This window comes from Paractinoplanes brasiliensis (assembly GCF_004362215.1).
Lineage (GTDB): Bacteria > Actinomycetota > Actinomycetes > Mycobacteriales > Micromonosporaceae > Actinoplanes > Actinoplanes brasiliensis.
On sequence record NZ_SNWR01000001.1, the window covers coordinates 4,297,203 to 4,354,073 of the forward strand.

General features: G+C 70.2%; 55 protein-coding genes and 1 pseudogene (2 of these 56 running past the window's edge). 29 read left to right on the forward strand and 27 right to left on the reverse strand.

The genetic code is table 11. The features are described 5' to 3' along the window. Both C8E87_RS19390 and C8E87_RS19395 read left to right on the forward strand, forming a co-directional pair. Positions 1-49: the final stretch of an Lrp/AsnC family transcriptional regulator gene (locus C8E87_RS19390; RefSeq protein WP_133874401.1), read on the forward strand. 407 nt of this gene lie to the left of the window's left edge; 49 of the gene's 456 nt are visible here — the last part of the coding sequence; its start codon lies beyond the left edge, outside the window; it ends in the stop codon at positions 47-49. A gap of 18 nt (positions 50-67) precedes the next feature. Continuing rightward, complete coding sequence (locus C8E87_RS19395) at positions 68-715, forward strand: 4a-hydroxytetrahydrobiopterin dehydratase (protein ID WP_133874402.1); 648 nt, start codon at positions 68-70, stop codon at positions 713-715. Between the two features lie 163 nt (positions 716-878). On the opposite strand, the gene C8E87_RS19400 is transcribed toward C8E87_RS19395, so the two are convergent. Then, positions 879-1,838, reverse strand: coding sequence for a glycosyltransferase (locus C8E87_RS19400; RefSeq protein WP_166661197.1), 960 nt, complete (start codon positions 1,836-1,838; stop codon positions 879-881). 236 nt (positions 1,839-2,074) lie between these two features. On the opposite strand from C8E87_RS19400, the gene C8E87_RS19405 reads away from it, so the two are divergent. After that, complete coding sequence (locus tag C8E87_RS19405; protein WP_239079801.1) at positions 2,075-2,974, forward strand: aminoglycoside phosphotransferase family protein; 900 nt, start codon at positions 2,075-2,077, stop codon at positions 2,972-2,974. A 331-nt stretch (positions 2,975-3,305) separates the two neighbouring features. Here C8E87_RS19405 and C8E87_RS19410 read toward each other — a convergent pair whose 3' ends face one another. The 5 genes from C8E87_RS19410 to deoC all read right to left on the reverse strand — a co-directional run bounded on the left by C8E87_RS19410 (position 3,306) and on the right by deoC (position 9,794). Further along, complete coding sequence (locus tag C8E87_RS19410; protein WP_133874405.1) at positions 3,306-5,591, reverse strand: transposase; 2,286 nt, start codon at positions 5,589-5,591, stop codon at positions 3,306-3,308. Between the two features lie 32 nt (positions 5,592-5,623). Further along, positions 5,624-6,496 (reverse strand): SatS C-terminal domain-containing protein, encoded by an 873-nt coding sequence (locus tag C8E87_RS19415; protein ID WP_133874406.1) that lies wholly within the window; start codon positions 6,494-6,496, stop codon positions 5,624-5,626. A gap of 100 nt (positions 6,497-6,596) precedes the next feature. Continuing rightward, entirely contained in the window at positions 6,597-7,421 is an 825-nt protein-coding gene (locus C8E87_RS19420; RefSeq protein ID WP_133874407.1) for an aldehyde dehydrogenase family protein, read from the reverse strand. Further along, positions 7,414-8,838, reverse strand: coding sequence for an aldehyde dehydrogenase family protein (locus tag C8E87_RS19425; RefSeq protein WP_133874408.1), 1,425 nt, complete (start codon positions 8,836-8,838; stop codon positions 7,414-7,416). The genes C8E87_RS19420 and C8E87_RS19425 overlap by 8 nt, the downstream gene beginning before the upstream one ends. Positions 8,839-8,843: 5 nt before the next feature. Beyond that, the gene (gene deoC / locus C8E87_RS19430; protein ID WP_133874409.1) at positions 8,844-9,794 is read right to left on the reverse strand and encodes a deoxyribose-phosphate aldolase; all 951 of its coding nucleotides are present in this window, start codon (positions 9,792-9,794) and stop codon (positions 8,844-8,846) included. 60 nt (positions 9,795-9,854) lie between these two features. On the opposite strand from deoC, the gene upp reads away from it, so the two are divergent. Further along, entirely contained in the window at positions 9,855-10,487 is a 633-nt protein-coding gene (upp, locus tag C8E87_RS19435) for a uracil phosphoribosyltransferase (RefSeq protein WP_133874410.1), read from the forward strand. Here the strand turns inward: upp and C8E87_RS19440 are convergent. Next, the gene (locus C8E87_RS19440; protein ID WP_239079802.1) at positions 10,484-10,969 is read right to left on the reverse strand and encodes an NUDIX hydrolase; all 486 of its coding nucleotides are present in this window, start codon (positions 10,967-10,969) and stop codon (positions 10,484-10,486) included. The two genes, upp and C8E87_RS19440, sit on opposite strands and share 4 nt — an antisense overlap. 88 nt (positions 10,970-11,057) lie before the next feature. On the opposite strand from C8E87_RS19440, the gene C8E87_RS19445 reads away from it, so the two are divergent. Then, the gene (locus tag C8E87_RS19445; RefSeq protein WP_133874411.1) at positions 11,058-11,741 is read left to right on the forward strand and encodes a GOLPH3/VPS74 family protein; all 684 of its coding nucleotides are present in this window, start codon (positions 11,058-11,060) and stop codon (positions 11,739-11,741) included. Here the strand turns inward: C8E87_RS19445 and C8E87_RS19450 are convergent, their stop codons facing one another. Then, positions 11,742-13,376 carry a phospho-sugar mutase gene (locus C8E87_RS19450; RefSeq protein WP_133874412.1) on the reverse strand — a complete coding sequence of 545 codons (1,635 nt, stop codon included), beginning with the start codon at positions 13,374-13,376 and terminating at the stop codon, positions 11,742-11,744. A 27-nt stretch (positions 13,377-13,403) separates the two neighbouring features. Beyond that, entirely contained in the window at positions 13,404-15,311 is a 1,908-nt protein-coding gene (locus tag C8E87_RS19455) for a serine/threonine-protein kinase (protein ID WP_133874413.1), read from the reverse strand. A 625-nt stretch (positions 15,312-15,936) separates the two neighbouring features. Between C8E87_RS19455 and C8E87_RS19465 the strand changes: the two genes are divergently transcribed. Beyond that, on the forward strand, positions 15,937-17,193 hold the full coding sequence (locus C8E87_RS19465) for an amidohydrolase (RefSeq protein ID WP_133874415.1): 1,257 nt from the start codon (positions 15,937-15,939) through the stop codon (positions 17,191-17,193). Here C8E87_RS19465 and C8E87_RS19470 read toward each other — a convergent pair. Beyond that, a complete protein-coding gene (locus tag C8E87_RS19470; RefSeq protein WP_239079803.1) occupies positions 17,190-18,122 on the reverse strand; it encodes a DUF4349 domain-containing protein in 933 nt (310 codons plus the stop codon). The genes C8E87_RS19465 and C8E87_RS19470 overlap by 4 nt on opposite strands. A gap of 108 nt (positions 18,123-18,230) precedes the next feature. On the opposite strand from C8E87_RS19470, the gene C8E87_RS19475 reads away from it, so the two are divergent. The 4 genes from C8E87_RS19475 to C8E87_RS19490 all read left to right on the forward strand — a co-directional run bounded on the left by C8E87_RS19475 (position 18,231) and on the right by C8E87_RS19490 (position 21,558). Further along, positions 18,231-18,866 (forward strand): MBL fold metallo-hydrolase, encoded by a 636-nt coding sequence (locus C8E87_RS19475; RefSeq protein ID WP_133874416.1) that lies wholly within the window; start codon positions 18,231-18,233, stop codon positions 18,864-18,866. A 1-nt stretch (position 18,867) separates the two neighbouring features. After that, positions 18,868-19,770 (forward strand): hypothetical protein, encoded by a 903-nt coding sequence (locus C8E87_RS19480; protein ID WP_133874417.1) that lies wholly within the window; start codon positions 18,868-18,870, stop codon positions 19,768-19,770. Between the two features lie 67 nt (positions 19,771-19,837). Continuing rightward, positions 19,838-20,575 (forward strand): SCO6745 family protein, encoded by a 738-nt coding sequence (locus C8E87_RS19485; RefSeq protein WP_133874418.1) that lies wholly within the window; start codon positions 19,838-19,840, stop codon positions 20,573-20,575. A 41-nt stretch (positions 20,576-20,616) separates the two neighbouring features. After that, positions 20,617-21,558 carry a GNAT family N-acetyltransferase gene (locus C8E87_RS19490; protein WP_133874419.1) on the forward strand — a complete coding sequence of 314 codons (942 nt, stop codon included), beginning with the start codon at positions 20,617-20,619 and terminating at the stop codon, positions 21,556-21,558. Here C8E87_RS19490 and C8E87_RS19495 read toward each other — a convergent pair. Further along, positions 21,555-22,016 (reverse strand): gamma-glutamylcyclotransferase, encoded by a 462-nt coding sequence (locus tag C8E87_RS19495; protein WP_133874420.1) that lies wholly within the window; start codon positions 22,014-22,016, stop codon positions 21,555-21,557. The two genes, C8E87_RS19490 and C8E87_RS19495, sit on opposite strands and share 4 nt — an antisense overlap. A gap of 90 nt (positions 22,017-22,106) precedes the next feature. Here C8E87_RS19495 and C8E87_RS19500 point away from each other — a divergent pair, with 90 nt between their 5' ends. Then, complete coding sequence (locus C8E87_RS19500; RefSeq protein WP_133874421.1) at positions 22,107-23,507, forward strand: NAD(P)H-quinone dehydrogenase; 1,401 nt, start codon at positions 22,107-22,109, stop codon at positions 23,505-23,507. Here C8E87_RS19500 and C8E87_RS19505 read toward each other — a convergent pair. Beyond that, the gene (locus tag C8E87_RS19505) at positions 23,437-24,150 is read right to left on the reverse strand and encodes a DedA family protein (protein ID WP_133874422.1); all 714 of its coding nucleotides are present in this window, start codon (positions 24,148-24,150) and stop codon (positions 23,437-23,439) included. The two genes, C8E87_RS19500 and C8E87_RS19505, sit on opposite strands and share 71 nt — an antisense overlap. 331 nt (positions 24,151-24,481) lie before the next feature. On the opposite strand from C8E87_RS19505, the gene C8E87_RS19510 reads away from it, so the two are divergent. Further along, on the forward strand, positions 24,482-25,015 hold the full coding sequence (locus tag C8E87_RS19510) for a GNAT family N-acetyltransferase (protein WP_133874423.1): 534 nt from the start codon (positions 24,482-24,484) through the stop codon (positions 25,013-25,015). 49 nt (positions 25,016-25,064) lie between these two features. Here C8E87_RS19510 and C8E87_RS19515 read toward each other — a convergent pair whose 3' ends face one another. Continuing rightward, entirely contained in the window at positions 25,065-26,816 is a 1,752-nt protein-coding gene (locus tag C8E87_RS19515) for an acetyl/propionyl/methylcrotonyl-CoA carboxylase subunit alpha (RefSeq protein WP_133874424.1), read from the reverse strand. A 22-nt stretch (positions 26,817-26,838) separates the two neighbouring features. Between C8E87_RS19515 and C8E87_RS19520 the strand changes: the two genes are divergently transcribed. The 3 genes from C8E87_RS19520 to C8E87_RS19530 are packed head-to-tail and all read left to right on the forward strand — an operon-like array spanning position 26,839 to position 29,125. Next, entirely contained in the window at positions 26,839-27,393 is a 555-nt protein-coding gene (locus C8E87_RS19520; protein ID WP_239079804.1) for a PadR family transcriptional regulator, read from the forward strand. Between the two features lie 28 nt (positions 27,394-27,421). Then, on the forward strand, positions 27,422-28,366 hold the full coding sequence (locus C8E87_RS19525) for an ATP-binding cassette domain-containing protein (protein ID WP_133874425.1): 945 nt from the start codon (positions 27,422-27,424) through the stop codon (positions 28,364-28,366). Between the two features lie 3 nt (positions 28,367-28,369). Then, positions 28,370-29,125 (forward strand): ABC transporter permease, encoded by a 756-nt coding sequence (locus C8E87_RS19530; RefSeq protein WP_133874426.1) that lies wholly within the window; start codon positions 28,370-28,372, stop codon positions 29,123-29,125. Here the strand turns inward: C8E87_RS19530 and C8E87_RS19535 are convergent. The 5 genes from C8E87_RS19535 to C8E87_RS19555 form a co-directional block, all read right to left on the reverse strand. Beyond that, entirely contained in the window at positions 29,122-29,736 is a 615-nt protein-coding gene (locus tag C8E87_RS19535; protein ID WP_133874427.1) for a Maf family protein, read from the reverse strand. The two genes, C8E87_RS19530 and C8E87_RS19535, sit on opposite strands and share 4 nt — an antisense overlap. A gap of 97 nt (positions 29,737-29,833) precedes the next feature. Continuing rightward, positions 29,834-30,979: a S8 family serine peptidase gene (locus tag C8E87_RS19540; protein WP_133874428.1), complete on the reverse strand. Its 1,146-nt coding sequence runs from the start codon at positions 30,977-30,979 to the stop codon at positions 29,834-29,836. A gap of 5 nt (positions 30,980-30,984) precedes the next feature. Further along, the gene (locus C8E87_RS19545; RefSeq protein WP_133874429.1) at positions 30,985-32,364 is read right to left on the reverse strand and encodes a hypothetical protein; all 1,380 of its coding nucleotides are present in this window, start codon (positions 32,362-32,364) and stop codon (positions 30,985-30,987) included. After that, complete coding sequence (locus C8E87_RS19550; protein WP_133874430.1) at positions 32,364-32,816, reverse strand: hypothetical protein; 453 nt, start codon at positions 32,814-32,816, stop codon at positions 32,364-32,366. Before C8E87_RS19550 ends, C8E87_RS19545 begins: the two co-directional genes overlap by 1 nt. 114 nt (positions 32,817-32,930) lie before the next feature. Beyond that, complete coding sequence (locus C8E87_RS19555) at positions 32,931-33,128, reverse strand: acyl-CoA carboxylase subunit epsilon (RefSeq protein ID WP_133874431.1); 198 nt, start codon at positions 33,126-33,128, stop codon at positions 32,931-32,933. Positions 33,129-33,229: 101 nt separating this feature from the next. Here C8E87_RS19555 and C8E87_RS19560 point away from each other — a divergent pair. The 4 genes and pseudogenes from C8E87_RS19560 to C8E87_RS19570 form a co-directional block, all read left to right on the forward strand. Further along, positions 33,230-34,351 (forward strand): annotated as a pseudogene (locus C8E87_RS19560) (serine/threonine-protein kinase); the annotation flags it as partial. Positions 34,352-36,205: 1,854 nt separating this feature from the next. Continuing rightward, positions 36,206-36,928, forward strand: a complete 723-nt coding sequence (locus C8E87_RS47095; RefSeq protein ID WP_498371095.1) for a serine/threonine kinase C-terminal domain-containing protein — start codon at positions 36,206-36,208, stop codon at positions 36,926-36,928. 63 nt (positions 36,929-36,991) lie between these two features. Continuing rightward, the gene (locus tag C8E87_RS19565; RefSeq protein ID WP_133874432.1) at positions 36,992-37,204 is read left to right on the forward strand and encodes a hypothetical protein; all 213 of its coding nucleotides are present in this window, start codon (positions 36,992-36,994) and stop codon (positions 37,202-37,204) included. Positions 37,205-37,310: 106 nt separating this feature from the next. After that, complete coding sequence (locus tag C8E87_RS19570) at positions 37,311-38,045, forward strand: M50 family metallopeptidase (RefSeq protein ID WP_133874433.1); 735 nt, start codon at positions 37,311-37,313, stop codon at positions 38,043-38,045. Between the two features lie 57 nt (positions 38,046-38,102). On the opposite strand, the gene C8E87_RS19575 is transcribed toward C8E87_RS19570, so the two are convergent. Then, positions 38,103-39,848: an acyl-CoA carboxylase subunit beta gene (locus tag C8E87_RS19575; protein WP_438866182.1), complete on the reverse strand. Its 1,746-nt coding sequence runs from the start codon at positions 39,846-39,848 to the stop codon at positions 38,103-38,105. Here C8E87_RS19575 and C8E87_RS19580 point away from each other — a divergent pair. From C8E87_RS19580 to C8E87_RS19590, 3 genes are all read left to right on the forward strand, one after another. Next, entirely contained in the window at positions 39,811-41,187 is a 1,377-nt protein-coding gene (locus C8E87_RS19580; protein WP_133874434.1) for a hypothetical protein, read from the forward strand. The genes C8E87_RS19575 and C8E87_RS19580 overlap by 38 nt on opposite strands. Before the next feature lie 176 nt (positions 41,188-41,363). Then, positions 41,364-42,215 (forward strand): biotin--[acetyl-CoA-carboxylase] ligase, encoded by an 852-nt coding sequence (locus C8E87_RS19585; RefSeq protein WP_133874435.1) that lies wholly within the window; start codon positions 41,364-41,366, stop codon positions 42,213-42,215. A 4-nt stretch (positions 42,216-42,219) separates the two neighbouring features. Beyond that, positions 42,220-42,825 carry a PH domain-containing protein gene (locus C8E87_RS19590; RefSeq protein ID WP_133874436.1) on the forward strand — a complete coding sequence of 202 codons (606 nt, stop codon included), beginning with the start codon at positions 42,220-42,222 and terminating at the stop codon, positions 42,823-42,825. Here C8E87_RS19590 and C8E87_RS19595 read toward each other — a convergent pair. The 3 genes from C8E87_RS19595 to C8E87_RS19605 are packed head-to-tail and all read right to left on the reverse strand — an operon-like array spanning position 42,794 to position 44,696. Continuing rightward, complete coding sequence (locus C8E87_RS19595) at positions 42,794-43,315, reverse strand: GtrA family protein (protein ID WP_133874437.1); 522 nt, start codon at positions 43,313-43,315, stop codon at positions 42,794-42,796. The two genes, C8E87_RS19590 and C8E87_RS19595, sit on opposite strands and share 32 nt — an antisense overlap. Before the next feature lie 27 nt (positions 43,316-43,342). Continuing rightward, positions 43,343-43,885, reverse strand: a complete 543-nt coding sequence (locus C8E87_RS19600; protein WP_438866078.1) for a GtrA family protein — start codon at positions 43,883-43,885, stop codon at positions 43,343-43,345. 52 nt (positions 43,886-43,937) lie between these two features. Beyond that, the gene (locus C8E87_RS19605) at positions 43,938-44,696 is read right to left on the reverse strand and encodes a sigma-70 family RNA polymerase sigma factor (RefSeq protein ID WP_133874439.1); all 759 of its coding nucleotides are present in this window, start codon (positions 44,694-44,696) and stop codon (positions 43,938-43,940) included. A 299-nt stretch (positions 44,697-44,995) separates the two neighbouring features. Here C8E87_RS19605 and C8E87_RS19610 point away from each other — a divergent pair, with 299 nt between their 5' ends. The 3 genes from C8E87_RS19610 (at position 44,996) to C8E87_RS19620 (ending at position 48,845) form a co-directional block, all read left to right on the forward strand. Next, positions 44,996-46,795: a phosphoenolpyruvate carboxykinase (GTP) gene (locus C8E87_RS19610; protein WP_239079816.1), complete on the forward strand. Its 1,800-nt coding sequence runs from the start codon at positions 44,996-44,998 to the stop codon at positions 46,793-46,795. 128 nt (positions 46,796-46,923) lie between these two features. Next, the gene (locus C8E87_RS19615; protein WP_438866183.1) at positions 46,924-48,030 is read left to right on the forward strand and encodes an NAD(P)/FAD-dependent oxidoreductase; all 1,107 of its coding nucleotides are present in this window, start codon (positions 46,924-46,926) and stop codon (positions 48,028-48,030) included. 32 nt (positions 48,031-48,062) lie between these two features. Next, entirely contained in the window at positions 48,063-48,845 is a 783-nt protein-coding gene (locus C8E87_RS19620; protein ID WP_133874441.1) for an isoprenyl transferase, read from the forward strand. Here the strand turns inward: C8E87_RS19620 and otsB are convergent, their stop codons facing one another. Further along, positions 48,846-49,652, reverse strand: coding sequence for a trehalose-phosphatase (gene otsB, locus C8E87_RS19625; protein ID WP_133874442.1), 807 nt, complete (start codon positions 49,650-49,652; stop codon positions 48,846-48,848). Positions 49,653-49,923: 271 nt separating this feature from the next. Between otsB and phoH2 the strand changes: the two genes are divergently transcribed. From phoH2 to C8E87_RS19640, 3 genes are all read left to right on the forward strand, one after another. Further along, on the forward strand, positions 49,924-51,336 hold the full coding sequence (gene phoH2, locus C8E87_RS19630) for an RNA 5'-3' helicase PhoH2 (protein ID WP_133874443.1): 1,413 nt from the start codon (positions 49,924-49,926) through the stop codon (positions 51,334-51,336). A 311-nt stretch (positions 51,337-51,647) separates the two neighbouring features. Further along, entirely contained in the window at positions 51,648-52,379 is a 732-nt protein-coding gene (locus tag C8E87_RS19635) for an aggregation-promoting factor C-terminal-like domain-containing protein (RefSeq protein WP_133874444.1), read from the forward strand. A 66-nt stretch (positions 52,380-52,445) separates the two neighbouring features. After that, entirely contained in the window at positions 52,446-53,228 is a 783-nt protein-coding gene (locus C8E87_RS19640; RefSeq protein ID WP_133874445.1) for a S1 family peptidase, read from the forward strand. Here the strand turns inward: C8E87_RS19640 and C8E87_RS19645 are convergent. After that, the gene (locus C8E87_RS19645) at positions 53,218-53,871 is read right to left on the reverse strand and encodes a rhomboid family intramembrane serine protease (protein WP_133874446.1); all 654 of its coding nucleotides are present in this window, start codon (positions 53,869-53,871) and stop codon (positions 53,218-53,220) included. The genes C8E87_RS19640 and C8E87_RS19645 overlap by 11 nt on opposite strands. Positions 53,872-53,933: 62 nt before the next feature. Then, positions 53,934-54,977 carry a class II fructose-bisphosphatase gene (gene glpX, locus C8E87_RS19650; protein WP_133874447.1) on the reverse strand — a complete coding sequence of 348 codons (1,044 nt, stop codon included), beginning with the start codon at positions 54,975-54,977 and terminating at the stop codon, positions 53,934-53,936. A 100-nt stretch (positions 54,978-55,077) separates the two neighbouring features. Between glpX and C8E87_RS19655 the strand changes: the two genes are divergently transcribed. Next, complete coding sequence (locus tag C8E87_RS19655) at positions 55,078-55,629, forward strand: DUF4245 domain-containing protein (protein WP_239079817.1); 552 nt, start codon at positions 55,078-55,080, stop codon at positions 55,627-55,629. A 50-nt stretch (positions 55,630-55,679) separates the two neighbouring features. Here C8E87_RS19655 and C8E87_RS19660 read toward each other — a convergent pair whose 3' ends face one another. Together C8E87_RS19660 and xseA are read right to left on the reverse strand one after the other, a co-directional pair. Further along, the gene (locus C8E87_RS19660) at positions 55,680-55,883 is read right to left on the reverse strand and encodes an exodeoxyribonuclease VII small subunit (RefSeq protein WP_133874448.1); all 204 of its coding nucleotides are present in this window, start codon (positions 55,881-55,883) and stop codon (positions 55,680-55,682) included. Beyond that, on the reverse strand, positions 55,880-56,871 hold the 3' portion of the coding sequence (gene xseA / locus C8E87_RS19665; protein ID WP_133874449.1) for an exodeoxyribonuclease VII large subunit. Its footprint extends 262 nt past the window's final position; the window shows 992 of its 1,254 coding nt (coding positions 263-1,254); its start codon lies beyond the right edge, outside the window — the gene reads right to left on this strand; it ends in the stop codon at positions 55,880-55,882. Before xseA ends, C8E87_RS19660 begins: the two co-directional genes overlap by 4 nt.

Genomic DNA, 56,871 nt, shown 5'->3' on the forward strand with positions numbered 1-56,871 from the left:
GATCGTCTACGAGCACATTCGCAACAACGGGATCGCGCCGTCGCGGTGAGGGGACGACGATGGGCACATGACGAAGCTCGACGGGCGGCAGGTTGCCGCCGAGAAGCTGGACGGCTGGGTCTACGTGCCCGCCGGCCTGCAGACCTGCATCGAGACCAAGAATTTCGCCACCGGCCTGGCCCTGGTCAACGCGATCGGCGAGGTGGCCGAGCAGATGGACCACCACCCCGACCTGACCCTGCGCTACCCCGCCGTCGACGTCAGGCTGAGCAGCCACGACGTCGGCGGGGTGACGAGCCGGGACGTACGCCTGGCCCGGGCCATCTCGTCCGTCGCGTCCGGGCTGGGCCTGCGCCCGTCGTCCGGCCCTGTGTCCCGGCTCGAGTGGTCGCTCGACAGCCCCGACGCCGCAGCGGTCTCGCCGTTCTGGGCGGCCGTCTTCGGCGTGCCGACCGACGACGGCGAGCTCATCGATCCGTCCGACCGGTTGCCCGTGGTGTGGTTTCAGCGCTCCGGCAACGAGCAGGGCCGCCAGCGCTGGCACCCCGACCTGTGGCTCGACCCGGCCCAGGTGCAGCCGCGTATCGACGCCGCCCTGGCCGCCGGCGGCACCCTGGTCAGCGACGCCGACGCCCCCGCGTTCTGGGTGCTGGCCGACCCCGAGGGCAACCGCATGTGCCTGTGCACCTGGCAGGACAGGGACTCACCGAACTGACGCCATCAGCGCAGGACAGGGACTCACCGGACTGACGCCATCAGCGCAGGACAGGGACTCACCGAACTGACGCCACCAGCGCAGGACAGGGACTCACCGGACTGACCCCATCAGCGCGGGACAGGGACTCACCGGACTGACGCCATCGGCGCGGGACGGGGGTTCAGCGGACTGACGCCATCAGCTTCCGCAACTCCGCGAGCGCCCGCGGGTCCTGGCGCCGGCCGCTGGTGTCGACCACCTCGGCAACCCCGTCCAGCAGCCGGGCCGCCGTGGCGAGCTCACCCAGCTGGGCCAGGGCCTGTGCGGCCAGCCAGTCGCAGTAGTCCGGCCGCGCCCCCGCCGCCCGCAGCTGTTCGGTAAGGGTGAGGCAGACGTCGTCCAGACCCGCCGCCAGCACCAGGCGGGCCAGGAAGTCGGTGCCGTGCAGCCACTCCGGTGTGCCCGGAAAGAGCTCACGCAACGTCTCGAACGTGTCGGCGGCCTCCTGCTGCCGCCCCGCCCCGACCAGGCTGCGTCCGAGGTCGAGCAGCGTACGGGCAATGAGCTCCCGATCGTCCCCCGCCTCCGCGAGCGTCAACCGGGCCAGCTCCACGTTGCGCCGCGCTTTGGCCGCCCGGTGCTCCGGATCCGCGTACCCGTGGTGCCTCAACACGATCGCCGAACGAGGCGCCGCCACGGTCGTCCCGGTCAGCCGCTCATGCACTCGTCCCTCCCACCGCGCCGCACCCTTCCGATGCAGGTGGGCCGCGGTGTTCGTGTAGGGCAACTCGTCGTGCGCGTTGTCCACCTCGACCTCGACGACATCGGCCGAACACGCCTCGAGAAAGCGCCGCAGCTCCCGCGGGTCCCCGGCATAACGCTGATCCGCGTCGACCGTCATCACCCAGAGAGCGCTCCACCCCTCCAGCGCCTCGTTGCGGGCCGCAGCGAAGTCATCCTGCCACCGCCCCCGGGTGACCGTAGCCCCACGCTCTGCGGCGATCTGAGCGGTCCGGTCGCGCGATCCCGTGTCATGCACCCGAACGGCATCCACCACCCCCTCGAGGGCGTCCAGGCAGCCCCCGATCTCCGACTCCTCATCCCGCACGATCAGGCTGGCCACAAGAAACGGAATGCTCACCAACCCCGAATCGGCACTTCAACCCCAAACCTGAACCCGTACGCCTCGTCGCCTCCCCCAACCGCACCACACCGAACCCGCGGCACCTCGCGACCCAGGCGACGCCCCAGGCCATAGCGCGCGCTCCGGCCGTGGTGGTGGGTCACCCGACGAGAAGCGTTCCACGTGCTGTCCCTTTCATGGGCCGCCCATCTCGCGTACGGCCTGTCCCCGACAGCTCGACTACGGTGGCTTCCGTGACGGGCTCCGAGGTCGACGCGGATCTGGTTCGCGACTTGCTCCGGGAGCAACATCCCGATCTGGCCCATCTGCCCCTCCGCGAGGTAGCGGGCGGCTGGGGAAACCAGATGTGGCGCCTCGGCGACGACTTGGCCGTCCGGATGCAGCGCATGGACGACAACCCCGGCCCGCAACTGAAGGAGCGCCGCTGGCTGCCCCTGCTGGCTTCCCGCCTGCCGCTGCCGATCCCGGTTCCCGTCCGCAGCGGCGAACCGTCCGAGCGCTTCGCAAAGCTGTGGACGGTGATGACCTGGGTCGCCGGCACACCCCTGGACCAAGCGGCCATCGACCACGGCGACCACGCGGCCGACCTGCTGGCCGCCTTCCTCAGGGCGCTGCACGTGGAGGCGCCCGCCGACGCGCCGGTGGCCTCCGACTTCGGCACCCACCCCAAGCACTCCAGGGACGGCTTCGAACGCTTCCTGAGCGCTGTGGACCTGAAGTCCTCCGGCTTCGCCGCCGCCGACATCCGCGCTGTATGGAACGAGGCCGCGGCCACCCCCGAATGGCCGGGCCCACCGGTATGGGTGCATGGTGACCTGCACCCTGCGAACGTGGTCGTCGCCGGTGGCACACTGGCCGGCATAGTCGACTTCGGAGCCCTCTTCGCCGGCGATCCGGCGTGGGACCTCGGCGCCGCCTGGCTGTTGCTCCCCTCCGGAAGCGCCGCCCGGTTCTTCGAAAGCTACGCGCGGGCCGACGAGGCAACCATCCGCCGTGCCCGCGGGCTGGCCGCCATGAAGAGCCTGTTCCTGATGCTGATGGGCCAGAACGGAGACCGAGGACTCCCCGGCGGCAAGCCGAACTGGGGCCCTGTCGGCCGCTCCGCACTGGACCGTGTCTTGAAAGCCGTGTGAGCAGCCCTACCCACGCCGGTCAGCGTTCGGCCCATGGAAGGACGTACTCACATGCAACGGGCTGCGGAGCCGGCCCTCAAGGGCGTGCGTCGATCGCTCACCTGATAAATCGTTCGATTCGCGGCGACACCCGACTCGCGGCACCTGTGAGCACAGCCCGGTGTGGGTCCGGCGGGGCGGGCCGTGCGTCGTACGGATGGCGTGGCCCGCGGCGAAGGCGCAACCGCAGGCCGGACGGGTCCGCAGCACCCCGGACACGCGATGTGGGTGCCGAAACGAACGACCCGGCCCCGCAGAGGCGAGAGCCGGGTCGAACGACGTACGAAGCCGATCAGCGAGAGCCGTACCCCGCGTTGTTGTTGCGGTATTCGTCTGCGCCCTCGCGGTCGCGGGTGAAGTCCCAGCCGCCGGCTGCCTCGCGGCCCGGGCGGCCGCCCATGGCGAAGCCACCGATCTCTTGGCCTCGGCGCCAGCCGCGGAAGTAGCCAGTGGTGTGGGCGGCGATGCTGGCGGCGTCGCGGACGATGCGGAGCGGCCGCTCGTCGCGCAGCGGGGCGCCGGGCACCAGGTTGGCCTGGGGCACACGCTTGGGCAGACCGGCGGCGGTTTCGGCGGCGACGGCGGGGGTGGAGGCTTTTTCGGCGGCGCGCCAGCCCGAGTCGTTGGGGTTGGTCCAGTCGAGTTTGTCGGACTGGTCGTTGTGGCCGGTGAACCAGGCCGAGCGGGCCGCCGCGAAGATCAGCAGGTCGGTGTCGTTGGCGTCGGAGGGGACCGGCGGGTTCATGCTGCGGTCGAGCGCTGTCAGTTTGCTGCTTGTCGTCGACGGGGACGACGGGCGGCGGGTGCCGTTGCGGCCCTCGACCAGGCGCAGCGGCGGCGGGTCGGTGACAGCGGGCAGGTCGGTGACGGTGGCGTCGAGACCGTTGGCCAGCTGGGAGTCGACCAGGCGCAGGGCGGGCGGCTCCTTCGGCATGTCCTGCCAGGGCGGGCGGACCCGGCCGTCGGACGGCGGGGCGCTCGTCGAGGCGGCCGGCGTGGTCAACGCGTCGTCGTTGCCGCTGGGGTTGATCAGCGGCCAGTTGGCGCGGGAACCGGGCTCGGGAGCCTCCTGCCCGCCGGGGCGCTGGGCGGGCATCGGCAGCGAGTAGTCCGTGGCCTCGCCGGGCGGCGGGCTGGTGGGACGGGTCGAGGGGCGCGGCGGGATGACCGTGCGCTGACGCTCCGCCCGGACGCTGTTGATCGCCGCATTGGTCAGCGTGGCCCGGAACGGCTGGCCGCTGTCGGCGGGGGTGGAGCCGTTCGGCGCGCCGGAGGACGGCGCCGAGGCGGCCGGCGACACCGAGGCTGCCGGGAACGTCGTGCCGGTCGGCGGCGTGGAGGTGCGCGAACCCGGTCGCGAGCCCGGCGTGATCGGCGTCATGCCCGGCGGGGGCGGCGGCGTCGAGATCGGCCGGTTGCCCGGGGCGGGCGCGCGGTTGGGGAACAGGGCCGCGGGTGCGGCCGGTGGCGGCGTGACCGGCCGGGGGGCCAGCGGCGGCGGCATGACCGGGTCGGGCGCGACCGGAGGCGTGGTGAGCGGGCGCGGCGAGACCGGGCCGGTGCCGGTGGACGCGGGCTCGGGGCGGGCACGCCGGCCGAAGCGCGAGCCCTCGCCCGGCACCGGCTGCAGCGCGGCGGGCTCGGTGGTGCGGCGCGGGCGGCGGCTGCCCGCCGGGGTGCTGCGGGCGGCGATCGTGCCGATCAGGGAGGCGCAGGCGGCGTCGGCGGCGCGCACCGAGGCGACCGCCTGGCGGACCGTTTCGCCTGCAGCGGGAGCCAGCGACTTGTTGACCCCGCCGCGGCGGGGGGACTCGCTGATCGCGACCTGCAGGGCGGTGACCGCGGCGATGATTTCGTCCTCGGTGCCGGAGCCGGCCCGGGTGAGCTCGCCGGCCACGTCCTCGGCGACACGCTGGGGCTCGCCCTGGGAGGTGAGGCGGCCGGGCTCGGGCAGCGCGTCGAGCACTGCCAGGGCGAGCGGGTGAGCCGGGTCGGGATAGGCCCGCAGGGCAGCGGGGTAGAGCTCGCGCAGCACCTCGCGCAGGGCGATGGCAGCCCCGTGGCGGCCGCTGAGCAGCGCGACGTGGGCGGCGAGGACCGGCTTGTAGCTCACCAGGTCACGCGGCACGGGCAGGGCGCCGGCCGTGAGGGCGCCCGCCTGCAACGCCCGGGCCAGGCCGACGGCCCGGCGCGCGGCCGGCGGCGCCTGCATTTCTTCGACGGAGTCGTCGTCGGCGAACCGTTCGGCGAAGTCGTCGGTGGTGTCGTCGTCGGCCACCACGAGCGGCCGGCCGGCCGCCGTGAGCAGGGAGGTGACCAGGTGGTCGTCGCTGTCGGCGGCGACCGCGGCGTCGGTGAATCCACTCGTGCGCTCCACGAGCAGCGAGCCGAACTCGGCGTAGCCGCCGGGGTCGTCGCTGATCTCGTGAACGCCGAGCAGTCGTCCTGCGTCGTCCACCACGGCGATGGTCAGCTGTGCGGCCGAAGCCCCACGCACCGATTCATCCGCCGACGCCAGACCGCAGTAAACGCGCACGAGCGCCACGGCGTCGTCCTCCTCCCCAGGGGCAACTGTCATTCGGCCAAGGATTGATGGTCCCTGGTGAGGGGTCAGTCGCGCCAGTCCACAGCTGCAGAGATCTTGCCGATTACCGAGCGCCAGCCGAGACTTGCCTGTTGTGCCCCGATTTTCTTCAATCGACGGCGACCGAAGAATCCGCCCATTCCACCGGACTCGGCGGAACGAAGTGACTCGTCCAGGTCGTCGAGCGGCGAACCGGGCGCCAGTGCCAGGATCACCTGCTTGATCCGAAGGGCGTGACCGAGGTCACGGGCAACCTCGCCCGCGGCGATGAGCAACGGAAGGTCCCATGTGTCGTGTCCGCCGCGCAGGTTCTCCACCACGAGGTCGAGCTCGTAGCGGTTCTCCGGCAGCGGGTCGATGTCGGTCGACTGTACCCGCTGGGCCAGGGTGCTCCAGGAGTCGATTTGTGCGAGATCGTGGGGAGCACCCGAACGAATGAAGGAGACCAGCGACTCGGGTGTCTTGAAGGCGATCAACCGGCCCTTGTGCGTGAGGAAGGCGGGCACTTCCTCATCCGCCGCCTGGGCATCGGCCTCGTCCGCCTCGTCCTCGAAGTCGGCCGGATCGGGCTCGTCGGCCGCCTTGTCGTCCGTCTCGCCCTCGGCCACCAGCGCCTGGAACTCCTCGTCGACGATGACCTCTTCGTCGTCGTCCTCCTGAGCGGCGCGGCGTTTACGGGCCTCGAAGGGGTCGTCCTCGTCGGCCTCGATCTCGGTCGGCGTCAGCGTGGACGCCTTGCGATAGGCCCGCAGGGTGAGGGCGACGCCACCGGGGAGCGCGATCTCGACCGGCTCGACACCGGTCTCCTCCCAGAGGGCACGCCCGGAGAGGCCGCCGGACTCGGCGGACTTCGCGGCCACGGGCGCGGACGCCTCGGGCTCGTCGGACTGGCTGGTCACGGTGACCTCCGGGATCAATCTGGCCTATGGGACGAGTGATTCTGCCGACACACCCTAATGGGCGAGGCTGGAAGAGCACTGACCGGTCCGGTGCAACCGGTCAGAAGCCCTTCGGATGCCAGACCGTCTTGATCTCCAGAAGGGCGGTCATCGCGCCCGTGCCGGGGTCCTCCGAGTAGTCAACGCCCGAGGTGGGCCGAATGACCCGCTTGAGGGTGCCGGCGGCCGCCCTTTCGAGTTCGGTCGCCAGGTCGGCGTCGTCGACCCCGGACAGGTCGAGCGCGTTCACGTCGTCGTGCGAGGCGAGCCACGGCGCGATCTCGGCGGCCCGGCCGGTCAGCAGGTTGACCACTCCGCCGGGCACGTCCGAGGTGGCCAGCACCTCGCCCAGGGTGATCGCGACCTGTGGGTTGGTGGCCACCACGACCACCGTGTTGCCGGTGACGACGGCCGGGGCGATCACGCTGACCAGGCCGAGCAGCGAGCCGGGGGCGACCACGCCGACGACCCCCGTCGGCTCGGGGGCCGAGATGTTGAAGAACGGGCCGGCCACCGGGTTGGCCCCGCCGGCCACCTGGGCGATCTTGTCGGACCAGCCCGCGTACCAGACCCAGCGGTCGACCGCCGCGTCCACCTCGGAGCCGGGCACGCCCAGCGACTTGAACTCGGCCCGGCGGGCCTCGATCATCTCGGCGATGCGGTAGAGCACCTGACCGCGGTTGTACGCCGTGGCCCCGGCCCAACCGGGCTGGGCCGCGCGGGCGGCGACCACGGCGTCGCGGGCGTCCTTGCGCGAGGCGAGGGCCACGTTGTCGCCGTCCACCAGATAGGTCCGTCCTGATTCGCTGCGCGGGAACTTCCCGCCGACGTACAGCTTGTAGGTCTTCCGCACCGCGAGGCGGGACGGGGTCGAGGACTTAGGCAAGGTATGCCTCCAGGCCGTGCCGGCCACCCTCGCGGCCGTATCCGGATTCCTTGTAGCCGCCGAACGGCGACGTCGGGTCGAACTTGTTGAACGTGTTGGCCCAGACCACGCCGGCCCGCAGCTTGTCGGCGACGGCCAGGATCCGCGAGCCCTTCTCGCTCCAGATGCCGGCCGAGAGTCCGTACGGGGTGTTGTTGGCTTTTTCGATCGCCTCGGCCGGCGTGCGGAAGGTGAGCACGGACAGCACCGGGCCGAAGATCTCCTCGCGGGCGATCCGGTGGGCCTGGGTCACGCCGGTGAAGATCGTCGGAGCGAACCAGAAGCCACGGGCGGGCAGCTCGCACGGCGGCGACCAGCGTTCCGCGCCCTCCGACGCCCCAATTTCCGACAATTCGGTAATGCGGGCGAGCTGCGCCGCCGAGTTGATCGCGCCGACGTCGGTGTTCTTGTCGAGCGGATCGCCGACCCGCAGCGTGGCCATCCGCCGCTTGAGCGAGTCGAGCAGCTCGGTGGCGATCGACTCCTGCACCAGCAGCCGGGAACCCGCGCAGCAGACGTGGCCCTGGTTGAAGAAGATGCCGTTGACGATGCCCTCGACGGCCTGGTCGATCGGCGCGTCGTCGAAGACGATGTTGGCCGCCTTGCCGCCGAGCTCGAGCGTGAGCTTTTTGCCCGTGCCGGCCACCGAGCGGGCGATCTGGCGGCCCACCTCGGTCGAGCCGGTGAAGGCGACCTTGTTGACGTCGGGGTGCTCGACCAGGTAGCGGCCGGTGTCACCGGCGCCGGTCACGATGTTGACCACGCCCGGCGGCAGCTCGGCCTGACGGCAGATGTCGGCGAAGAACAGCGCCGAGAGCGGCGTCGTCTCGGCCGGCTTGAGCACCACGGTGTTGCCCGCGGCCAGCGCCGGGGCGATCTTCCAGGCCAGCATGAGCAGCGGGAAGTTCCACGGGATGACCTGCCCGGCCACGCCGAGCGGCCGTGGGTCGGGGCCGAGGCCGGCGTACTTCAGCTTGTCGGCCCAGCCCGCGTAGTAGAAGAAGTGCGCGGCGACCAGCGGCAGGTCGACGTCGCGCGACTCCTTGATCGGCTTGCCGTTGTCGAGCGACTCGAGCACGGCCAGCTCGCGGGAGCGTTCCTGCAGGATGCGGGCGATCCGGAACAGGTATTTCGCGCGCTCCGAGCCGGGCAGCGCGGACCAGCTCTCAAAGGCGCGGCGGGCCGCGGCCACGGCCCGGTCGACGTCTTCCGGCCCGGCCAGGGCGACCTCGGAGAGGACCTGCTCGTCGGCCGGGTTGATAGTCTTGAAGGTGTCCTTGGCCTCGCCGAACTCGCCGTCGATGAACAGCCCGTACGAGGGGGCGATGTCGACGATCGAGCGGGACTCGGGCGCGGGGGCGTACTCGAAAAGCGACATCGGCCTCAGTCCAGCGTGAAGTAGTCAGGACCGGCGTAGTGGCCGGTGGTCAGCTTGGTGCGCTGCATCAGCAGGTCGTTGAGCAGGGACGACGCGCCGAACCGGAACCAGTCGGGATGCAGCCAGTCGTCGCCGCAGGTCTCGTTGATCATCACGAGGTATTTGATGGCGTCCTTCGTCGTCCGGATGCCGCCGGCCGGTTTGACGCCGACCTGCCGCCCGTAACGCTCGCGGAAGTCGCGCACCGCCTCGAGCATCAGCAGCGTCACCGGGGGAGTGGCGTTGACGCCGACCTTGCCGGTGGAGGTCTTGATGAAGTCGGCGCCGGCCAGCATGGCCAGCCAGGAGGCGCGGCGCACGTTGTCGTACGTCGCGAGCTCGCCGGTCTCCAGAATGACCTTGAGGTGGGCCGGGCCGGCCGCTTCCTTGACCGCGACGATCTCGTCGAAGACGCGGGCGTAGTCACCGGCCAGGAACGCGCCCCGGCTGATCACCATGTCGATCTCGTCGGCGCCGCCGGCCACCGCGTCACGCGTGTCGGCCAGCTTCACGTCGAGCGGGGCCTGCCCGGACGGGAAGGCGGTGGCGACGCTGGCCAGGTGGACGCCCGAGCCGGCCAGCACCTCGGCCGCCGTCGGGACCATGGCCGGATAGACGCAGACCGCGGCGACCGGCGGGCAGGTGGGGTCGGCCGGGTCGGGCCGCAGGGCCTTGGCCGACAGGGCGCGCACCTTGCCCGGGGTGTCGGCGCCCTCGAGGGTGGTGAGGTCGACCATCCGGATGGCCAGGTCGATCGCCTGCGCCTTGCTGGTCGTCTTCACCGATCGGGTGCCCAGCGCCGCCGCCCTGGCCTCGATGCCCACCTTGTCGACGCCGGGCAGTCCGTGCAGGAAGGTCCGGAGATCGGCGGGTGAATCGGGCAGGCCGGACAGCCTTGACGTCGCTGTCGCAGTCATGAGAACGATTCTACGCGGGCCCCCGACAGTTGATCTTGGTTGACCGGTAGGTTGATCGGCGTGGACGTACTCGTCGTAGATCACCCGCTGGCTCAGACCCGCCTCACCGCGATGCGGAAGTCGGACACCGACTCCGGCGTCTTCCGGGCGTCCCTGCACGAGCTGACCACCATGGTGGTCTACGAGGCGGCGCGTACGTTCGCCACCGAGACCTACCCGATCAGCACGCCGGTGGCGCCGACCGAGGGCATCCGGCTGGCCACCCCGCCGCTGATCGTGCCCGTGCTGCGGGCCGGCCTGGGCATGGCCGACTCGGCGCTGGCCCTGCTGCCCGAGTCGTCGATGGGCTTCGTCGGACTGGCGCGCGACGAGCACACGTACGAGCCCCGGGCGTACATGGAATCGCTGCCCGGCGACCTGTCCGGCCAGCCCGTGCTGGTGCTCGACCCGATGCTGGCCACCGGCGGCTCGCTGCTGCACTGCTGCCGGCTGCTGGTCGACCGCGGCTGCACCGACGTGATCATCTGCTGCGTGCTGGCCGCCCCCGAGGGCATCAGCCGCCTCGAGGAGTCGGGTCTGCCGCTCCGCCTGGTCACCGCCTCGATCGACGAGGGTCTCAACGACAAGAAGTACATCGTCCCCGGCCTCGGCGACGCCGGTGACCGCCAGTTCGGCGGCATGCGCAGGTTCTAGGAGCTGTAGCTCCAGCTGAGGGCACGGCCGTCCTGGAACGGCATGACGCCGTGGAAGACGGTGGGGGAGTCGGCGAAGACCAGCGGGAGGAAGTGCCGGTCGGACTCCCACATGGGCACGTTGCCGGCCAGCACGTCCTTGACCGGCACCCAGTGCAGGCTGCCCTCGTCGTTGCCGCTGAGCGGGGTGCCCGTCCAGGCGGTGACGCGGAACAGGAAGCCGAACCAGTTCGCCCCGCCGCGCCCGAAACCGGGCCACGAGATCGTGCCCGCCATCTCGACTGCCGCGCAGTCGATCCCGGCTTCCTCGTGGATCTCGCGCCGCAGGCCGCTCACCACGTCCTCGTCCGGCTCCAGCTTGCCGCCCAGGCCGTTGTACTTGCCGTAGTGAAGATCATCCGGACGGGTGTCACGCCGGACCATCAACACACTGTCCCGGTCGGGTGACAAAACGTAGCCCAGAGTCGCGATGATCGCCTGCACGGCACGGACTTTAGGCCAACGTCTGCTACCGGGATATAACCGACCTGGCGATCTGTTCGCGTGACTGGGGACACTATCGTTTCGATCCATGACCTCCATGCCCCTCGCCGAGGAACTGCTTCTGCTCGCGTACGACGACCAGACCGGCAAGGCCACCGGCTCCCGGATCGGGCTCGACCTCGGCATGGCCGCGGCCGTGCTGGTCGACCTGGCGCTGGCGGGACGCATCGCCTACGTCGACGGCTACCTCAAGGTGATGGATCCGAGCCCGATCGGCGACCCCATCGCCGACGCCGTGCTGGCCAAGGCGGCCGGGGACGAGCCGCACACGCCCGCCCAGTGGCTGCAGCGCCTGCGGCACCGGCTGCGCACCCGGGTGCTGGAAGACCTGGTCGCCCGGGGCGTGGTGCAGGACGTGGACGAGACGCAGATGGGCGTGATCCACGTGCACCGCTACCCGACCACCGACCCGGCGTTCGAGGCCGAGATCCGGGGCCGGCTGGCCGACGCGCTGACCAGCGGCGCGCTCTGCGACGAGCGCACCGCGGCGCTCGCCACCCTGCTGGTGGCCTGCCGGATGGAGCCCGCGCTGCGTCTGCCCCCCGAGGACGTCGCCAAGGCGCACGACCGCCTCGAGCAGATCGCCTCGGGCGCCGGCTTCATGGCCGGGGGCAACCTGGAGGACTCGATCGTCCGGCCCAGTGTCGCCCTGGTGGTGGCCACGCTGAGCAAGGCGATCAGGGCCGCCCTGGGCGCGCCCAAGCCGGCCTGATCAGACCCCGAGAGCCGTGGCGATCTCGCGCCGCAGTTCGACCAGGCCGTCGCCCGCTCGTGCCCGGGCGGCGGCCGGCCCACCGGCGTCGACCGGCACAACCACTTCCAGGTACGCCTTGAGTTTCGGCTCCGTGCCCGACGGCCGGATGACCGCCCGCGCCGACGCCGTACGGAACGTCAGCACGTTGTTCGCCGTGTCGTCGGTGACGCTCGCTGCCTCGCCGAGCAGCGACCCCGGCGGAGCCTGGCGGGCCCGGGTCATCGCCGCCCCGATCTCGGCCAGGTCGTCGACGCGCACCGAGAGCTGATCGGTCGCGTGCACCCCGAACTCCGTGGCCAGCTCGTCGAGCCGGTCGGCCAGGGTACGCCCCTCGGCCTTGAGCCCGGCCGCCAGCTCCGCCACCGTCAGCGCGGCCGTGATGCCGTCCTTGTCACGCACCAGGCCGGGCGCCACGCAGTAGCCGAGCGCCTCCTCGTAGCCGTATGCCAGTTCCTCGGCCGCCCGGACGATCCACTTGAACCCGGTCAACGTCTCGGCGTAGGGCACGCGCCGGGCCTGGCACAGGCGGCCCAGCAGCTGCGACGAGACGATCGTGGTCGCGTACGTCCCGGGCCGGCCCCGACGGATCAGGTGGTCCCCGAGCAGCACGCCGAGCTCGTCCCCGCGCAGCGCCCGCCACCCGTCGCCCGCCGGGACGGCCACCGCGCACCGGTCCGCGTCGGGGTCGTTGGCGATCGCCAGGTCGGCCCCCGAGGTGGCGGCCAGTTCCAGCAGCAGGTCCATCGCGCCCGGCTCCTCCGGGTTGGGGAACGCGACGGTCGGGAACTCCGGGTCGGGCTCGGCCTGCGCCGCCACCACGGCCGGGTCCGGGAAACCGGCCGCCGCGAACGAGGCCAGCAGCGTCGACGCGCCGACCCCGTGCATCGGCGTGTACGCGACGACGATGTCCCGCGGGCCGCCCTCCGACAGCACGGCCGCGGCGCTCCCGGCGTACCGCTCAAGGATCTTGTCGTCGAGGAGGGTGCCCGGCGGGCCCAGCGGGATGTCCGCGATCCGCCCCACGGCCCGGATCGCGGCCTCGATGCCCGCGTCGGCCGGCGGCACGATCTGAGCGCCGTCACCGCCCGGACCGCCCAGCTGCCGGCCCAGATAGACCTTGTAGCCGTTGTCCTGCGGCGGGTTGTGGCTGGCCGTGACCATCACCCCGGCCACCGCGTCCAAGGCCCGTACGGCGTACGCCAGCACCGGCGTCGGCAGCAGGGCCGGCATGACCAGGGCGTCGCGCCCGGCGCCGGTCGCGACCCTGGCCGTCTGCTCGGCGAACTCCTTCGAGCCGTGCCGGGCGTCGTACCCGATCACCAGCGGGCCGGCGCCGCCCTGCTCGGCCAGCCAGGTGATCAGCCCGGCGGCGGCCCGCGTGACGACGGCGAGGTTCATCCCGTTCGGCCCGGCGCGCAGCCGGCCCCGCAGACCGGCGGTGCCGAAGGTCAGCGGGCCGGCGAACCGGTCACGCAGCTCGGCCTCGGTGCCGGGCAGCCCGGCGATCAGCCGGGTCAGCTCGTCCCGCGTGGCCGGGTCGGGGTCGTCCGCCAGCCAGGTCTCGGCCAGGGACTGCAGTTCGTCAGGCGCCATCAGGGATTGATAGCACGCCTGAGGGGCTCAGGAGGCCTGCAGGGTGTACGTCTTGATCATTTGGTCGAAGATCGGCTTGCTCTCGGCGAACTGCGTCTCGTTGGCGGTGAGGAAGAACGAGTACGCCTTGCCGCCCGAGATCACCGCCCCCCACAGCCCGTGCCGGGCCTGGTCGCCGGTGCCGCAGGTGTATTCGAGCACCGCGCCGTCCCGGCCGTCGATCGTGGTGTTGGTCAGGCCCACCTGCGTGTACGGCTTGGGGCAGTTCGCCGAGCGCGTCTTGAGCGTGTTCTCGGCGATGCCCAGGAAGCTCTGCGGGGTGGCCTTGGACGAGGCCTTCTCGACCAGGATCCGCACCTTGCGCTTGGCGTCGTCCGGGTCGACGAAGTCGACGTAGACGCCACCCGCCTTCTTGCTCCACGCCTTGGGGACCTGCACCTTGACGCCGCGGTCGCTGTATTCCTGGGTGGCGAACGCGGCCGGCTTGGTCTCGGTCTGGCCGGTCGGGGCCGCGGTCGGCGTCGTAGCGTCGTCGCCACCGCCCCCGGCCAGCGAGAACACCAGGACCAGCAGAATCACGACGCCCAGCGCGCCGCCCCCGGCGATGAGCTGCTGCTTGCGCGGCCAGCCCTTGACGGTGTCGACCGCCTTGCCGGTGGTCTGCTTGGCCGTGGCCACGGCGTTGGCCAGCATCGCCTTGCGCTTGGCGGCCGGGCTGCCGCTGATCGTGCCCGCCATCGGGTCACGGGCCGCGCGGGCGCCGTTCCACGCGTCGCGGGGCGGCAGCACGTTGGTCGTGTCACCCGAGGCGGCCGGCATCAGGCCGGTCGGGGTGGACTGGGCGGCGCGACGGCGAGCGGCGCCCGGCGCGGCCGTGTTGCCCTGCTGCAGCTTGTTGAAGTGGTCGGTGAGCGAGTCGCCCGGCGCGAGCATGGCCCGGCCGCCGATCTGCCCGCTGGTCGCAGGCGAGATCGGCTGGGTCTCGGCGGGCGCCGCCGGCGGACGCTGCGCGGGAACCACCGAGTACGGGTCGGTCGTCATGTGCGGCGGGCTCTTGCTGGCCAGCGGGCCGGCGAGTTGCTGCCGGAGCATGGTGCGCGCGGTCTGCACGTCCATCCGGCGGTCGGGGTCCTTCTCGAGCAGGCCCATCAGCACCGGGGTGAGCGAGCCGGCCCGTACTGCCGGGGCCGGCGGGTCCTCCACCACGGCGTGCATGGTCTCGATCGGGTCGCCCTTGTCGAACGGGGGCCGGCCCTCGACCGCGGTGAAGAGCGTGACACCCAGCGAGAACAGGTCGCTCGGCGGACCGAACGAGCTGCCCATCGCGCGCTCGGGCGAGATGAAGTGGGGCGAGCCGAGCACCATGCCGGGAGTGGTCAGCTGTACGTCGGTGGGCATGCGCGCGACACCGAAGTCGGTCAGCACGCAGCGGCCGTCACCGCAGATCAGCACGTTGGCCGGCTTGACGTCGCGGTGCAGCACGCCGTGCGCGTGCGCGACCTCGAGCGCGCCCAGCAGCGCGATGCCGATCTTGGCGACGACCCGGGGCGCGACCGGCCCGTCCTCGATCACCATGTCGGCCAGGCTGCGCGCGTCGAGCAGCTCCATCACGATCCACGGCCGGCCGTTCTCGTGCACGACGTCGTAGACCTGCACGACGGCCGGGTGTTGCAGGGCGGCCGCGGCGCGGGCCTCGCGCATGGTCCGCTCGTACATCGCGTCGCGGTCGCTCGGGGCCAGGCCGGGCGGGAGGATGACCTCCTTGATGGCCACGTCACGGCGCAGCAGCGTGTCGGCCGCACGCCAGACCGTGCCCATGCCGCCGTGTCCGACCGCGGCACGTAAGGTGTACCGCCCGCCGATGAGCGTGCCCGGGGCTGCGCGTCCGCTGGTCGAAGCGTTGTTTCCGCCGCTCCACGTCGGAATCTGAGTCACTGAGGATGCCACCGAGGGGGTGTAGGGGCCGTCGCACGAACCCCGCTATCTTGCCGTGCCCCGGGCCCGATTTGAAAGTCACAACCGTCGTGTTCCGTCGAACTCGACCGTAGGTGACCGTGGAATCGCATTCTGTGTACTGTTTCGGACGCAGCGTGCAAAAGTCCTCACGCAGCCGGATTGAACGAAGGTTCAGGAACGCGGGGCCGGGTTTCGAGATCAACCGGTGTAGCGGGAGGGCGACGTCGCGCCGGCGCCCCGATCGGGGCGCCGGCGGATTTGGCGAAGGGCGCCGGGGGAACAGAGAACGTCTTACCGTTGATGAAAGAGGCGTTGCGTCTTCGTGCCACAGTGGGCGAGGTATGCCGCACCTTGCGCGGTGTATGGGGCGTTTACCATCCGGTCGAACGCTTCTGATTCCGTCGCCGGACAGATCTCCGGACGGACTCTCGGTGTGCCCCACCGCGGCACGCCGTGGCACCGTGGAAAGCTCCTATCAGGGCTTTCGTAACCGAGCGCGATGCCGCGCGCACGGGAATGGCGTTGCACAGCGTTACCGAAAACGGTCTAGGCTGTCGCCCGTCTGCGAAACCCGACAAACTCATTCGACGATACGGATGCCGACGTGACTACGACTCTGACGGAGCCCGAAGGGGCCCAGAAGGAGTGGCCCGGGCCGTTGCCCGGCGCCGAGCCCCTGCCCGGCCAGCTCGACCGCTGGCTCGCCTCCCACGGTCAGGAGCTCGTAGCGATCCGGCGTCACATTCACGCGCACCCCGAGCCGTCCTATCACGAGTTCGAAACGGCGGCCCTGGTCGCCCGCGAGCTCGCCGTGGCCGGTCTGTCGCCGCACATGCTGCCCGAGGGCAACGGTGTGATCTGCGACATCGGCGAGGGCGACCGGGTGATCGCGTTCCGCGCCGACCTCGACGCGCTGCCGCTGCAGGACCTCAAAACCGTGCCGTACAGGTCCACGGTGCCCAACGTCGCGCACGCGTGCGGCCACGACGTGCACACCACCGTGATGCTCGGCCTCGGCCTGGCCCTGCAGCAGCTGGCCGAGCAGGGCGAGCTGCCCGGCCGGGTCCGCCTGATCTTCCAGTGCGCCGAGGAGACGGTCCCCTCCGGAGCGCCGAGGCTGATCGCCGCCGGCGCGCTCAAGGACGTCGCCGCGATCTACGCCCTGCACTGCTACCCGCAGCTGCCCGCGGGCCTGGTCGGGGTGCGTTCGGGCCCGTTCACCGCGGCCGCCGACACGGTCGACGTCAAGCTGACCGGCCCGGGCGGGCACACCGCCCGGCCGCACCTGACCGCCGATCTGGTGTACGCGCTGGCCAAGGTCATCACCGACGTGCCCGCGCTGCTGGGCCGCCGGGTCGACCCGCGGGCCGGGCTGTCGATGGTGTGGGGCGCCGTGCACTCGGGCGAGGCGTTCAACGCGATCCCCGGCGAGGGCTACGCGCGCGGCACCGTCCGGGTGCTGAGCCGTGAGGCCTGGCGCACCGCCCCCGAGCTGGTCACCCAGCTGATCAAGGACGTGGTCGCGCCGACCGGGGCGCACGTCGAGGTGGGCTACCACCGGGGTGTCCCGCCGGTGATCAACGACCGGATGGCCGCCGCCGTCATCGCGGGCGCCGCCGGCGCTGCGCTCGGCCCCGACCGGGTGGTCGAGGCCGAGATCAGCATGGGCGGCGAGGACTTCTCGTTCTATCTCGACCAGGTGCCGGGCGCGATGATCCGGCTGGGCACCGGGGTGCCCGGGTCGGACGAGAAGCACGACCTGCACCAGGGCGACTTCGATGTGGACGAGAGCAGCATCGGTTACGGCGTGCGGGTCATGGTCCACACCGCGCTGGCCGCCCTGGCGACGGGCGCGTTCTAAGGCTGCTGCGGGGGCGCTGGCGGCCCGGCGACGGGCTGCTGCGCCACCAGCGCCGGGCGGCGGCGCGAGCGGTTGAACCGGCGTACGGCGTAAACGATCGCCCATGCCGGCAGGCCGAACGCGATCAGCCAGGGCAGCAGCGCCCCCAGCACGGTCAGCAGCACCCGCAGCGAGGCCAGCAGCGCGTCCCAGCCGGCGCCCAGACCGCTCAGGAAGCCGGGCGGGTCGTCGTCGGCGACAGCCTCGGCCTCGGGGTCGAGCAGCGTCACCGTGATCGTGGAGAGGGCGGTCAGGTCGGCCAGGTGCCGCTTCTTGGCCTGCAACGACGCCAGGTCGGACTCGCGGGTGGCCACCTCACGCTCGAGCATCACCAGGTCGTTGAGCGACTTGGCCTGGGCCAGCAGCTTGCGGCCGCTGTCCACCCGGGCCTGCTGCACGGCGATCCGCGCGTCCAGGTCGATGGTCTGATCGGTCACGTCCTCGGTGTTGATCTGGCGCTGCTCCTCGGCGCCCAGCTTGGCGAGCTGGTCGACCACGCCGGAGAACTTGTCGGCGGGGACGCGCAGCTCCATGGTCGCGGTGTCCGAGCCGGAGCCGCTGCTGCGGTTGTCGCCGCCGACGAAGCCCCCGGACGTCGTCGCTATGCCGGTGACCCGCCCGGCCGCGGCCTCGACGTTGTCGACCCGGACGGAGATGGATCCGCGATAGATGATCGAGCGTTGCTCGACCCGCAGGTCGGGCGCCTGGGCCTGGGCGTCCCGGCCCGTCTCGGGCGCGGCCGCCTCGCCCTGGGCCGCTCCCTTGTCCATGGCGGGGGCCGCCCCGCCCGCGGAGGACGCTGAGTTGTCCGAGGCGCCGTCCCCGCAACCGGCCAGCATGAGACCAGCGATGATCACGGTGCCCAGCACATATGTCTTTCGAGCGCGCATGCTTTCTCCCAACCCCGTTTCGATGTGCCCCTGGGACGTGCGGCGGAGGTTTCCCGGTTCCGGCAGACTGCGGAATGAGCGGTCACGAATCAGCAGCGGAGGGATCCCGTGCAGATCACGAAGTTCACGCATTCCTGTCTCCGGATCGAGGGCGCTGGGGTCCTCGTGGTCGATCCGGGGGCGTTCAGCGAGCGAGCGGCGCTCGACGGCGCCGACGCGGTGCTGATCACGCACGAGCACTTCGACCACCTCGACCCGGAGGCGCTCACCGAGACCTTGGAGAAGCGGCCGGGGCTGCGGATTTACGCCCACGCCGACGTACTGGCCCAGCACCCGCGTTTCGCGGAGGCGTCGACGGCGGTCGAGCCGGGCGGCGAGTTCGAGGCCGCGGGTTATCGCGTACGGGTCCACGGCGGTCAGCACGCCGTGATCCACCCCGACATCCCGCGGATCGCGAACGTGGGTTATCTGATCGCCGACGGGTCGACGAATCTCTACCACCCCGGGGATTCGTTCACCGTGCCGGAGGACACGACGGTGGACACCCTGTTCGCGCCGTTGAATGCTCCGTGGATGAAGCTCTCCGAGTCGATCGACTTCGTCCGGGCGGTCAAGCCGGGGCGGGCCTACGCGCTGCACGACCATCTGCTCACCGAGACCGGGGCGAAGGTCTCCGACGGACATCTTGAGCGACTCTCCGGCACGAAGTACGCGCACCTCGCGCCCGGCACTACCATCGCTTGACGTGCCCAGCGCCACCGACGATCTGATCCAGCGGCTCTACGAGTCCCCGCCGGAGGGCTTCGTCGCGGCCCGGACAGCCGCCATCGACGACGCCCGAAAGGCCGGCGACCGGGCCACCGCCAAGCGCCTGGCCGCGCTCAAGAAGCCGACCGTGGCCGCCTGGGTGGTCAACCTGCTCGCGCTGCGCCGGCCCGAGCTGATCGAGGAACTGGTCGAGCTCTCCACCGCGCTGCGCGAGGCCCAGCGTGGGCTCGACGGCTCAGCCCTGCGCGAGCTGACCAACCAGCGCCGCCAGGTGGTCTCGGCCCTGGTCGCGGCGGCGGGCAAGCTGGCCCGGGCCGAGGACCCGTCGGCCAAGCTGCCGCTCGGCGAGGTCGAGGCGACGCTGACCGCGGCGCTGGCCGAACCCGAGATCGCGGCCCAGGTGCGTACGGGCAGGTTGATCCGTGCTGCCACCTACGCGGGCTTCGGCGAGGTGCCCCGGCCCCGGCTCCGGCTCGTCACCGACGAGGCCGCCGTTGCCGATGACGACGATGCGGACGGCGACGCCGAGGTGGTCGAGTTCCCGCGGGAACGCGCCGCGGCGGCCGAGCGGCGGCGCCGGGAGTTCGAGCAGCGGCGTCGCGAACTCCGCCGGGAGCTGTCGAACGCCCAGGCGGCCGAGAAGCGCGCCGACGACCAACTCGGACGCGCCGAGTCCGCCGAACGTGATGCTGGTCACGTGGTTGAGGACCTGGACGCCGAACTGGCCGAATTGGAACGCAAACGTACCGAGGCGCAGGCGGAAGTGGCCCGGCGCAAGCAGGCTCGCCGCCTCGCCGAACGGGAGGCCGCCGCGGCCCGCCGCCAGGTCGGTGACGTTCAGGCCGCGTTGGAGGATCTTGAATCGGACGAGCCGGATTGATCCGGTTTACCGCCCCGGATGGGAAGAATATTTTCCAGATCGGGTCAGGAAGAGCAGAATCGCTCGGGTGACCCCCGAACAGGCAGCCGCCAACGCCAAGACGGGGCTGGCGACGATTGTGGGCGCCTTCGCCGAGTCGCCACAGACGCTGCGCCGCGCGCGTCTGCTGGGCCTGTCCGGCTGGGCCTACCACGTTTCCGCGCGTGCGGGCGCGCTCGGCGACGTGCGTCCCGAGACCGTCGCGGCCTCGATCGGCCTCATCGCCCCGGAGGCCGTCATGGACGGCTGGGAGGCGACGGCCAAGACGTCCGCGCCGATGGAGGTGGCCACCTGGCACCTCCACGAGCTGTGCACCTGGGGCGTCGAGCAGATCGGCGGCTTCCCCCGGCTGGCCCGGCTGCACGAGCTGACCCGCCGGGTCGTGGCCGCTGTCGACTACGCAGGCCTGCCGCTGTTCGCCGCCTGGCGGGCGATGCCGGTGCCCGAGCAGGCGCCCGGCGCGCAGACCGCGGTCCTGCTGCACCTGCTGCACGAGCACCGGCTCGGCGTGCAGCTCGTGGCGGTGCGGGCCAGTGGGCTCACCCCGCTGCAGGCGATCATCGCCGGGCCCGAGGGCGAGACCGGCGCGGTGGCGTTCGGGTGGCAGCCGCCCTATCCGGCGGCGGGCCCGATCGTCCGGCGGCTCATGTGGGCCGAGTCCGTCGCCGACGCGATGGCCGGACAGGCGTACGCGGCCCTCGACCTCGGTGAGCGCGTTGAGCTGATCGGCCTGCTGGAGTCGCTGAGGCACCGGCTGCAGCGGTAAAAGGCTCGCCCGGCGCCTCCCCGGCGTGATCCCATGCCGGGGTGACTGAGCTTCCCGACGGCTGGAGCGTGCGCCGGCCCACCCTCGACGACGCGCCCGCCATCCTGCAGCTGGTGCACGCCAGCGACATCGCGGCGGTCGGCTACCCCGACTACAGCCCCGAAGAGGTGCGCGAGGCCCTCACCGAGCCCAACACCGACATGGCGCGCGACTGCTGGGTGGCGCTCGACGCCGGCGGCCGCATCGTCGGCTGGACCTATCCCGGCAACGCCACCGGCGCGAGCCGCGACTTCATCGAGGTGTACGTCTGGCCCACCGACGGGCTGCCCGCGATGCGCCCGCTGCTCGAGCTGATGCTGGCCCGGGTGGCCGAGCGCAAGGCCGAGTTCGGCCACGAGACGTACGAGGTCCGCGCCGGCGCCGTGCCCACCGAGACGGCCTGGATCGACCTGCTGACCGAACACGGGTTCGGCTTCCTCAAGCAGAACGCGCGCATGCAGATCTCGCTCGACGGCGTGTCCGCGACCCCGCCGGAACCGCCGGCCGGGGTCCTGATCCGCAACGTCCGGCCCGATGACGAGGCCGAGATGCGCGCCTTCCACAGCGTCATCGAGCAGGCGTTCCTCGACTCCGACCACCGGGCGCTGCCGTACGACGCGTGGCGCAAACAGGCTTCCGCGCTCGACGAGTGGTTCGTGGCCGAGGCCGACGGCGAGGTCGCGGGCGTGCTGGAGTCGTCGTTCGACAGCGACCAGGGCAACGACGAGGGCTGGGTCAAACGGCTCGCGGTGCTCGGGGCGTACCGGAAAAGGGGTTTGGGTGAGGCCCTGCTGCGCCGCGCCTTCGCCACTTACGCCGGTAAAGGGCGCGCCAAGGCCGGCCTGGGGGTCGACATGGCCAACCCGACCAGGGCGGCCCGGCTCTACCTCGCGGTCGGCATGAAGCCGCTCTACGAGGCCAACATCTATCAGAAGATCATCTAGGACTCGGGCGACGGCGTGGCGGTGGGCCGGCGGCGCAGCTCCTCGACGTAGTCGTCGGGGGCGCCGGCCTTCTCGGCGGCGTTCGCGATCTCGCTCAGATACCACGCCGTCGGGAGCCCGCCCTCGTAGCCGGCGAAGACGTAGACCCAGGCGCTGAACTCGCCCTCGAGCGTGGAGACACGCACGGTGACCTTCTGATAGGCCCCAGCGGTCACCCCCTCGACCTCGTCGAGCTGTGACGCATCCCACGGATGAACGTCGTAGAGGGAGACGAAGACCCGGTCCCCGGGCGATTCGACGATCGTCGTGACCGCGCCCTCCCAGCCAATTTCCCCCTCACCGGCAAAGGTCAGGCGCCAGCCTTCTATCCACCCCACGCCCACCATGGGCGAGTGCGGACAGTAGGCCCGCATGCGGGCCGGGTCGAGGTTTGAGCCATACGCGGCGTAATGACGCACGGCGATGACGATAGCGGCACCGGGCGGTCGTGGAGAATACAAGCAGTGCGTGTCGGCACAACTGCCATGCGGGAAGAGGGTTGGAGCGTCGTGAGTCGGATCGTGATCATCGGTGGGGGACCGGGCGGGTACGAGGCGGCACTGGTCGCGGCCCAGCTCGACGCGGACGTCACCCTCGTCGAGGCGGACGGCCCGGGCGGCGCCTGCGTCCTGACCGACTGTGTGCCGTCCAAGACCTTCATCGCCAGCTCCGAGATCATGACGGGGTATCGGCACAACGAGCGGTTCGGCATCCGTTCGGCCGGGCTCGACGGCGTCACCGTCGACGCGGTCGCGGTCAACGACAGGGTGAAGCGGCTCGCGCTGGCCCAGTCCGCTGACATCCAGGCCAAGCTGGTCAAGGCCGGGGTCGACGTGGTGCACGGCCGGGCCCGCATGGGCGAGGACACGCTCGGGCACACCCACCAGGTGCTGATCACCCCGCACGGCGGCCAGACGTACGCGGTCGAGGCCACCACGGTGCTGCTGGCCACCGGGGCGACCCCGCGGGTGCTGGCCACCGCCCGTCCGGACGGCGACCGGATCCTCGACTGGCGTCAGCTGTACGACCTGACCGAGCTGCCCTCCCACCTGATCGTCATCGGTTCCGGTGTCACCGGCGCCGAGTTCGCCAGCGCCTACCTCGCCATGGGCGTGCGGGTCACGCTGGTGTCGAGCCGCGAACGGGTGATGCCGCACGAGGACGCCGACGCCGCGATGGCGATCGAACGGGTGTTCCGCGAGCGGGGCATGACCATCCTCAGCCAGGCGCGCGGCAAGAGCGTCGAGAACACCGGCTCCGGCGTACGGGTCACGCTCGGCGACGACCGGGTGATCGAAGGCTCGCACGCGCTGATCGCGGTCGGCGCCGTGCCCAACACCGCCGACCTGAGCCTCGCCGAGTACGGCGTGCAGGTCGGCGACGGCGGTTACGTGACCGTCGACCGGGTGTCGCGCACCAATGTGCCCGGCATCTACGCGGCCGGCGACTGCACCGGCGTGCTGCCGCTGGCCAGCGTGGCCGCCATGCAGGGCCGCATCGCCATCTGGCACGCGATGGGCGAGGCCGTGGCGCCGCTGCGGCTGCGGACCGTGTCGGCCAACGTCTTCACCGACCCCGAGCTGGCCACCGTCGGCGTCTCGCAGAACGACGTGGACGCGGGCCGGGTCCCGGCGCGTCAGGTGATGCTGCCGCTGACCGGCAACGCCCGGGCCAAGATGGCCGACCTGCACGACGGCTTCGTGAAGCTGTTCTGCCGGCCGGCCACGGGCCAGATCGTGGGCGGCGTCGTGGTGGCGCCCAAGGCGAGCGAGCTGATCCTGCCGATCACGATGGCGATCGAGAACAACCTGACCGTGGACCAGCTGGCCCACACGATCACTATCTACCCGTCGTTGTCGGGGTCGATTGCGGAAGCGGCGCGTCAGCTGATGCAGCACGAGCTGCAGTGACGGCCAGTTCCTCGTCCTTGCGGCCGCCGAACAGCGCCAGGATCCACCCGGCGGTGCCGAAGACGACGGCGGCGGTGGCGGCGATCGCGAACAGCCGCCACGCCGACTGGGTGATCGCCGTTCCGCCGACGTGGCCGACCAGACCGCCGTACGTGCCCCAGGCGAGCGCGGCCAGGCCGTCGTAGAGGGCGAACAGCTTGATCGGGTAGCGGCGGCGGCCGGCGTGGAAACCGGCCGCCATGCGCCCGCCGGGCACGAACCGGCAGAGGAGCAGCACGAGCGGCCCCGGCCGGCGCAGGCCCCGGGTGAACCGCTCGGCGGCCTGCTTGGTGCGTGAGGCCTCTTTGGCCTCCTCGTCGTGCCGGGGGGCGTAACGCGCGCGCAGGGCGGACAGACGGCCCGAGCCACGCTCGCCCGAGGAGCGGCCGAGGACGAACGCGATCGAGTCGCCGGTGAGCATGCCCAGGGCGCCCACCGCGATCACGAGAGCAAGATCGAGATTGCCGTAGACAGTCAGCGCCCCGGATGTGATCATGATCGCCTGGATCGGAACGACCGGAATCATCGCGTCGATGGCGAGAAATCCGAAAAGAGCAAGGTATGCCCATGCCGGTGTTGCCATCATGGTCAACAGTTCGGTCATGGTCATGCCACCTCGCGGTGTTCCGGGGTCCACGTCATTGTTGGCGAGGACACCTGAGAATGGGCTGTGTTCAGCATGCTCCCTGATCAGACCCGGTCGTCGGTGATGCCGGACACGGTAATGCCTCGATCCCGCCGCCGCTGCCCATTTTCGGCTCGGTCCCGTCTCGTAAGGGCGAGATGTACCGGTTGATCCCGCTCGTTTTTCGCCGGCAGCGGAGCGGGCGTACCGTGAGATCTGCCGGAACGCCGGGTCCCCCGTTCTCGGTGTGCCGGCCGATGGGCCGTCCGTAGGTCCCGTACGGGCGGCCCACTCGCTTTACCCTGTGCGGATGCCCTCGCTCGTCCCGCCCACCGTCGACGTTCACGAGTCGTTCCTCGCCGCCATGGACGAATACGTGGCCGAGGGGCGGGGTGGGCTCGACGACTTCAGCAACATCGGCAACGACCTACGCGCGTACGCCTCCACGTGGGCCACGGCCGACGGCTTCGCCCGATACGTCGACTACCTGCTCGCGCAACGCCTGGAGGAGACACCCCGCCCGCCCGGCTTCGTCCCGACGACGGTGTTGTGGTGGCTCGACGGCCCGATCTATCTCGGCCGCCTCAACATCCGGCACCGGCTCGCCCCCGGCCAGGCCGGCGAACGCAACGGGCACATCGGTTACGACGTACGCCCCGGGGCCCGACGCCGCGGTCACGCCACCGCGATGCTGGCCGCCGCCCTTCCCCTCGCGGCCACGCTCGGCCTGCCCCGCGTGCTGATCACGTGCGACTTCGACAACGAGGCGTCGCGCCGCACGATCGAGCGCAACGGCGGTCGTCCGGCCGATCGCCGGGACGAGAAGCTCCGCTACTGGTTGTGACCCCGCCGAGGTGTGCGGGCTCCGGTGTCCCGGCGGGTCCTGGCCGGGCTCAGTCGATCGTGCAGACCACAGCGCCCGCGGTGACCGTCTCGCCGACCTTGATGGACAATGCCGACACCGTGCCCGCCTTGTGGGCCTGCAGGGGCTGCTCCATCTTCATGGCCTCGACCACGACGATCACGTCGCCCTCCGAGACGGTGTCACCGTCGGAGACCGCGACCTTGACGATCGTGCCCTGCATAGGAGCCGTCAGAGCCGCGCCGCCGGCTTGGGCCGCGGTGCCGCCAGAGCCCGAGGCACGCCGGGAAGCAGGGCGGCCGGACGCAGCCGGGCCGCCGCCCTGCAGCAGCTTCGCGGGCACCCGTACCTCCAGCCGCTTGCCGCCCACCTCGACCACCACGGTCTCGCGCTCGCCGCTGTCGCTGCCGGCGACCGCCCCGCCGGTGAAGGGCTCGACCTCGTTGGCCCACTCGGTCTCGATCCACCGGGTGTGAACAGTGAAGGGCTCCGCGGTGAAGGCCGCGTCGCGCACCACGGCGCGATGGAACGGAAGCACGGTCGCGATCCCGTCGATCACCGTCTCGTCGAGCGCGCGCCGGGAACGCTCCAGCGCCTCTTCCCGCGTACGGCCGGAAACGATGATCTTTGCCAGCAGGGAGTCGAAGTTGCCTCCGATGACACTGCCCGCCTCGACCCCCGCGTCCACGCGCACACCCGGGCCGAGCGGCCACGACAGCGACGCGACGACGCCGGGGGCGGGCAGGAAGTTGCGGCCCGGGTCCTCGCCGTTGATGCGGAACTCGATGGAGTGGCCGCGGGGCGCCGGGTCCGCGGTGAGTTCGAGGGCCTCACCCGCGGCGATGCGGAACTGCTCGCGTACGAGGTCGAGGCCGGCCGTCTCCTCGCTCACCGGATGCTCGACCTGCAGGCGCGTGTTGACCTCGAGGAACGAGATGGTGCCGTCCTGTCCGACGAGATATTCGACAGTGCCCGCGCCGTGATAGCCGGCCTCGAGGCAGATCGCCTTGGCGCTCTCGTGGATGGCGGCGCGCTGCTCGTCGGTGAGGAACGGGGCCGGCGCCTCCTCGACCAGCTTCTGATGGCGGCGCTGCAGCGAGCAGTCGCGCGTGCCGACCACGACCACGTTGCCGTGCGTGTCCGCCAGGACCTGGGCCTCGACGTGCCGCGGCCGGTCGAGGTAGCGCTCGACGAAGCACTCGCCGCGTCCGAAGGCCGCCACCGCCTCGCGTGTCGCGCTCTCGAACAGCGCCGGGATCTCGTCGAGCGTACGGGCGACCTTGAGCCCCCGGCCGCCGCCACCGAACGCCGCCTTGATCGCCACCGGCAGCCCGTGCTGCTCGGCGAAGGCGATGATCTCGGACGCGTCGGCCACCGGGTCGGCTGTGCCCGGCACCAGCGGCGCGCCGGCCCGCTGCGCGATGTGCCGCGCGGTGACCTTGTCGCCCAGGTCGCGGATGGCCTGCGGGGTGGGCCCGACCCAGGTCAGGCCCGCGTCGAGCACCGCCTGCGCGAAGTCGGCGTTTTCCGACAGGAAGCCGTAGCCGGGATGCACAGCGTCGGCCCCGGCCCGTGCGGCGACGTCGAGCAGCTTGTCGATGCGCAGATAGGTCTCGGCGGCCGTCTCACCGTCCAACGCGTACGCCTCGTCGGCGAGCCGGGCGTGCACCGCGTCGCGATCACTGTCGGCATAGACGGCGACGCAGGCGAGACCGGCGTCCTGACAGGCCCGGGCGACCCGGACGGCGATCTCGCCACGGTTGGCGATCAAGACCTTACGCACGGGCTGAGCTTACGCTGAAGGAGTGTCCGCAACGCGCATGATGATCCTGGGCCTGGTTCAGTGGATGGAGCCGGTGCACGGTTACGACGTACGGCGTGAGCTCCTGAGCTGGAGCGCCGACAAGTGGGCCAACGTGCAGCCGGGGTCGATCTATCACGCGTTGCGCAAGATGACCGACGAGGGCCTGCTGCACGAGGTCACCACCGAGCAGATCGGGGCGCGTCCCGCTCGTACGACGTACGGGATCACCGACAAGGGCCGGGCCGAGTTCCAGTCGCTGCTGCGTAACGGCTGGTGGAACCTGTCGCCGGGGGTCGATCCGTTCATGGCCGCGTTCTCCTTCCTGCCCGCGTTGCCGCCCGCGGAGGCGGCGGCCGCGCTGCGCAACCGCGCCACTCAGCTGCGCGCCGGCGTCCAGCAGCTCGAGGCCGCGACCAAGGCCGACTGGGCCGACAACAAACCGATCCACGTGACCTGGCTGTGGGAGCGCAGCATCGTGATGGCCGAGGCCGAGATCGCCTGGTGCGAGCGGACCGCGAAGCGGATCGAGGAAAATGGTGAAATCAAGTTTGGCTAGTAAAACTTGACGGCCGTAAGCTGCGGTGATGATTGAGACTCGCGGCTTGCGCAAGTCGTTCACCTCGCGCCAGGGGCGCGAAAAGAAAACCGTCGAGGCCGTACGCGGCGTCGACCTCAACGTCGCCGCAGGCGAGATCTTCGGGTTCCTCGGTCCGAACGGGGCCGGCAAGACCACCACGCTGCGCATGCTGGCCACGCTGATCGTGCCCGACGACGGCACAGCCACCATCGCCGGCGCCGACCTGCGCACCGATCCCGGTGAGGTGCGCCGCCGCATCGGCTACGTCGCCCAGGGCGGCAGCACCTGGGACGACTCGACGGCGCGGGAAGAACTCGTGCTCCAGGCCCGGCTCTACGGCGCGGGCAAGGCGGCCGCGCTGGAACGGGCCGCCCGCGTCCTCGACGGCTTCCAGCTCAGCGAATACGCCGACCGCAAATGCAAGACCTACTCGGGCGGCCAGAGGCGCCGGGTCGACATCGCCCTCGGCATCATTCACGAGCCCAAGGTCGTCTTCCTCGACGAGCCGACCACCGGGCTCGACCCGCAGAGCCGGGCACACATGTGGGACGAGATCAGACGGCTGCGCGCGGAGGGCATGACCGTCTTCATCACGACCCACTACCTGGACGAGGCCGACGCGCTCTGCGACCGGATCTCCATCATGGACCACGGCGAGATCGTCGCGTCCGGCACACCCGCCGACCTCAAACGCGAGATCTCGGGCGACGTCGTCCGGGTCGGGCTGCCCGTCGACGCGGTCGCGGCGGCCGCCGCGGCGCTCACTTCCTACAAGCTCGAGACGTACGAGGACAACGTGCGCCTCTACGTGGAGGACGGCGCGGTGTCGATCCCGCAGATCCTGCGCGCCCTCGACGCGGCCGGCGTCCCGCTGGGCACGATCGAACTGCACCGCCCCAGCCTCGACGACGTGTTCCTCACCAAAACCGGCCGATCGTTGCGGGAGAGCTGAGGCATGAAGGTACTACGCGACATCTCACTGATCTTCAACCGGCAGATGCAGCTGCTGCTGCGCAACCCGGTGTGGATCCTGGTCGGCGTCTTCCAGCCGGTCATGTACCTGCTGCTGTTCGCGCCGCTGCTCAAGCCGGCCCTGCAGGTGCCCACCAACGCCGAGGCGTACGAGATCTTCGTGCCCGGCCTGTTGGTGCTGCTCGCCATCTTCGGAGGCCTGTTCCAGGGCTTCGGCCTGATCGCGGAACTGCGCGCCGGCGTGATCGAACGTTCCCGGGTGACACCGGTCAGCCGCGTCGCCCTGCTGCTGGGCCGCTCGCTGCGCGACGTCGTCTCGCTCATCGCCCAAGCAGTGATCATCACGTTGCTCGCGCTGCTGTTCGACCTGCGCGTGTTCCTGGGCAACCTGCTGCTGGCGTACCTGATGCTCGCCCTGATCTCGCTGATGACGTCGGCGGTCAGCTACGGCGTGGCGCTCGTGGTCAAGAGCGAGGACGCGCTGGCGCCGCTCATGAACACGGTCGCTCAGCCGGTGCTGCTGCTCAGCGGCATCCTGCTTCCGCTCACGTACGCCCCCGGCTGGCTGCAAGGGGTGGCCGACTGGAACCCGTTCTCGTGGGCGGTCAACGGAACGCGCGCCCTGTTCCGCGGTGACCTGGGCGCCCCCGACGTCTGGCAAGGCCTACTGATCATGGCCGTGCTGGCTGTGCTGGCCGTCGCCTGGGCGGCACGCGAGTTCGCCCGAAGCGTCCGCTAGATGTTCCACAGCTTGATGTAGGGCACCTCCATCTCGGCGAGCAGGTTGCGCAGCAGCGGGAGGGACAACCCGATGACGTTGCCGGGGTCGCCTTCGATCCGATCCACGAAGGCGGCCCCGCGCCCGTCCAGCGTGAACGAGCCGGCCACCCGCAGCGGTTCGCCACTGGCCACGTAGGCCGCGATCTCGGCGTCGCTGACCTCGGCGAAATGCACCGTGGTGGCGCCGACAGCCTCGGCCTGCTTGCCGGTGACCAGGCTGGTGACGTGGTGCCCGGTGAGCAGCACGCCGGACTTGCCGCGCATCCGCGTCCAACGGTGGGTGGCTTCCGCGGCGTTGGCCGGCTTGCCGAACACCTCACCCTCGAACTCCAGCACGGAATCGCACCCCAGCACCACAACCCCCGGATCGGCGTTGAGCTGAGCCGCGATGGTGCGCGCCTTCATGCGGGCGAGGGCAAGGCAGAGCGTGTACGCATCCGCAGCCTCGACACCCGACTCATCGACGCCGCTGACCATCACTTCGGGCTCGATCCCAGCCGCCCTGAGCAGCGCACGCCGGGCCGGGCTGGCCGAAGCAAGAATCAACCGGTACGCGATGTCCTTCTCCACAACCAGAGGCTACAAGCACAGACAGAAGCAGAAGCACACACCGAGCGGCGTTTCATGCCCAAACCTCCCGGGGTTTCAGCCCTGCCCGCGCCGCGTCTCAGCTGCGTCCTCGCCGCCGAAGCACGAACACCAGCACCAGAGCGCCCGCCACAACCACGCCGGCCAGCCCCCCGAAGAGCAAAGCCGAACCATTCCCAGCCGGCTCCGCCTCAGCTGCCGGAGCACCCCCAGCCGAAGCCCCCCCAGCCGGTGCGCTGACCGGCGCGCTGGACACCCCAGCACTGACCCCAGGCGAACTGCTGCTGCCACCTTCCAGCGGGGGAACGTCGGCGGTCAGCGCTTTAACGATGTTGAGCCGCCCAAACCCGCACTCATCATCCCGCCCCGGCGGCCCAATATCATCCGCAGTAGCCGTCAGCCGATGGATTACCTCGCGTGCCGAAAGCCCTGGGAACTTGGCCCGGACTAGCGCAGCCGCCCCTGAAACGATCGCGGTCGAGTTGGACGTGCCATTCGATGAGCGATACTTCGTATTCGGAACTGCTGTGATGATGTCAACGCCCGGTGCGCAAATCTGAACCTTCGGATCGGCGACCGAGATCGATGAGTGTTTTCCATTGCGGCCCGTGGCGCCAACCGCCAGAACGCCATCGATGGCGCTAGGATAGCCGATTACTGCTTCAGACGATGCGTTGGCTGCTGCTGCGACTACTACAACGTCGTTTTCGAGTGCATTACGGACTGCATCCTGCAGCGCGAAGGCGGGTCCGGTGCTGGCTGAGACGTTTATGACTTGAGCGTTGTGCTCTGTCGCCCAGGCGATGCCGTCCGCCATCGCCTCGCCTTCGATATTCTTTCCAGTGCGCGAAACTCGTATAGGCAAGATCTTTGAGGCTGGCGCTATGCCTTGCATTCCATCGCCAGGGGTCCGACCGTGTCCCGCAATTAGCGACGCCATTCCGGTTCCGTGGCCGAATTCATCGACTCTGCCGTTCCCTCGGCTGTTGGAGGTTTCATCAGTGCCGTTCAAAAGGTTTCGTTTCAGATCTGGATGAGGAAAAGTGCCGGAATCGACTACGGCAACGACGACGTCGACTCCCGTGCTAATCACGTGCGCTTGAGAAATTTTCAATGTTCGCAAGTACCACTGGCTGTCACGTATATCGTCGGCGCGGGCAACCTCGGCTGGTGTCGCGGCGAACGCAAGAATCGCAATTCCTACGGCCACAGCAAATTTGCGCATGATCCTCAACCGAGACCAATGGCTGGACCCGGATCAATGCGCTGCTGTCGAGGCGGCAGGACTACCGGGGCGACGCCCTCGAGTGTTGCCCACGGATTATCGGGATCCCAGTGCGTTCCAGCCTCTGAGGGATTGTTGCGGTCCATCCGACGGCCGCCCGTTGGGCCGAGAGCCGTTCCGGGGTTGCTGCCAAGGACACCGCGGTTCCCAGGGGTACCGCTAGATGCCCCGCCGCCGATGACGCCGCCAACTGGATTGACTCGGGCTACACCGGAACGAGATGCACCAGGTTGCACTATTCCGGCGCCTGGGGCGCCGCCGATCATTCCGCCTGGCGGCATGACGTGCAGGCTGCCGGCGGCAGTTGAGCGACCGAAGCCCTCCCGGGGAAGTCCCGTGCCACGGTTTAAGCCGGTCGTGGGTGGAACAATGGTCGTGCCGCCAGTCGGCCCGAAGCCAGGTTTCGTCGGCACCAAACCTGCTCCGGAAGACGGGATGAGTCCCGGGTTCGTGATGGGGCCGCTGCCCGGGAGTTGGGAGGGCGGGGTAGGAATTCCGGTTGCTGGCGGCGCGACCGTTTGCGGGTTTGTGCCGCCGAGGATCAGCCCAGGTTGGCTCGTAGGTGAGGTAACGACCGGTTGGGAAGCGGTCGGCGCGGGGAATGGTACCGACGGGCGCGTAGAACTCCCGGAACCGCCCACCGGCTCATAGCTCGGTGTGATCGGTGGGATAGGGGGTGGCACGTAAGTGGTGCCATCGCCGCCAGAAGGCGGGTCCTGTCGAGATTGCCCCGGCTGGTAGAGAGTTGGTGTGCGGACGTTGACTTGGGCTTGGGCTAGGTCGGCGCTTACGCCGTTCAGTAGCGTTACTGCTTTCCTGTGCAGTTCCTCCTGGCGGCCAGGGGCCACCGGGGGCTGCTCGCCGCTCGGGCTGGGACTTGGGGTGGGGCTCGGCTGGCCGCTTGGGGTTGGGGGCTTGGCGTTGTAGGCGGCCAAAGCCTGTTCGTTGGCCGAGTATTCGTGGGCGAGCTCGTCCATTTCCCGCTGAGCGAGGCTGATCGAGAGCGTCGCGGAGGCGAAGGCGTCGTGGTTGGCGAGCGCGGCCTCGTAGGTTTCTTCGAGGTTGGCGATCAGCTCGTTGAGCCGGGTGATGTAGGCCTCGGCGGCGGCGTTCTTTTCCGGGGGCCACGCGGCGGCGAGGTTGTCGCGGTAGTTCTCGACCTGCCAGCGGTGTTCGTTGATGAGGTCGGCCGAGCGTTTCCAGCCCGTCAGCAGCTTGTAGTGCTGATCGGTGTCGGGGTTCTGGATGTAGGCCTGCATGTCCTGCATCGTCATCAGGCCCCAGGGCGTGCCGCCGGCGCCGCCACCGCCTGCTGCGATCAGCATCAGACGTCTCCCTCGCCGGTTGTGCTGGTGGGGTAGTTCGCGGTGGAGCTCTCGGGGATGCCCACCTTGTCGAACGCCTTGTTCACGTCGGCGACGCGCGCGTGGGAGAAGGCGTCGGAACCGCGGTATTTCTCGCTGATGTCGGCGGCGGCCGAGGCGAAGCTCTGTGTGCCGTTCGCGTAGTTGTAGACGTTCTGATGGGTGACGTCCTGCGCCTGGTTGTGCGCTGTCAGGAAGGACGTGAGCTCGACGAACCCGGCCGGCGGATCGGGCAGCGGAGCGCCCATGGACTCGGAGACGCCGGCCATGTGGGGGGCGTAGCTGTCCTGCACGTTGGCGGCCAGTTTGGCGGCGAACTGTTCCATGGCCTGGATGTCGGCCTCGATCGAGCCGAAGTCGGTGGTGCCGTAGTCACGCAGCCAAGCAGGACCGCGGTCCTCCTCCGGAATCATCTGCGCCTCCCCCGAGACCGAGACCGAGAACCCAACACACGTACGCGAAGCGATTGTGAGAGTAGTCGGTTACTGCCAGCGCTGGGGACCCTGTGGACAGTGACGAGCGATGATCTAGCGAGGCAGGGCCGAGGCCCGCCAGGAGCGCGGGGTCATCGACGGGCGTGCGGAGCGGGCCCAGGCTGAGGCCGGTGGCGCGGGTGGTGTGACATCAACTTTGCTGGATGCGGAGAGCAGCACTGTGACCAGCGCGGCCAGCTCCTCGGCGGCCGGTTCGCCGCGCACGACGCTGACCAGCGGTTCCGTATCCATTGACCGAGCGTACGACGTCGTGGGGGTGAACCGGTGACACGCATCCCACACTCGGCTGATCGATTCGCTGTCGCTCGACATGACCGGGTATTTTCTCCGTGATGTCTTCCTCTCCCCCGCTCGTAGTCGCTGACCGTTACCGGCTTGTCGCGCCGCTCGGTCAGGGCGGGATGGGTCGTGTCTGGCGGGCGACCGACGTCGTCCTGCACCGTGAGGTCGCCATCAAGGAGCTTGTGCCTCCGCCCGGCCTGGCCCCCGGCGAGCGGCAGGAGATGCGTGAGCGCTCGCTGCGTGAGGCCCGCGCGATCGCCCGGCTCAACAACATCAACGTGGTTCGCGTGTTCGACGTGCTGCGCACCGACGCCGACCCGTGGATCGTCATGGAGTACGTGCCGTCCCGCTCGCTGCAGGACACGCTCGCCGCCGACGGTCCGTTCAGCCCGGTGCGCACCGCCGAGATCGGGTTGGGTGTGCTCAACGCGTTGCGCGCCGCCCACCGTGCCGGGGTGGTGCACCGCGACGTCAAGCCGGGCAACGTGTTGATCGGGGCCGATGGGCGCGTCGTGCTCACCGACTTCGGGCTGGCCACTGTTCCGGGCGACCCCAACGTCACGCGTACGGGTCTCGTGCTCGGCTCTCCGGCCTACATCGCGCCCGAGCGTGCTCGTGACGGCTCCGCCGGTCCCGCAGCCGATCTGTGGTCTCTCGGCGCCACGCTGTACGCCGCGGTCGAGGGCTCCTCGCCGTTCGCCCGGCCCTCCGCAATCGCCACGCTGGCCGCCCTCGCCACCGAGAACCCGCCGCCCGCGCGTAACGCCGGCCCGCTCAAGCCGGTGCTCAACGGCCTGCTCCGCAAGGACCCGACGCACCGCATCAACGCCGAGGAAGCCGAGCGCCTGCTGCTGCGTGCGGCCGGCCGCCGTTCCAAGCTCAGCTTCCCGATGAGTCCGACGATGCGCCGTCCGGGTGTGGGCCGCGACCGCTCGGCACTCACCGGCGGCACCTCGGCCACTCCGGTTGTGCCCGGTCCGCGGCCCCCGGTCGCCCGGCCTACGAGCCCGCCCGGTCAGCCCCCGATCACTCCGGGTCGCCCGGCAGCCGGCGAGGGCCGGTCGCCGATCTTTGCCCCGGGCAAGGCGCCGGTGGGTCGTTCCAACCCCGAGCCCGTACGTGGTCGCACCACCGAGCCGCCCGTACGGGGTCACACGACTGAGCCGCCCGCCCGCCGCCGGCCCGCTGCCGAGGCGCCCACCCGTGTCGACGGCCCCAAGGTCGACGCGCAGCCCCTGGACGCCACGCGTGTCGACGGCCCCAAGCTCGACGCCACCCGTGTCGACGGGCCGCCGGTTCACGACGACCGCACGACAGTTGTCGGCCCTCCGAGCAACCTTTCCCGTACGTCGAGAGGGGCGCAGGCGGGTTTCACAGCGGCGGACGTCGCGGCGAATCGCCGGAAGAAGGCCGCCCCCGAGCACGAGCGGTCGCTGACCGACGCCACGGCGCTGATCCCGCGCGTGGGCGCCGACGGCCTGCCCACTGAGAGCAGGCAGGACAAGCTGGCGGTCGACCCCACGGCCAGGATCGCGCTCCCGGCGAAACGTCCGTCCGAGCCGGCGCCCAAGCCGCCCGCCGGGGAATCCGCGCCGGCCGCCGGAACCGCGGACGCAGCCGCCCCTGCAGCGGCCCCGGCCGACATGACGACGAAGCTCTCCGAGCCCGCCGACAAGACGCGGAAGATTTCCGAACCGGTCGACAAGACGACGAAGCTCTCGGAACCGGTCGACAGGACGACGAAGCTTGCCGAGCCGGTCGACAAGACCACCAGGATCGCGGAGCCGCCGAAGAAGGCGACCTCGGGCAAGGGGAAGCCGCCGGTCGTGGACGCGACCCAGGTCGTGAGCCCGGCGAAAACCACGCCCGCCAAGTCCGGGCCGGCGACTTCTCAGCCGGCAACGGGTGAGTCGACCAAGGGCGAGCCCGAGCCGTCCGCGGCCGAGTCCCAGCCGTCCAAGTCCGAGGCCCAGGCCAAGTCCGAGGCGCAGGCCAAGTCCGAGACGCAGGCCCAGGCCGAGTCCGAGGGCCAGGGCCAGGTCAAGAGCGGGACGCAGGTCGAGTCCGAGGGCCAGGGCCAGGTCAAGAGCGGGACGCAGGTCGAGTCCGAGGGCCAGGGCCAGGTCAAGAGCGGGACGCAGGTCGAGTCCGAGGGCCAGGGCCAGGTCAAGAGCGGGACGCAGGTCGAGTCCGAGGGCCAGGGCCAGGTCAAGAGCGGGACGCAGGTCGAGTCCGAGGGCCAGGGCCAGGTCAAGAGCGGGACGCAGGTCGAGTCCGAGGGCCAGGCCCAGGCCCAGAGCGAGACGCAGGCCGAGACCGAAGCTCAGGCCAAGACCGAAGCGCAGACCAAGAGCGAGGTCGAGACCAAGGCCCAGACGCCCGCCGCTACAGAGGCACCGGCTGAGGCCGGGTCTCCGTCGGCGCCCGTCGTGGCCGAGCCGACGAAGGGAAAGCGCAAGCCCGCGAGAAAGGGTGTCCCGGCCCGAACGCCTGACGCCCAGCATGAAACCGAGCAGGCGACGAGCGACGAAGAGCCGGAGAACGACCGGGCCGGCAAGACCGCGCGTACGGCCGGTGCCGAGTCGGGCAAGGGCAAGGCCGAGCCCGCACCGGCCGAGAACCAGGCCGACGCGCCCGCGAAGAGCAAGGCTGGGCCGTCGTCAGCAGCTTCCGTCGGCGCCACGGACGGTAAGAGCGAGCCCCAGCCCGTCGTTGAGGGCATCCCCGGGAGCACCGACGACCTGCAGACCGCGGACAAGCCGACCGAGGCCACCTCAGCTGCGGCGAACGCTCCCGAAGCGGGCGCGGACGGGGTGAAGGCCACCGAGACCGACGCGGCGAACGTCAAGACCGAGGAAAAGGTAAGGACGGCCGCCGAGCCGCAGCCGGACGTGGACAGGACGACGACGCTGGCTGCCGCCGCGTTGGCTGACAAGACCACCAAGATCGCGAGCCGGGAGGACAAGCCGGCCGACCTGGCCCCGATCCCGGCGTTCAGCCGCCCGAATCGTCCGGCTTGGGCGCCCATGCCGCACGGCCCGACCCCGGGCATCACCGTCTTCGGCACCCGGCTCACCTACGCCCAGGCCGCCGTCGCCGGTGGTGTTGTGCTGCTGGTTCTCGTGCTGGTGGCGGTCCTCATCGGGCAGTCGTTCGGCGACGACGGCGACACGGACCGGACAGCCGCCGTCACCCCCACCGCCTCGGCCGGCGGCACCAACGGGGGTTCCGCCCCGGGCGCCCCGTCGGACGCGGCCACCACCAAGCCCAGCCCGAGTTCCGCCGCGCCGACGACCACTCCCGCGCTGTCCCTGCCGAGCACCTGGCACCTGTACGCCGACAGCTCCGGCTTCAAGATCCCGGTGCCCAAGAACGCCCGGGTCCAGCACAGCGGCAGCGAGACCAGCTTCCGGTGGAGCAACCGTTACCTGCTCATCGACCAGACGGACAGCCCGCAGCCGGACGCCCTGGAGGACTGGAAGCAGCAGGAGCGTGACCGGGCTGGTTCGGCCTACCGCAACTACCGCAAGGTCAAGCTGGTGGAGGTTGACAACTACTTCAAGCAGACCGCCGACTGGGAGTTCTTCTACACCACGTCGTCGGGCAACGAGCAGCACGCCGTGAAGCGCAACGTCATCGTGAGCGACAAACAGGCGTACTCGATCTCCTGGTATGTCTCGCCCGAGGACTGGGACGATTCGCAGGCCGATCTCAAGCTGATCTATCAGGGATTTCAGCCCAAGAAGTAACTCCGGGGAGTGACAACGGGGATGAATGGGTAGTTCATCCTCTGTCACGGACGGAGGTGCGACATGAACTGCCGACGGTACGGCAGTAAGCCGACAATGCTGCTCTGGTTGCTGGTGGCCATCGCTGACTTGGTCTTTCTCGCCGCCGCGGTCGGCCCGGTGGTCACGACCGCGATCGTCGTCCTGCTGGCGGTGATCACCGCGGCAGTGTTCGCCGTCCGAGTGCCGGCCAAGCGCTCCGTAACGCCCGACCCGATGACCAGGCGCAGAGCGTGACCTACCGGGCCGGTGCGGAGGCGCACAGCGTGGCTGACCAGGCCCGGACAGAGGCGCACAGCGTGATCGGCGACGGCCACAGCCGGATCGGATACAGTTCGGCGCTGTGATCGACGGTGTGACTGACTTCTGGGACAAGCTGCTCGGTGCTCAACCGGACCCGCCCGGTCTGCTTGTGCTGCTCACCGCCCTGGCCGGGTTCCTCGCGGTCTCGTTCCGGCCGGTCTGGCGGGTGGCCCGCAACGCCGTCACGATCGCTCACGAGGGCGGTCACGCGCTGTTCGCGCTGCTCACCGGCCGTCGTCTGCGCGGCATCCGGCTGGAGTTCGACACCTCGGGCCTGACCCTGTCGTCGGGCCGCCCGACCGGTCCCGGCATGATGCTCACCCTGCTCGGCGGCTACATCGCGCCGTCGCTGGTCGGGGTGCTCGGCGCGTGGCTGCTCGGCGGCAACCGCATCACGCTGCTGCTCTGGCTCGCCGTCGCGCTGCTGCTCCTCATGCTGATCAACATCCGGAACCTGTTCGGCGTGGTGTCGCTGGTGATCACGGGTGCGATCGTCTTCGCCGTGTCCTGGTGGGCTTCCCCGGAGGTGCAGGCGGCTTTCGCGTACGCGGGGGTCTGGTTCCTGCTTTTCGGCGGGGTGCGCCCGGTTTTCGAGCTGCAGGCCCTGCGCCGCCGCGGCCGGATGCCCGACTCCGACGCCGACCAGCTCGCCCACCTCACGCACGTGCCCGCCCTGTTCTGGGTCGGCTTCTTCCTGATCGTCAACCTGGTCGCCGTCGTGATCGGCGCTTTCCTGCTGGCCGGCCAGTGGCTCCCCGAACTCAGCGGCCAGTAAGACCCGAACCGGAGCACTCGGTAAGACCCGAGCTAAGCACCCAGTAAGAACTCGGGTTCAGAGCGGGATGTTGCCGTGCTTCTTCGGCGGCAGCGTCTCGCGTTTGGTCCGCAATGTCCGCAAACCCCGGGTGACCTGGGCGCGCGTCTCCGACGGCATGATCACCGCGTCCACATAGCCTCGTTCCGCAGCGATGTACGGGTTGGCCAGCGTGTCCTCGTACTCCTGGATGAGCTCGGCCCGCCGCGCCGCCGGGTCGTCGGCCGAGGCCAGCTCGCCGCGGTAAAGGATGTTGACCGCGCCCTGCGCCCCCATCACCGCGATCTGGGCCGTGGGCCACGCGAAGTTCAGGTCGGCGCCCAGGTGCTTCGAGCCCATCACGTCGTACGCCCCGCCGTAGGCCTTACGCGTGATCACGGTGACCTTGGGGACGGTGGCTTCGGCGTACGCGTAGATGAGTTTTGCCCCTCGCCGGATGATGCCGTCCCACTCCTGTGAGGTGCCCGGCAGGAATCCCGGCACGTCGACGAAGGTCACCACCGGAATGTTGAAGGCGTCGCACGTACGGACGAATCGGGCCGCTTTTTCCGAGGCCGCGATGTCGAGCGTGCCGGCGAGATGCATGGGTTGATTGGCCACCACGCCGACCGGGCGGCCCTCGACGCGCCCGAACCCGACCACGATGTTCTGCGCGTACAGCGGCTGAACCTCGAGGAAGTCGTCCACCACCGTCTCGACAACCCTCTTGATGTCGTACGGCTGATTGGCGGAATCGGGGATCAGTGTGTCGAGCGCCTTGTCGTCTTCGGTGGGCGACAGATCGAGCGGCTTTTCGTAGACGAGCGGGTCGTCGAGGTTGTTGGACGGCAGATAGGAGAGCAACGCCCGCACGTAGTCGATGGCGTCGTCCTCGTCGGACGCCAAGTAGTGCGCGTTTCCGCTGCGTGTGTTGTGGGTGCGCGCGCCGCCCAGTTCCTCGAAACCGACCTCCTCACCGGTCACCGTCTTGATCACGTCGGGGCCGGTGATGAACATGTGCGAGGTCTGGTCGACCATCACGGTGAAGTCGGTGATCGCGGGGGAGTAGACCGCGCCGCCCGCGCACGGCCCCATGATCAACGAGATTTGCGGGATGACGCCGCTGGCCCGGACGTTGCGGAAGAAGATGTCGGCGTAGAGGCCGAGCGCGACGACGCCCTCCTGGATGCGGGCGCCGCCGGAGTCGTTGATTCCGATGATCGGGCAGCCGATCTTCATGGCGAGGTCGAGCACCTTGACGATCTTTTCGCCGAAGACCTCGCCCAGCGAGCCGCCGAAGACCGTGAAGTCCTGCGAGAAGACGCAGACCTGCCGACCGTCGATGGTGCCGTACCCGGTCACCACGCCGTCGCCGTACGGGCGGTTCTTCTCGAGGCCGAAGTTGGTCGATCGGTGCCGCGCCAGCCCGTCGAGCTCGACGAACGAACCCTCGTCGAGCAGCATCCCGATGCGCTCGCGGGCCGTCTTCTTGCCGCGGGCGTGCTGCTTCTCGACCGCCCGGGCGGATCCGGCGTGCACGGCCTCGTCGGTGCGCCGTTCGAGGTCGGCGAGCTTGCCCGCGGTGGTGTGGATGTCGGCCACGACGTCGTCGTCCTGGTGGGTGGTCACGCTGGTCCTCGCGCTTCGCCGGCGGCTGTACTCGTCAGTAATAGATCGTAGTGCGCTACCAGAGGCCATGGCGGCCCGTGCGCGTTTCGCACGCAATGCCCCATTCGTTACCTCTGTCGTGACGAACTGGATGACCGCGGCCGGTATCGCCCTCATCGCCGGAGGGCTCGCCACGCTGATCTGTTTCCGCACGGTGCTCTTCGGCGGGGACAGGCGTCGCAGCCGGGCGGACACGCCGGCCGGCATCCAGCCGAAGTCGCGCCGGGCCAGGGGAAACCGGCGGCGGAACAGGGCGCCGGACCCAGCCCTGCCACCGGCGCGCGCCCTTGGTCCAGCCGAGGAGGAGGACTCACGGAGTGGCTTGGCCCTGATCGGCCTGGCCGACGACCCCGAGCCGGCTTACGCGGACACTGCCGGGCGCTACACCAAAGATCAAGAGCCCTTCCCGTACAGGGCGGAACCGCACCCCGAGGATCAGGAGCCTCTCCCGTACGCGGTTGGGCCACGCACTGAGGATCAAGAGCCCTTCCCGTACGGGGTGGAACCGCGCGCCGAGGATCAGAAGCCTTTCCCGTACGGGGTGGAGCCGCGCGCCGAGGACCATGAGCTTTTCCCGTATCAGGTGGAGCCTGAAATGGACTACGAGCCGGAACCGGAGTCCGTGTTCGGGCCGGTTCTGGCCGAACCGGGGTTCGAGCCCGTCATCAGCCAGCCGGTGACGGCGGAGCCGGTCATGGGCGAGCCGGCCGGCTTCGGGCCGATCACGACCGAAGCGGACGTCTTCGGGCCGGTCATGCACGAGGCTGACGTCTTCGGGCCGCTCATGAACGAGCCGGTCAAAGGGGGATCGGCGAGCGGCGGGCCGGCTGGGTTCGAGCCGGGCGCGCTCCCGGCGTCGGATGCTGTCGAGCCAGCCGTGGGCGAGGCCGCCTACCAGGAGGAACGCTACGGCCACCGGGTCGAGGGCTGGGTTCGTCCGGAGTACCGTCACGTTCCCGAGGAGCCGCCGTCCGGCGAATACTGGACTCCCATACCGGTGGGGCTGGAACCCGACCCCGAGCCCTCGGCCAAGGGGTACGGCTGGCCCATGGCCGTCGAACGTCTGCCTGCCGCCGGGGATTACGAGCCGCCGACCGGATACGACCTGGTCGAGCACGAGCCGACCGAGGTCGTATCGGCCGTGCCGCCCGCCCGGAAGCGGCGTGACCGGGCGCCGGTGGGCGATCGCGCCAACCGCATCCGACTGCCCCGCAACTGGCCCGCGCGCGACGACAAGTATCAGGAGCCGGCCGCCCGAGAGTGGCGTGTCGAGAACGACTCCCCGCCGCGCCGTCGCCGGGTGGACTCGACCCAGAGGTTCGCCGCGGTGACCGACGACCCGCCCGCGGTCAGCCGGCGTCGTCCCCGCCCGCGACCCCGCCCCTCGGCGGAACCCTCCGACCGCAGCACCACGATGTACGTCAGCCGCCACGCCGCCGAACCCCCACCACGCTGACCCGGAACCCGGCCACGTCGTCTCGGCACGTTGACCGGGAACCCGGCCACGCCGTCTCGGCACGTTGATCCGGAACCCGGCCACGTCGTCCCGGCACGTTGACCCGAAGCCCCGCCGCGCCGGGCCTGCCGGGCGTACGGGCCGACGTAGCTGAGGGGCGGGGCTAGGCTCGCTCAATGGCCTCGCCGTTCACGGACCTCGACCGACCTCCGCTCTCCGAGCGCTCCCTGACACGGGCGCTGGTGACGCCGGGCAGCCTGTGGCGGCGTGTCGACCTGCGCACCGAGACCGCCTCGACCAACGCCGATGTCGCCGCCGCGGCTGCGAAGGGGGAGCGCGAGGGCCTGGTGGTGGTGGCCGAGCGCCAGACCGCCGGCCGGGGGCGGCGTGACCGGCAGTGGACGTCGCCGGCGCGGGCCGGGCTCACGCTGAGTGTGTTGCTGCGCCCGGGGCAGGCCGACCGCGAGCGCGGTTGGGCAGCTCTGACACCGGGGTCGTTCGCCTGGCTGCCGCTGCTGGCCGGGGTCGCGCTGCGTGAGGCCGTCGAGCGGGTGGCGGAGGTCGACGCCGCTCTCAAGTGGCCCAACGATCTGATCGTGGGCGGCGGGAAGGGCGCCGGCATCCTGGCCGAGGTGGCGGGCGACGCGGTTGTGGTCGGCGTCGGGCTGAACGTGACGACGCGGGCCGAGGAGCTTCCCGAGACCACTGGGCTGCCCGCGACCTCGCTCAAGCTGGCCGGTGCGGCGGTCACCGACCGCGACCCCCTGCTGCGGGCGCTGCTGCGCGGCTTCGCGTCCTGGTACGCGGGCTGGCGTGAGGCGGGCGGCGATGCCGAGATGTCGGGCCTGCTCGCGGCGTACCGGCGTGGTTGCGCGACGATCGGCCGGCAGGTGCGGGTGATGCTGCCCGCGGGTGCGACGCTGGCCGGCGAGGCGACCGGGGTGGACCGGGACGGCCAATTGATCGTCCGAGCGGAGGACGGCGCGGTGCATCGTGTCTCGGCGGGTGACGTGCTGCACGTACGCTGACCGCGTGGCGTTCCCGGACGAAGTGCTGGCCGACGAGGAAGAGCTCGTCCTCCACCTGCATCCTCACTGGAAAGTGGTTCTGCGCCCCGGCCTCTTGGTGCTGCTCGCGGTCGTGGTGACCGCCGTGGCCTGGGTGATGCTGCCCAGCACCGAGGGCGGGCTGATCGCCTTCCTGGTGGTCGCGGCGATCATGGCCTATCAGGGCATCCGGTACGGGGTGGCCCCGCTGGTGATCTGGCGGTGCACCCATTACGTGCTGACCGACGAGCGGATCCTGCTGCAGGACGGCGTGATCGCCCGGGAGCGCCGGGACCTGCCGCTCAACCGCATCAACGATCACGTCGTGACGCAGTCGGTGCTGGACCGGCTCTTCGGCTCGGGCACGCTCAAGATCGACTCGATCGGGGAGCAGGCCGTGGTCCTCGCCGCCGTGCCCCGGGCGCAGAGTGTGCAGACGCTTCTGTACGAGCTGATCGAACAGGACCGCCTGCGTCACCCCGAGGACGAGGAAGAGGAGGAGACGGAAGAGCCCGAGGTGCCCGTACAGCGGAAGGGGTTTTTCCGGAGGAGGCCCGCGCCTAACGGGAGGGCTGCGGATCCTCGGCGCTGAGTTCGGCCAGGCCGGCCACCGCGTCGAGCTCGGCGAGGTCGGCCTCGTGACCGTCGACGGGCGGCTTGAGGAAGACGAACGTGCGGTAGGCCCAGAACCGGAAGATTGTGGCGATCGCGATGCCGACGAGGGTGACCGCCATGAAGGCGACCTCGTCGTGCTGCTCGGTCAGCCCGAAGCCGTACTTGCCGATGGCGATCGATCCGGACTGGATGACCATGCCGACGAGGTTGAAGCCGAAGAACAGCGTGTACTCACGCCGCAGCGCCGTACGGCTGTGGTTGCGGTAGGTCCAGTACCGGTTGGCGAGGTACGCCAGCGTGGTCGTCACGACGGTGGCGATGACACTCGCCTTGACCGCGCCGATGGGTAGCGCGACCCACGTGATGGCCATGTAGAGCAGCGTGTTTCCGGCGCCGATGACCCCGAAGGCGAGGACTTCCGGGGCGAGACGGCGCAGGTGATCCGTCAGCTCACGTGCTGAGGGCATTGGGCAACCTTACGGGAGAGGGGGCGGTTACGCCGTGTCACGAGCGGGGGAAGGTGGCGGCGTCACACCGGCCGCGTGGTGCTCCTGTCGTGAGGGCGTGCCCGGCGGGGCCGATGCCGGGAAGACGAACCGGCGATACGACCAGAAACGGAACAGCGAGCCGGCGGCGGTGCCGACCAGCTGTCCTGAGATGTTGTCCGCGAGCTGGGTCTGGAAGATCGGGGAGAGCTGTCCGAGACCGTAGTGACTGATCGCCAGGCAGGCGAGCCCGATGCCCAGGCCTATGGCGTTGAGCACGAAGAACGTCGTGTACTGCCGGGCCATGTGGGTGTGGGCGCGGTGACGCCACGTCCAGAACCGGTTGCCCGCGAACGCGAAGGTGGTCGCGATCACGGTCGAGACGGTCTTGGCGATCAGGGTCTCGAAACCGGAGTGCAGCAGCACATTGAAGATCGCGACGTCGATCGCAAACGCGACGCCGCCCACGGTGCCGAACTTGCCCAGCTCACGGATGAGCGCCCGGAACCGGGAGCGCAGGCCGGTGGGCTGCGTCGCTGAGGCTTCGGGCACGCTTCCGAGAGTACCGGGGGTAGTCACGGGCCGCCGTTTTCGATGGCGAGTCTTAACCGCCGGATCCCGCATGGTGACGCTGCCGGTACGGAGGGTGGATCTCGCTGATCTCGGCGATCTCCGCCACTCTCTTCCGGCACTCACCGCACCACCTCAGATGTACGCGCATTCGATTGTTGTCCCGAGGGGCGAGGCGCCCGCGCAGGTGCGCCCCGAGCCGGTCGCCGGTCCAGCGGCACTCCGGGTGCTCGGCCGTCGTCACGTGCTGCTGCAGGTAGAGGCTGCGCAGCCCCTCCCGTGCGCGGTGGGCCAGGACCGCGACCGCGTTGGGCGTCATGCCGAGCGTCCCGGCGATCTCGGCCGGGCTGTTTCCTTCAACGGCGGTCTGCCACAACACGTCACGCCAGCGCTCGGGGAGTTGGCGGAAGGCGGCTGCCGCGTACGTGCGCTCCAGGCGGTCCAGCGCCGGGTCGGTGTAGGGCTGGCCCTCGTCGTACCGGGAAAGGTCGTCGGTGAACTCGAGACGCCGGTCACGCCGGGCGCGGTGGTAGCAGACGTGCCGCATGGTCGTGTGCAGGTAGGCGCGGAAGGCGACCAGGGGGCCGCGGCCGGCGCGGAGCGAGGCGAACACCTTGGCGAACGTCTCGGCCACCAGGTCGTCGACATCGGCCGGATCGCTGACCAGCCCGTACGCGAGCTGGCGGGCCGCACCGCGATGCCGCTCGTAGAGGGTCCCGTACGCCGCGGTGTCGCCGGCCCGGACCGCAGCCAGGAGGTCGGTGTCCGGTGAGTCGTTGTCCGGCATCGTCATTCCTGCCTCCTGCGGCGGGAGTAAGAGGAAAGCCCGATACCAACCAGCTTAAGGCGTTAGGTCCGTTTTGCGAAAGTCGACCGCTCGGGGTCCAAGCCGGTCTTTGCGCGAAACTGCACCGTTTTGTGAAGGATCGATCGTGTGCACGCACCGACGCCGATGATTGTGCGGTTATCCACAGCAACAGCCGATGAACTGAACGTGTTGGCGGCTTAGGCTGAGCCCACTCCACCCAAGACCGAGGCCGGCGCCTACCGGCCTTTGTGGTCATTGGTCAGTGCCGACCGAAGGAGAACGCCTTGACCCAGCCCACCGAGCACCGTCGCCTTCTCGCCTGGATCGAGGAGGTCGCCGCCCTGACGACCCCGGATCGCATCGTCTGGTGCGACGGTTCGCGGCAGGAGTGGCACGACATCACCGATGCCCTGGTCACGTCGGGCGCGCTGGTCCGTCTCGACCCGGAGAAGAAGCCGAACTCGTTCTGGGCCCGCACCGACCCCGGCGACGTCGCCCGCGTCGAGGAGCGCACCTTCATCTGCTCGGCCGACGAGTCCGACGCCGGTCCCACCAACAACTGGATGGATCCGGCCGAGATGAAGGCGACGATGACGGATCTGTACCGGGGGTGCATGCGCGGCCGGACGATGTACGTGGTCCCGTTCTGCATGGGCCCGCTCGACGCCCCGCAACCCATGTTCGGCGTCGAGCTGACCGACAGCCCGTACGTGGTGGCCAGCATGCGCATCATGACGCGGATGGGCTCCGCGGTGCTCGAGGCGATGGGCGAGGACGCCGACTTCGTGCCCGCGCTGCACTCGGTGGGCGCGCCGCTCGAACCCGGTCAGCCGGACGTGGCCTGGCCGTGCAACGAGACCAAGTACATCTCGCACTTCCCCGAGACCCGCGAGATCTGGTCCTACGGCTCCGGCTACGGCGGCAACTCGCTGCTCGGCAAGAAGTGCTACGCGCTGCGGATCGCCAGCGTGGCCGCCCGCGACGAGGGCTGGCTGGCCGAACACATGCTGATCATGAAGTTGACCTCGCCCGAGGGGCAGGTCCGCTACATCGCCGGTGCGTTCCCCTCGGCGTGCGGCAAGACCAACCTGGCCATGCTCGAACCCACCCTGCCCGGCTGGAAGGTCGAGACGGTCGGCGACGACATCGCCTGGATGCGGTTCGGCCCCGACGGCCGGCTGTGGGCCACCAACCCCGAGTACGGCCTGTTCGGCGTGGCGCCCGGCACCGACTTCCGCACCAACCCCAACGCCATGCGGACGCTCGCCCAGGGCAACTCGGTCTTCACCAACGTGGCCCTGACCGACGACGGCGACATCTGGTGGGAGGGCATGGGCGAGCCCCCCTCGCACCTGACCTCGTGGCGCGGCGAAGATTGGACCCCCGGCTCGGACGCGCCGTCGAGCCACCCCAACAGCCGGTTCTGCACCCCCATCGAGCAGTGCCCGATCCTGGCCGACGAATACCACGACCCGCGCGGGGTCCCGATCGACGCGATCCTGTTCGGCGGCCGTCGCAAGACGACGGTCCCGCTGGTCACCGAGGCCCGCGACTGGGTGCACGGCGTCTACCTCGGCGCGACCCTGTCCAGCGAGACCACCGCGGCCGCGGTCGGCCAGGTCGGTGTCGTACGCCGCGACCCGATGGCGATGCTGCCGTTCATCGGCTACCACGCCGGCGACTACTTCCAGCACTGGATCGACATGGCCAAGGGCGCGTCCGGCGACGCCGCCCGGCTGCCGAAGATCTTCTACGTCAACTGGTTCCGCCGCGACGACGAGGGGGGCTTCCTCTGGCCCGGCTTCGGCGAGAACAGCCGCGTCCTCAAGTGGATCGCCGAGCGGCTCGACGGCAAGGGCGAGGCGGTCGAGACCGCGATCGGTCACGTGCCCACGGTCGCGGCGATCGACCGTACGGGCCTGGACCTCAGCGACGAAGCTCTCGAGGCCGTGCTGCGGGTCGACCGCGACGAGTGGCTGGCCGAGATCCCGCAGGTCACCGAGTGGTTCACCAAGTTCGGCGACAAGCTCCCGGCCGTGCTGTGGTCGGAGCTCGACGCCCTTCGGGCCCGCCTGTCGGAATGATCGCAGCCCGTTCCGGGTAGTCCGGCGAACAGCAAGGGCGGCCACGCCTGGTGACCGCCCTGCTGTTCACCACGGCCGCCGCCCCATAGGCTTCTCTCTGTCTTCCTCAACAGGAATGTCCGAGAGTGCTGACCTTTGATGTCGTGGTGGTGGGAGCGGGGCCGGCGGGGGCCGCTGCTGCTCTGGCGGCGCGGCGTGAGGGGGCCACGGTCCTGCTGCTCGATCGGTCCGACTTCCCGCGCGACAAGCCCTGCGGCGACGGCATAGCGTCCGAGGCCGTAACCGTCCTCAATGCACTTGGCGTGCACGGCGTCACCGACGGCTATCCGCCTGTCGAACGACTCCGCCTCGTCGCCCCCGGAGGCGCAGCCGTCGCCCGTTCTCTGCCCCGCCCGGCCCACACCGTGCCGCGCCGGGTCTTCGACGAGCGTCTCGTCCGGGCCGCCGTGGCCGCGGGCGCCGACCTGCGCCGGCACACCGTCCGCGAGGTCCACGACGACGGCACGGGTGTCACGGTCGACGGCCGGTTCCGGGCCGCCGTGCTCATCGGCGCCGACGGCGCACAGTCAGTGGTGCGGCGGGCGCTCGGCCACGCCGTCAACCCGCCCGGCCACCTGGCCGTCGCGATTCGTGGCTACGCCCCCACGACCAACACCTCCGAGCAGGTCATCGTCACGACCGAGCAGCGCTGGCCGGCGTACGCGTGGGAGTTTCCGCTCGGCGACGGCACCGCCAACGTCGGCTACGGCGAGGTGCTGCGAGGTGCGCCCCTGTCGAAGAGCTACCTGCGGGACCGCCTCGACCAGCTGATACCGGGCAGTCGGCCGGGCGTGGTCCGGGGTCACCACCTGCCGCTGTCGACCCGGCGGCCGTCACCCGTGGTGGGGCGTGTCCTGCTGGCCGGCGACGCGCTCTCGTTGATCAACCCGTTCACCGGGGAGGGCATCTTCTACGCCGTTCTTTCCGGCTCGCTCGCCGGGCAGGCGGCCGCGCGAAAGACCGACTACCGCCGCGCTCTGCGTCACCGGCTCGGCCGGCACCTGCGGCATTCGAGCTTCGCGGCCCGGCTCACCCGTCACTCGGGGGTGGTCGACGCCGCGGTGGAGGCGGCTGCCCGGGACGCGGCGGTGTTCGACCGGATGGTGGAACTGGGCCTGGGCGACGGGGTTTTCGACCTTCGCACTATCGGGCGTATCGCTTCGCGGTTAGGTCACCGACACCCGGCCGCCCCTTGAGTCGCCACCCGTGAGGGCTAGGGTTTGAGGCGATGAGTCTGCGGTCCTTGATTGTTACTCCGTTCTACCGTCTGTATGAACGGCGGCTGGCCGGCAAGCTGGCCGGTAAGCCTGTGCCCCAGCACGTCGGCGTCATGTGCGACGGCAATCGTCGTTGGGCTCGCGAGATGGGCTTCGTCGACCCCAACGACGGCCACCGTGTCGGCGCGGCCCGGGTCAAAGAGCTGCTCACCTGGTGTGACCAGGCCGGCATCGGGCATGTCACGCTCTACCTGCTGGCCACCGACAATCTGCGTCGCCCGGCGGCCGAGCTCGACCCCCTGCTCAAGATCATCGAGGATCTGGCGACCGAGCTCGCCGAGGACGGCAACCCCTGGCGGCTGCGCATGGTCGGCGCGCTCGACGTGCTGCCCGCGGCCACGGCCGTCGCGCTCAAGGCAGCCCAGGAAAAGACCCGCGACCGTACGGTGGGGGTCGAGGTCAACATGGCGGTGGGCTACGGCGGCCGTCGTGAGATCACCGACGCGGTCCGTTCGCTGCTGCACGAGCAGGCCGCGGCCGGGCGCACGATCGAGGAGATGGCCGAGATCCTCGACGTCGAGCACATCGCCGAGCACCTTTACACCCGCGGCCAACCCGACCCCGACCTGGTCATCCGCACCAGCGGCGAGCAGCGGCTCTCCGGGTTCCTGCTGTGGCAGTCGGCGCACTCGGAGTTCTATTTCCACGACGCGAACTGGCCCGATTTCCGCCGCATCGACTTCCTGCGGGCGCTGCGGTCGTACGGGAACCGGCAGCGCCGATACGGAGCCTGATCAGAACTTCCGAAGGCCCTCGGTGAGGAAGGCCGCCACCGCGTCGGGCGACTCGAGGGTCAGGTCGGCGGCGCTGGACACCTCGGCGCCGGTCTCGGGGTTGGCCACGGCCACCGCGACCCCGAAGAACGACGGGTCGACGGCCTCGCGGGCGCGCAGCGCGTCGAACGCCTTGATGTCGGACATGTCATCCCCGAAATACCACGCACAACCGGCGTTGCGGACGCCCTCGGTGATGACCATGCCCTTGTCCTGATCGACGGGGGGCTTGAGCTCGACGACCATGCGACCGGCCTGGACGCGCAGCCCGAGACGCTCGGCCTGCTCGTGGCCCCAGCGCTCGACCCTGGCCGCCTCGGCCGGAGCGGTGCGGTAGTGCAGGGCCACGGAGAGGCGCTTGTACTCGACGAGGACCGGCGCCGGCAGTTCGGCCCTGGCCAGCTCGGCCAGGTCGGCCATGGCGGGCACCCAGGGCAGCGCGGCCGGCTCGGTGACGACCTCACCCTCGTGCCACACCTCGAGGCCGTAGAGCCCGTAGAGGTCGACGCCGTCGAGCGTGGAGAAGCGGGAGCGCAGGAAGCTGACCGGGCGCGCCGAGACGATGGCGACCCGCTGCACGACCTTGGCCAGCCGCTCGAGGACGCCGAGGACGGCGGGGGCGGGCTGCGACGCGTCCGGGTCGTCGGTGACCGCGGAGAGGACGCCGTCGAAGTCGAAGAAGAAGGTGGTCGACGCGGCTCGGCCGGCGGTGAACGCCCAAGCCTCGTCGATGCTCAGCGGATGGGTCGGACGCGGAGTCTGTGCCACGTGGTCAGATTACCCGCCCTAAGTCGGGTTTCATGCCGGCAAAATCAACCGAGAGTTCAGCGTCACCCGTTTTTTGCGTACTACCGCGTAGCGGAGTTGACCGCTAGCGTCTGAGTCATGGCACGGGGTCGTCCCGAGCCAGCCGGCCGGCCCGGACCTGCGACAAGTGCGCCACGGGGCCCCGCAATCCGACCCCGTGCTCAAGAGACGGGCGCCGGAGGTGGCGGACCGCGGGCGTACCGGGTTGCACGCCCGCCGCTGGAGCAGGCCTGTGACATCTCGCCGATCTGACGCCGACGTCTCTTCCCGCGACGCGGCCGTCGAAGTCTCCACGAGTCGGGCCCGAGCGGGACGGCAGTCCCGTGACAGGCACGCTGACGCTGAACCGGCCCCCGAGGGCCGTGTTTTCGTTCTGGACACTTCGGTCCTGCTGTCCGACCCGGCGGCCTTCCGCCGGTTCACCGATCACGAGGTGGTGATTCCCCTCGTGGTCATCTCCGAGTTGGAGGGCAAGCGTCACCACCCCGAACTGGGCTGGTTCGCGCGGCAGTCGCTGCGCTTCCTCGACGAGTTGCGGATCAAGTACGGCCGGCTCGACCACCCGGTTCTCTGCAACGACGAGGGCGGCACGTTGCGGGTCGAGCTCAATCACGCCGACCAGAGCGTGTTGCCGCTCGGCTTCCGCAACGACTCGAACGACACGCGCATCCTGTCGGTGGCTCTCGGGCTCACCGCCGAGGGGCGCGAGGTCACGCTGGTCAGCAAGGACATGCCGCTGCGGGTCAAGGCGGCGTCGGTGGGCCTGACGGCCGACGAGTACCGCCACGGCCAGGCCAGCGATCCGACCTGGACCGGCATGGCCGACCTCAAGCTGGGGGAGGACCAGGTCAACGCCCTGTACAGCGGCGAGGAACTGGAGCTGGAGGACGTCGAGCACCTGCCGTGCCACACGGGCCTGGTGGTGCACTCGCCACGCGGGTCAGCGCTCGGCCGGGTCACTCCCGACAAGTCCGTACGGCTGGTGCGTGGTGACCGGGAGGCGTTCGGTCTGCGCGGCCGCTCCGCGGAACAGCGGGTCGCGCTCGACCTTCTGCTCGACGAGTCGATCGGCATCGTCTCGCTCGGCGGCCGGGCCGGCACCGGCAAGTCGGCGCTCGCGCTCTGCGCCGGTCTGGAAGCCACCATGGAACGCAACCGTCACAAGAAGGTCATCGTCTTCCGTCCCCTGTACGCCGTGGGCGGCCAGGAGCTCGGTTACCTGCCCGGCACCGAGAACGAGAAGATGTCGCCCTGGGCGCAGGCCGTGTTCGACACCCTGGGCGCGGTGGTGCACGCCAACGTGGTCGAGGAGGTCATGGCCCGCGGGATGCTCGAGGTGCTTCCGCTGACCCACATCCGCGGGCGCAGCCTGCACGACGCGTTCGTGATCGTGGACGAGGCGCAGTCGCTCGAACGCAACGTGCTGCTGACCGTGCTGTCGCGCATCGGCCAGGGTTCGCGGGTGGTGCTCACCCACGACGTGGCGCAGCGGGACAACCTGCGGGTCGGCCGGCACGACGGTGTCACGGCGGTGATCGAGGCGCTCAAGGGCCACCCGATCTTCGCGCACGTCACGCTGACCCGTTCCGAGCGGTCGCCGATCGCCGAGGTGGTCACCGACCTGCTCGAGGAGATCCCGATCTGACGGAACTGTGCGTCACGAGGGGAATCCGTGCGGTGAGCAGGGATTCCCCTCCTGATGACGCGACTTCCGGGGCTTTTCACCCGGTATGCCCGGCAACTTTCTGTGAGCAAGTTCACAAGACCGCCCCGCCATTTCACATCCTCTTCACGGTGAGCCATGGTGGCTGACGAGCGCCATGCGTGATCGCCGGGGTCGTAGATCGACTTCGCCCACGGTTCCGGCCCGGTTGGGCCGCGGTGCTCGCGGTGTGCACGACCGCCATCCCCCGGCGGTGTGTGGCCGCGTCATTGCCCCCGACGAAGGGAAACTTCGTGAATCGGCTCTGGAGCCGGGTCGGAGTACGAGTCACCTCGGTCAGCCTGTTGGCAGTGGGCGCGGCCGGCGGTATCTATCTCGGACAGGACCGGGAAGTCCAGCAGCGGAGCGCCGAAGCGAGCGTCGTCGCGCAGGTCGCGGTCGACAACTCGCAGCTGCTGAAGCAACGTCAGGCCGAGCATGCCGCCGCTCGGGCGTTCCAGCGTCAGACCGAGGCCAACGCCGCCGAGAAGGCCGCAGCCGCCGCCAAGGCCGCCGCGGGCAAGGCGCACACGGCCGAGCGCAAGGTGATCGCCGAGAAGAAGGCGGCTGCCGAGGCTGCGGCGAAGAAGAAGGCAGAAGAGGAGGCCGCCGCCAAGGAGTCGGACTCCGACTCGGGCAGCACGCCGGAGTTCGACGGCGACATCCCCGCCTCCTGCGACGAGTACAGCGGCAACCGCGCAACCGGTTGCGCGCTGATGCTTGAGGCCGGCTTCAAGATCTCCCAGTTCTCGTGCCTCGAGAAGCTGTGGAAGAAGGAAAGCGGCTGGAACCACAAGGCCACCAACAAGAGCTCGGGCGCGTACGGGATTCCCCAGGCCCTGCCGGGCAAAAAGATGGCCTCCGCCGGCAGCGACTGGAAGACCAACCCGGCCACCCAGATCGAATGGGGCCTCGGCTACATCGAGGGCCGCTACGACACCCCCTGCGGCGCGTGGGCGCACTCGCAGGACGTCGGCTGGTACTAAGTAGACAGCACGGAACGGGCCGCGCGGCTGATCGCGCGGCCCGTTTTACTGTGGTCAAATGACCGTATGGTCCGAAATGTCGTATCGCTGGTCATGGTCGCTGTCCTGGCCGCCGTGCTCACGACCGACGTCCGGCCGGTCGAGGCCGGCCTGAACCGGACGCCCGTGGTCGGCGGCGTGGTGGCGCCGCAGGGCAAGTTCCCGTGGGCGGTGCGGCTCTCGATGGGCTGCGGCGGGGCGCTGACCGAGCCGCGGGTGGTGCTCACGGCCGGGCACTGCGTCGACGACACCGGCCGCAACGACAGCATCGAGGTCACCGCCGGGGTTTCCGACCTGCGGTCCAGCAGGGCGCAGACCGCCCGGTCGGAACGGGTGATCCGCGCCGAGGGCTTCGTCGACGAGGTGCACGGGGACGACTGGGCGGTCATCCGGCTCGACCGTCCGCTGCGCCTGCCGACGCTGCCGCTGGCGCAGGACGCGATCGGTCCCGGCCGCTACATCGTGATGGGCTGGGGCCAGACCCGTGAGGACTCCGTCGAGCAGGAGCAGCGGCTGCACTACGCCACCGTGCCCTCCGTGCCGGATGAGAAGTGCGAGGCGGCGTACGTGAAAGCGGGGGTGACGCTCGTGCGGGACGAGCAGATGTGCGCCGGGTCGCCCGGGGTCGACACCTGCCAGGGAGACAGCGGCGGACCGATGATCGGGCGGGGCCGGCACGGCGAGTGGGTGCAGGTGGGCATCGTGAGCTGGGGTCTCGGCTGCGCACGCGACGGATACCCCGGCGTCTACACCCAGCTGTCGACGTTTCGTCCCGCGATCGAGAAGGCTGTCCGGAAGCTCAGAAATTGAACGTGGTGTCGGGCTTGGCCGGCCGTGGCCGCTTGCGACGGAACAGGATCGCGGCGATCACCCCGCCCAGCAGGCCGAGCAGGTGGCCCTGCCACGACACCGGCTGATCGGTCGGCAGGATGTTGTAGAGCTGATACCAGTACAGCAGGCCGATGAACGCGGCCACGCCGAAGTTCCACCACGAGCGCTCGACCAGGCCGCGCGTGACCAGCAGACCCAGATAACCGAAGATCACGCCGCTGGCGCCCACCACAACGCTGTTCGGATCGCCCACGAACCAGACGCCCAGGCCGCTGACCAGCACGATCACGAACGTCGACCAGATGAACCGCTTGGTGCCCCCGGCCAGCGCGAACGTGCCGACCAGGATGAGCGGCACGGCGTTGCCGTAGAGGTGATCCCACCCGGCGTGCAGGAACGGGCTGAACAGCACGCCGTCGAGACCGTCGACCCGGTGCGGGATGATGCCGCCGGCCACGTCGAGCTGGCCCGAGCCGATGCCGACGTCGATCGCCTCGATCAGGAAGAGCACCGGGATCACGGCGCACATCGTCACGAAGGCCCGGCCCAGCGACGCGTAGAAAGCGTCAGTGCCGAACTTGGCTTCTGCCTCTGCGCGCGCCTCGGGTGCCCCGTAACTCATCTTTCGATAGTTCCAGGCGAGGGCGAGGCCCGCCAAACCGGCGGGCCTGCCACAGCGAATTCTCAGATTACGGGCTCACTGTCACCCAGCGTCACCGTCGGGAGATGGCCGTCGAAGTCGACCGCCGAGTACATGGCCAGCTTCTCCAGGCGGTGGTACGAGTCGATCACCCGGATGGTGCCGCTCTTGGACCGCATGACGATCGACTGGGTGTGTGCGCCACCCGACCTGTACCGCACGCCCTTGAGCAGGTCGCCCGAGGTCACACCGGTGGCCACGAAGAAGCAGTTGTCGCCGGTGACCAGGTCGTCGGTGGTCAGCACCCGGTCGAGGTCGTGCCCCGCGGCCAGCGCCTTCTCGCGCTCGGCGTCGTCGCGCGGCCACAGCTTGGCCTGGATCATGCCGCCCAGGCACTTGAGCGCGCACGCGGCGGTGATGCCCTCGGGGGTGCCGCCGATGCCCATCAGCACGTCCACGTCGGACTCGAAGCGGGCCGCCGAGATCGCGCCCGCGATGTCCCCGTCCGAGATGAACTTGATGTTCGCCCCGGCCTGGCGCACCTCCTCGATCAGCTGCGCGTGCCGCGGCCGGTCGAGGATGCAGACGGTCACGTCGGAGATGCTCGACTTCTTCGCCCGGGCGATCCGCTTGAGGTTCTCGGCGGTGCCGGCGTTGATGTCGATCACGTCGGCGCAGTCCGGCCCGACGGCGATCTTCTCCATGTAGAAGACGGCGCTGGGGTCGAACATCGCACCCCGCTCGGCGACCGCCAGCACGGCCACCGCGCCCGGCATGCCCTTGCTCATCAGCGTCGTGCCGTCGATCGGGTCCACTGCCACGTCGACCTCGGGCCCGGTGCCGTCGCCGACCTGCTCCCCGTTGAAGAGCATGGGCGCCTCGTCCTTCTCACCCTCACCGATCACCACCACGCCGCGCATCTGGATCGAATTGATCAGCTTGCGCATGGCGTCGACGGCCGCGCCGTCACCGCCGTTCTTGTCGCCCCGGCCCACCCAGCGGCCCGCGGCCATCGCGGCGGCCTCCGTGACACGAACCAGATCGAGGGCGATGTTGCGGTCGAGATCCTGCGGGAACCTGGCTGGCATGGGCGCCTCCTCGCGACGATGCGGGGTCGGTGAATGCACCGATCCTCACACGTCCGGACGCGCAAAGTCCCGCGTCAGCGACATGGTTAACAATGGGTGGGTGGAACCCGCATCGCCCGCACCCGCCCCCGCGCGGCTCAGCCGTGGGCAGGAACGCTCGCCCAAGGACATGGCGATGTCACTCGCCGTCCTGCTGATCCCGATCGCGCTGCTGCTCACCTTCTATCGGCTCGTGCTGGACGGGGACAAGCCGGTCTCGGTCGACGCCGCGCCGGTGTTCCAGCAGGCGCAGCAGGCGGGCCTGTTTCCCGTGCTGGTCCCGCAGGGCCTCGGCGACGACTGGCACGCCACGACCGCCACTTTCCGGCGGGCCGAGAACGGCGCGACGCTGCGGATCGGTTACGTCGACCCCGACAAGGACCCGATCCAGCTGATCGAGAGCAACGTGCCGTCGGACGTGTTGCTGCCCGCTGAGCTGTCGAAGGACGCCAAGCCGATCGGGCAGGTTCGCTCCGAGGCCGGGGTGTGGCGGCTCTACGACGCCCGGCCGGGAGAGAAAGCACTGGTCATGGCCGACCAGAGCCGTACGGTCGTGCTGGTCGGCAAAACCGGCAGCGACAACCTGGAAGCCCTGGCCGACACGCTGCGCTGACCACCGCCGGCCGCCGCGCCTGACCGCCGCGGATCCGCGTCGCCGTCGGCTCAGCTGTCGCCGCGGGCCGCTCGGGCTGCCTCGATCCGTTCGCGGGCGCCGTCGAGCCAGCGCTGGCAGACGTCGGCCAGTTTCTCGCCCCGCTCCCACAGGGCCAGCGACTCCTCCAGCGAGCTGCCGCCCTGCTCCAACCGTTCGACCACGGTGGCCAGCTCGGTGCGGGCCTGCTCGTAGCTCAGCTTCTCGTCACTCACTCGTTCTCCCGTACGGCTGCTCGCAGCTCGCCCTCGGCGAGCCGCACCCTGACCACATCGTCGGCTCTGACCTCGCCGGCCGCGCGGACCACATGCCCGTCCTCGCGCTGCACGATCGCGTAACCCCGTTGCAGCGTGGCCGCCGGGGACAGCGCCCGCAGGCGGGCGACCGTGTGGCGCAGGTCGTCGTCGGCGCGGTGCAGGCGGTGCTCGAGGCTGCGCACGGCCCGGTCGCGCAGCGCCGTCACCTCGGCAGCGCGCTGGTCGACCATGAGCTCGGGACGGGCCAGCGACGGCCGCGAACGCCACGACTCGATGCGGTGGGTCTCGCGGTCGATCAGGGTGCTGACGGCGCGGTCGAGCCGGCGGCGGGCGTGCTCGATCAGCTGCGTTTCCTCGCCGAGGTCGGGCACGATGCGCTTGGCCGCGTCGGTCGGGGTGGAGGCGCGCAGGTCTGCTACGTAGTCGAGCAGCGGCGCGTCCGTCTCGTGGCCGATCGCGCTCACCACCGGGGTGCGGGCGCCGAACACGGCCCGGCAGAGCGCCTCATCGCTGAACGGCAGCAGATCTTCCACGCTGCCGCCGCCGCGGGCGATCACGATGACGTCGACGGTGTCGTCGTTGTCGAGCACCTTGAGCGCGTCGATGATCTGGGGCACCGCCGTGGGGCCCTGGACCGGCACGTTGACCACCCGGAAGTCGACCGACGGCCAGCGGCGGCGCGTGTTCATCAGCACGTCGCGCTCGGCCGCGCTGGCCCGTCCGGTGATCAGGCCGATGCGCTGCGGCAGGAACGGCAGGCGGCGCTTGCGCTCGCGGGCGAACAGGCCCTCGGCGGCCAGCAGCTTTTTCAGCCGCTCGAGGCGGGCCAGCAGCTCACCGAGCCCGACCTGGCGGATCTCGTCGGCGCGCAGGCTGAGGGTGCCGCGGGCCGGATAGAACTCGGGCTTGGCGTGCAGGGTGACCCGCGCGCCCTCGGCCAGCCCCG

Excerpts from the sequence above, each read along its gene's own strand:
- C8E87_RS19640 (WP_133874445.1), top strand. The coding sequence starts at position 52,446 with ATGGTCCGAAATGTCGTATCGCTGGTCATGGTCGCTGTCCTGGCCGCC.
- C8E87_RS19595 (WP_133874437.1), bottom strand. The coding sequence starts at position 43,315 with ATGCCCTCAGCACGTGAGCTGACGGATCACCTGCGCCGTCTCGCCCCG.
- C8E87_RS47095 (WP_498371095.1), top strand. The coding sequence starts at position 36,206 with ATGCCGCACGGCCCGACCCCGGGCATCACCGTCTTCGGCACCCGGCTC.
- C8E87_RS19550 (WP_133874430.1), bottom strand. The coding sequence starts at position 32,816 with ATGATTCCGGAGGAGGACCGCGGTCCTGCTTGGCTGCGTGACTACGGC.
- C8E87_RS19620 (WP_133874441.1), top strand. The coding sequence starts at position 48,063 with ATGAGTCTGCGGTCCTTGATTGTTACTCCGTTCTACCGTCTGTATGAA.
- C8E87_RS19555 (WP_133874431.1), bottom strand. The coding sequence starts at position 33,128 with ATGGATACGGAACCGCTGGTCAGCGTCGTGCGCGGCGAACCGGCCGCC.
- C8E87_RS19425 (WP_133874408.1), bottom strand. The coding sequence starts at position 8,838 with ATGTCGCTTTTCGAGTACGCCCCCGCGCCCGAGTCCCGCTCGATCGTC.
- C8E87_RS19575 (WP_438866182.1), bottom strand. The coding sequence starts at position 39,848 with ATGAGGGCGATACCGGCCGCGGTCATCCAGTTCGTCACGACAGAGGTA.
- deoC (WP_133874409.1), bottom strand. The coding sequence starts at position 9,794 with ATGACTGCGACAGCGACGTCAAGGCTGTCCGGCCTGCCCGATTCACCC.
- C8E87_RS19470 (WP_239079803.1), bottom strand. The coding sequence starts at position 18,122 with ATGCGCGCTCGAAAGACATATGTGCTGGGCACCGTGATCATCGCTGGT.
- C8E87_RS19645 (WP_133874446.1), bottom strand. The coding sequence starts at position 53,871 with ATGAGTTACGGGGCACCCGAGGCGCGCGCAGAGGCAGAAGCCAAGTTC.
- C8E87_RS19605 (WP_133874439.1), bottom strand. The coding sequence starts at position 44,696 with ATGACGATGCCGGACAACGACTCACCGGACACCGACCTCCTGGCTGCG.
- C8E87_RS19450 (WP_133874412.1), bottom strand. The coding sequence starts at position 13,376 with ATGGCGCCTGACGAACTGCAGTCCCTGGCCGAGACCTGGCTGGCGGAC.
- C8E87_RS19410 (WP_133874405.1), bottom strand. The coding sequence starts at position 5,591 with ATGACAGTTGCCCCTGGGGAGGAGGACGACGCCGTGGCGCTCGTGCGC.
- C8E87_RS19510 (WP_133874423.1), top strand. The coding sequence starts at position 24,482 with ATGCCCTCGCTCGTCCCGCCCACCGTCGACGTTCACGAGTCGTTCCTC.
- glpX (WP_133874447.1), bottom strand. The coding sequence starts at position 54,977 with ATGCCAGCCAGGTTCCCGCAGGATCTCGACCGCAACATCGCCCTCGAT.
- C8E87_RS19530 (WP_133874426.1), top strand. The coding sequence starts at position 28,370 with ATGAAGGTACTACGCGACATCTCACTGATCTTCAACCGGCAGATGCAG.
- C8E87_RS19545 (WP_133874429.1), bottom strand. The coding sequence starts at position 32,364 with ATGCTGATCGCAGCAGGCGGTGGCGGCGCCGGCGGCACGCCCTGGGGC.
- C8E87_RS19540 (WP_133874428.1), bottom strand. The coding sequence starts at position 30,979 with ATGCGCAAATTTGCTGTGGCCGTAGGAATTGCGATTCTTGCGTTCGCC.
- C8E87_RS19395 (WP_133874402.1), top strand. The coding sequence starts at position 68 with ATGACGAAGCTCGACGGGCGGCAGGTTGCCGCCGAGAAGCTGGACGGC.
- C8E87_RS19525 (WP_133874425.1), top strand. The coding sequence starts at position 27,422 with ATGATTGAGACTCGCGGCTTGCGCAAGTCGTTCACCTCGCGCCAGGGG.
- C8E87_RS19445 (WP_133874411.1), top strand. The coding sequence starts at position 11,058 with ATGACCTCCATGCCCCTCGCCGAGGAACTGCTTCTGCTCGCGTACGAC.
- C8E87_RS19565 (WP_133874432.1), top strand. The coding sequence starts at position 36,992 with ATGAACTGCCGACGGTACGGCAGTAAGCCGACAATGCTGCTCTGGTTG.
- C8E87_RS19585 (WP_133874435.1), top strand. The coding sequence starts at position 41,364 with ATGGCCTCGCCGTTCACGGACCTCGACCGACCTCCGCTCTCCGAGCGC.
- C8E87_RS19505 (WP_133874422.1), bottom strand. The coding sequence starts at position 24,150 with ATGACCGAACTGTTGACCATGATGGCAACACCGGCATGGGCATACCTT.